This window comes from Kitasatospora sp. NPDC042419, from assembly GCF_056437345.1.
Window position 1 is genome coordinate 57,672 of record NZ_JBWKAW010000010.1, and the last position, 56,448, is coordinate 114,119.

A 56,448-nucleotide genomic window follows, 5' to 3' on the forward strand; every position below is an offset into this window, starting at 1 on the left:
AGTCCCATCTGCACCGGGACGTCGTGGAGTTCGCCGGTGCCACCCCGGCGGCCGTGCTGGGCGAGCCGTTCCTGACGGTCGACGGCCGCGCCTGGCCGACCGGGTAGCCCTGGTCCCGGGCACTCGTCCGGACCCGACTCCGGTGGAGGCGCCCACCCGCTGCGGCGCACGCCGCCGGCCCGCCGCCGAGCCGGGGCCGGCCCGCTGGGGCCCTCCTAGTCTCCGGCGGGGTCGGCCGTGCGGGCGTGGGCGGCGAGGACGGTGTCCAGCAGGCCGGGGAAGCGCTGTTCCAGGTCGGTGGCGCGCAGGGCGGTGAGTCGGCGGTTGGCCTCCTCGCGCTGCCGGACCAGGCCGGCCTCGCGCAGCACCTTGAAGTGGTGGCTGAGGGTGGACGGCGAGACGTCCACGGGGAAGGTGCCGCAGGCCCGTTCCTCCTCGGACCGCAGGATGCGCACGATGGTCATCCGGGTGGGATCGGACAACGCGTGCAGGACGTCGAGCAGGTCGATCTCCTCGGTCGCGGGGTGCGCGGGCACCGCGCGGCGCCGGGTGCTGCGGGGCACGGGCGAACCTCCATGTTCGACAATCATCGAAATTGCGTGATAGCACTGCCCTATCAATTTCGTTGTTCGTCGAACATCGTAGCTGGAGGGGATCCTGCATGCGCGCCCTGGTGATGACCGCACCCGGCGGAGCCGAGAACTCCGAGGTACGGGAGGTCGGTACCCCGATCCCCGGCCCCGGCCAGGTGGCGATCGACGTCGCCTACGCCGGGCTGAACTTCGTCGACGTGATGTCCCGCCGGGGCGACGCCGCGTACCTGCCCGACTGGCCGTACGTGGCGGGAAAGGAGGTCGCCGGCACCGTGCGGGCGGTCGGCGAGGGCGTCACCGGCCTCGCGACCGGCGATCCGGTGGTCGCCGCGCCGGTCGGCGGCGGGCTGGCCGAGGTCGTGGTCGCCGAAGCCGTCCTCACCGTGCCGGTCCCGGCCGGGCTCGCCCTCCGCGAGGCCGCGGCCGCCCCGCTCGGCCTGGCCACCGCGATGCTGCTGCTGACCGACGCGGGCCGCTTCACCGCCGGGGACACCGTCCTGGTCCACTCGGCCGGCGGCGGCATCGGCACCGCGGTCGCCCGGCTGGTCCCGCTGCTCGGCGGCGGCACGCTGATCGGCACGGTCGGCCGGCCCGCGAAGGCCCCGGCCGCCGTGTCCTCCGGCTACCACCACGCCTTCGCGCGCGACGAGGCGCTCCGCGAGGCCGTCCGGGCCGCGACCGGCGGCCGGGGCGTCGACCTCGTCCTCGACCCGCTCGGCACCGAGGCCCTGGAGACCGACCTCGACCTGGCCGCACCGGGCGGGCGGATCGTCCTGTTCGGCAACGCGGGCGGCGGCGCCGTCGGCCCGTTGCCCCCGGTCGGCCGGCTGCTCGCCGGGAACCTCACCGTCACCGGCTTCAGCCACCGCGGGCTGGCCGCCACCGCCCCCGCCCGGCTGGCCCGGGCGATCGGCCGCGTCCTCGACCTGCTCGCGGACGGCTCCCTCCACCTGCCGGTCACCGAACTGCCCGGCCTGGCCGCCGTTTCCGCCGCGCACGACGCCATGGCGGCCGGCCTCGCCACCGGCAAGTACGTGGCCCGCCTCGCGGGTTGATCGGGCGACACACGGGCGCGACACGGGCGCCATGCGGACGCCGGACCGCTCCCACCGGTCGCCCGGCCCGTGGCAGGCCGGCCGGCGTCCCGGCCGGGCCGGCCGTGCCGCGGCCGTCCCGGCCGTGGTGCGAAGGATCGCCGCCCACTCCGTGTTGAGCCCCGCGCGGGCGGGGAGATCCGAGGGGATCCCGCGAGTCGTGACGAGTCCTGTGTCGGTCGGTGGTCGTAGTGTCGACCTGTTTCCCGAGGAGGACTTCTGATGCGCAGCGTGACCTATTCGATGGGCGTCTCACTCGACGGCTACATCGTCGGGCCGGACGGCGGGTTCGACTGGACGGCCCCCGACGAGGAGGTCTTCCGCTTCTGGATCGACGAGATCCAGGAGGTCGGCGTCCACCTGTTGGGACGACGGCTGTACGAGACGATGCTGTACTGGGAGACCGCCGACGAGGATCCGACGCTCGACGACGCGAGTCGCGAGTGGACCTCGCTCTGGAAGCCGCTCCCGAAGGTGGTGTTCTCCACCACCTTGTCGGCGGTGCAGGGCAACGCCCGCCTGGCTTCCGGCGGTTTGGCGGAGGAGATCGAGCGGTTGCGGGCCGAACCGGGGGAGGGCGACATCGCGATCGGCGGCGCGACCCTCGCCGCCGAGGCGGCCGCGGCGGACCTGATCGACGAGTACCGGGCCGTGGTCCACCCGGTGCTGGTCGGCGGTGGCATCCCGTTCTTCCCTCGGCGCGAGCGCCGGGTGGACCTCGAACTCGTCGAGACCCGCACCTTCAGCTCCAAGTTCCTCTACCTCCGCTACCGCGTGGCGCGCCGGGCGGTCGACGGCGGCCGCGGGTAACCGCATGGATAACGGTCCACGTGTGCCGGTAAGTTGAGCAGATGCGTTTGATCAAGTACGGCCACGCCTGCGTGCGCCTCGAAGACGGCGACCGAGTGCTCGTGATCGACCCGGGCAGCTTGTCCGAAATGGAAGCACTGTCCGACGCCACCGCCGTGCTCATCACCCACGAGCACGACGACCACGTCGACCTCGACAAACTCGAAGCGGTCCGTGACAGCAACCCCGCGCTGACCGTCCACACCCATACCGCGCTGGCCGCGACCCTCGGCGACGGCGTGACCGCCGTCGCAGCGGGCGACACCTTCACCGCGGCCGGATTCACCGTGCGCGCCGTCGGCGGCGAGCACGCCGAGATAGTCGACGGCCTGCCCGGCTGCCCCAACATCGGCTTCATCGTGGACGGCGTCTACCACCCAGGGGACTCGCTGTTCGTCCCCGCCGAGGCGGTCGACACGCTGCTGGTCCCGGCCTCCGGTCCGTGGCTGAAGCTGGGCGAGGCCATCGAGTTCGTCCGAGCGGTCAACCCGGCCCGCGCCTTCCCCATCCATGACGCCCACTTCAACGATGTCGGCCTGGACACCTTCGACTGGTGGCTGGACACGAAGGGCGGGACCGACTACGCCCGCATCCCCCTGGGAGAGTCGGTCGAACTCCAGTAGTCCGGACCGGGATCGTCGTCCGCCCGGTCGGGCTGCGGCTCGCCGCAGGCGGCGGCACCGACGGGAACCGGCACGGTGGGGCTGATCGTCTTGGAGGGCATGCCTTCCGTTCTCGTTCTCGGGTTCGACCCCCACGCGGTACCTGGTATGGACGGGGACGCCGTGCGCGCGCTCCTGGACGAGGAACTGGTCCGGTTCGGCGAGCACGCCATCGACGCTCGGATGGCGCTGATCGCACCGGACGCGTCGGCCGAGTCCACGGTGGTCGCGGCACTTTCCGAACAGGACTGGGACGTCGTCGTCATCGGAGGCGGGATCCGCAAGCCCGAACCTCTTGTGACGTTCTTCGAACAGGTCGTGAACCTGGTCAGGCGGCATGCACCAGGAGCCGCCATCGCGTTCAACACCGGCGTCGGCGACAGCGTCGAAGCCGCCAAGCGGTGGTTGTGACGGCAGCCCTCGGACGGAACCGCTCAGGGCGCCCGCGAGTGACGGACGACCCGGCCACAGGGGCGGACCCGGCCGGGGTGGCGGGTCGGAGGCTGCCGACAGCGCATTCACGCCGGACCGGCGGGCGGCCCTTCCTCATGCCTTCGTCATGAGGAATCCGCGCGTTGCGAGGAGCCAGAGGTCCCTTCCCTCATTGGTGGCGGTGAGCCAGACCGAGCAGCCCTCCCCTCCGTCCTTCCGGGCTGCCGTCACATAGACGCCCGGACCGGCGTCGTCGAGGAACGACTTCTCCCAGGTCCCCTCCAAGGCGACCGGTCGCGCCGGGTCGGCCGCCGTGCTGTCGCACACGAAGGCCGGCACCTGGGCGACCCCGATCCTCCCGTCGGGAAGGAACTCGAAGGTCGCCGTTCCGCCGCTCCACCGGCCGACGGGGTCGGCCATCTCCGGGTAGGCAGGAGGGCGAAGCACCATCCATGCGACCAGGGAGCCGACGAACACGGCCAAGGCTCCGCAGAGCACACCCGACCAGCTGAGGCGCCGATTTCTCACATCACTCCCCACCCCGGAGGGACCGGACGGGACCGGCCGTCCGGTCCGCCGCCGGTGCCGACCAACGAGGGTCTCCCCGCGGGCGCGGGGGACACTGCCGATCGCGACGACAATAGCGGTGCGGCGGCTGCCGATTCCGACGGGTTCGCGCTGCGCGGTCCGTCCCCGGCCGCCGAAGTCGAAGGTGTGATGTCGGTCGGGCAGGTGTGCTCACGGGGTGTTCCGGTCCCGGCTGCGACTCGGACCACGCCGGCCGCGTCGAACCCGACGCCTGCGCAATGCCTCCGACGGGTCACCATCGTCGGTCGTGGATCGCCCGCAGCCACGACTCCCTGACGGCGGGCATCCGCGCGAGCGTGTACCGGAACGCCTCCCCGGACGGCTGGAACGGGTACCACGGGTGCGGCGGCAGCGGATCGTCCCGCTCCACACCCGCCGGCAGCCCGCCGACCACCGGCAGCCGGGTCCGGTGCGGCGGGAAGGCGAGCTCGGCCCAGAGCGCGGCGTCCATCGGTACCGGCACCGCCCCGGCGCGCGGCTGCCACAGGTCTCCGGTCTGCGGATGGACCGGCACCAGCACCAGGTCGGCGGCCGGCTCGCCGAACCCCGGTCCCGCGAGGTCCAGCCGCTTCGCACCGGCCCCGGTGGGCAGCAGCTCGCCCAGTGCCCGGCCGAGGAGATCGGCGACCGGCCCGGGCGCCACCTCGACCGGCGCACTCCCGGCGGCCGCCACCACGTGGGCGAGAGCCACGCCCGCCGGGATGTCCCGGTACTCGCTCAGCCGGTGCCACAGCGCACCGGTGGCCAACAGCTCCGCCCAGTCCATGACCGGCCGCTCCGGCGGGCCGGGCAGTCGTACCACCGCCTGCGGGACGAGCCGGACGACCTGCCAGCACCCGCAGTCGTCCACCCTCGTTCCGACCGGCAGGTCGCAGCCCAGACATGCGAGGTTCGGCCCGTCCCTCCCGTCGATCCCCATGCAGTAGCCGGCGGCCCGTTCGAGGATCAGACCGGTGCCGCGCAGGTCGCCGGGCGCGAGGAGGACGCTGTCCGACGCCCGTCGGACAGCGCGCCGAACGGCACGAACTGCCCCCGCCGCGCCGCCTCACTCGCCCCGACCTCGTCCCACGGCCGCCACGGCGGCCCGTACGGTGCGGGGTCGACGGCGTAGGACCCGGCCTCCAGCAGTGGCGGGTGCAGTTCCTCCCAGTGGGTGTCGGCGAGGTGGATCGGCAACGCCACCTCCGACACCGCCGCCGTCAGAACCGCACCGCAGCCCGCACACCCGAACACCGCCAGACCGTCCCCTCCCGTCGTCGAAGCCCCTGCATCCCACCAAGCAGGCGGACCGGGGAGCAAAGGGTTTTCCTGTCGGGTTCAGTAGTCTGTGTGAGCTGTTTTCGGAGCTTGCGTCGCTTCGGTCGCTGTTCTTCCGTGCCGAGGGCTCTGACCTGCGGATACGCGGCAGCGACTCGGCGCCGGGCAGCGATCGACCGTGGGGAGGGCCGGAGTGGTGGCAGCGAAGGCCGCGGGGAGCGGCCGAGTCGAAGGCGCGCCCCCGGACGCGCGGTCCTCGGGCGCCGTGCACCGCGAGGGCGAGGAGTCGAGCGCCGCCGTCGACGTGCGGGACGACGCGACGGCGGGAGACCCGACGGCCCGGCTTGTCGCCGGGACCGCTGAACGGCTGATCCGGCTCTGGGCCTCTCGCAGCGAGCTCCACCACCCGGGCTGGGGCCGCCCGTTCCGGCCGCTCGGCGAGCTGCTGCCGGAACAGGACGCCGAGTTCGCCGTGCACAACCCCCAGATGGTGCCGCTGCTCTGGTACCCGGCGCTGCGCCACGGCACCCGCAGGCGGCCGGTGATCGACGTGTTCGACCACCTCCCCGCCGAGTTCGGGCCGCCGCTGCCGCGACGGCAGGAACTCTCCCGCATCTACAGCTGGGCGCTGGCCTCCCGCACCGCGCTGGACTGGATCGCCGGCTGCCTGGACGGGCGCGGCCTCCTGGAGGTCGGCGCGGGCAGCGGCTACTGGGCGTGGCTGCTGCGCGCGCAGGGCGTGGACGTGCTGGCCACCGACGCGGAGTCCCGCACCGAGCACAACGGCTGGACCGATCGCTTCCGGTACACCGAGGTCAGCCCGGCGCGGGCCGCCGAGGCCGCCGCCGCCCACCCCGACCGGGTGCTGGCGCTGCTCTGGCCCCCGCACCGCGACCCGATGGCGGCCGACACGCTGCGCGCCTACCGCGGCCCCGGCGTCCTCTACTTCGGAGACCGCCCGGGCGGCCTCTGCGCCGACGAGTCCTTCTTCGGCGAGCTGGCGGCCCGCTGGCGCCCGCTCTCCCACTGCCCGCTGACGTTGCGCTGGCTCGGCAACCGCGACGAGGCCGTCTTCTTCGTCCGCCGCTGAACGTCCGCACAGCCGCGCCGGCCGCACAGCCGCGCCGGCTGCGCCGCCGGGGTACGGGCGCCCCGGCTTCAGGCGGCCCGGCCGTGCGGGAGGCGGGTGGCGAGCAGGGCGCCCGCGGCCGCGGTGGCCGCCAGGGCCCAGAGAGCCGGGCCGAGGGCGGTGGCCAGCGGGTGACCGGCGGTCAGGGTGGCTGCCGCGGCCACGCCGACGGCGGGTCCGACGTTCATCGCGGTCTGCTGCAGACCGCCCGCCACGCCGGCGTCGGCCATCGAGGCGTCCCGGACGATCGCCGCCGTGGCGGTGACCATCACCGTTCCGAACCCGGCGCCCAGCAGCAGGAACGCGCCGCCGATGGCGAGGGCACCGGTGGTCGGCCCGAACCCGGCGGCGCCGAGGACGCCGGCCACGATCGCCGACATCCCCGCGACGACCGTGCGGCGCGGTCCGTGACGGCGGGCCAGCACGGCGGAGGCGGGCGCGGCCACCACCATCGCCACGGCCAGCGGCAGTGACCGCACGGCGCTGGCGAGCGGGTCGAGGGAGAGCACGTCCTGGAGGAAGTAGGTGCCGAGGAAGATCGTGCCGAAGAGCGCCGCCGAGGCGGTCAGCAGCACACCGAGCGCCGCCGTCACCGTGGACGAGCCGAGCACGGCCGGTGGCAGCAGCGGGCGCGCGGTGCCCCGCTCGTGCCGGAGGAGGACGAGGCCCAGCGCGGCGGCCCCCGCCAGGCCGAGCCAGGTCACGGCCGTCCAGCCGCGGTCGGGGACGCCGGTGAGGGCGAGGACCAGGCAGGACAGTGCGCCGCCGAGCAGCGCGGCGCCCGGCAGGTCCAGCCCGGCGGTGCGGTCGCCGGGCGGCTGGGGGAGCCGGACGAGCAGGGCGGCCGCACCCGCCGCGACGGCGGGTGCGACGGTGAGGAAGAAGACGGACCGCCAGCCGAAGTGGGTGGTCAGCGCACCGCCGACGACCGGGCCGGCGGCCGCCGCCAGGCCGATCGCGCTGGTGCGCAGCGCGATCGGCGTGCCCAGCCGGTCGGCGGGGTAGGCGGCCCGCAGCAGGCCGAGGGTGGCGGGCTGGAGGAGTGCGCCCGCCACGCCCTGGGCCACCCGGAGGGCGATCACCCAGCCGATCCCGGGGGCCAGTCCGATCGCGGCGGAACTGGCGGCGAAGCCGAGGACGCCGACGGCGAAGACCCGCTGGTGCCCGTAGCGGTCGCCGAGCCGCCCGGCGAACACCAGCAGGCTGGCCACCGTGATGAGGTACGCGGTGCTGGTCCACTGCACGGCGGCGAGGGAGGCGTCCAGGTCGCGCTGGAGGCTGGGCTGGGCGACGGTGAGCACCGTCCCGTCGAGGGCGACGACGGCGGCGCCGGTGACGCTGCCGGCCAGGGTGAGGCGCTGCCGCGCGGTCGGGGTCACCGGGGCTCCGGGCCGAGGTGGGCGTCGAGGACGGCGCGCAGCAGCGGGTCGACGGTGTCGCCGCCGGTGACGAGTCCGAGGCTGCCCCAGGCGCGGAGCTGGGCGAGGCCGTGCAGGTTGGCCCAGAACGCCGCGGCGACGGTGACGGGGTCGAGCGCGGCGTCGTGCGTGGTGCCGAGCGTGGCGTCGTGCGTGGTGTCGGTCGCAGGTTCGTGCGCGGGGTCCTGCGCGGGGTCCTGGGTGGAGTCCTGCGCGGGGTCCTGGGTGGTGTCGTTCGGGACGGACGGAGCCGGGACCGCGGCGCCCGCCGGGCGGACCTCGGCGACGAGGCGGACGAGGGTCTCGAAGAGCGGCAGCGTGGTCGCCCGCAGGTCCGAGCCGCTGCCTTCGAGGACGTCGTGGCGGAACATCAGCTCGAACATGCCGGGCTGGGCGGCCGCGAAGTCGAGGTAGCCGCGGGCGAGCCGGCCGAGCCGGACCCGCGCCGCGGCGGGGCTGGCGACCGTGGCGGGGTCCGGTCCGAGAAGGTCGAGCGAGGAGGCCAGGTCGTCGAAGCCGCGCCGGGCGATGGCCGCGAGCAGCTCGACGTGGGTGCTGAAGTAGCGGCGCGGGGCGCCGTGCGAGACGCCGGCCTGGCGGGCGATCTCGCGCAGGGTGAGCGCGTGCACGCCCTCGTGGGTCACCAGCTGGACGCCGGCCGCCACCAGGCGGGCGCGCAGGCCGGTGTTGGGGTCCTGATCGGTCATGGACACTGTCTACCAAGATCGAGTAGACATTGTCTACTCGCGGCCCGGGTGAAGCGGCGGGCAGAATCGGCGCATGGACGAAGGCGGCGAGTCGGCCTGCTGGCTGGACCGGGTGTGCGAGGAGTGCGGGCGGCTGCGCGAGCGGCCCGGCGCGGGGCCCTGTGAGCACTGCGGGGCCGGAGTCGGCTCCGCAGACGGCATCGGCCCCCCGGACGGCGCCGGCCCCGCGGACGGCACCGAGGAGGACGTCGGCCCGGAGGCCGGCCCGGCAAGCGGCCCGGCGACCAGGGCGGAGGCCGGGGCGCGTCCCTGACCTGCCGGAGCGAGCCCCGGGCGGACGGAAGAGGCCCCGGGGCGGGTCACCGTCGGTGACCCGCCCCGGGGCCGGAGGCGGAGCGGGGCGGCTGCGTCAGCGCGCCAGTCCGTCGAGCGTGTGGCCGGACTCGGCCGCCCCGGGCTCCGGGGAGGCCGGCGGCGGTTCGGGCACGGTCTGCGCGGTGCCCGGGGTCGTCGGCCCGCCGTCGGCGGCAGGCGCCTCCGCCTGCCCGGGGACCGGTGCCGGTCCCGCCGCGGTCACGCGTGCCGGCACCCATCGCCGCCGTCCCAGCACCAAGCCGAGCCGCTCCACGGCCGGCTGGGTGTACCGGGCGGCCAGCGGTCCGGTGACCACCAGGATCAGCACGTACGCGGTGGCCAGCGGCCCGAGCCCGGGCTCGATGCCGGCGGTCACGGCCAGGCCGGCGATGACGATGGAGAACTCTCCGCGCGACACCAGCGCCCCGCCGGCCCGCCACCGTCCGCGCGTGGCGATCCCCGCGCGCCGGGCGGCCCAGTAGCCGGTCGCGACCTTGGTCAGCGCGGTGACGACGGCCAGCAGCAGGGCCGGCAGCAGCACCGGCGGGATGCTGGTCGGATCGGTGCTGAGGCCGAAGAAGACGAAGAACACCGCGGCGAAGAGGTCCCGCAGCGGGCTGAGCAGGGTGTGCGCGCCCTCGGCGGCCTCGCCGGACAGGGCGATGCCGACCAGGAACGCGCCGACCGCCGCCGACACCTGGAGCTGCTGGGCGATGCCCGCCACCAGCAGGGTCAGCCCGAGCACCACCAGCAGCAGCTTCTCCGGGTCGTCGTGCGAGACGAAGCGGGAGATCAGCCGCCCGTAGCGGAGCGCGACGAAGAGCACCGCGCCGGCCGTGGCGAGGGCGATGGCCAGCGTGATCGAGCCCGCGAGCAGGCCGGCCCCGGCCAGCAGGGCGGTCAGGATCGGCAGGTAGACCGCCATCGCCAGGTCCTCCAGCACCAGGATGCTGAGGATGACCGGGGTCTCCCGGTTGCCGAGCCGCCCCAGGTCGCCGAGCACCTTGGCGATGACTCCCGAGGACGATATCCAGGTCACTCCGGCCAGCACCACCGCCGCCACCGGTCCCCAGCCGAGCAGGAGGGCGGCCGCCGCCCCGGGTGTCGCGTTGAACAGGAAGTCCACCGCGCCGGCCGGGTACTGGGCCTTGAGGTTGGTCACCAGGTCGGCGGCGGTGTACTCCAGGCCGAGCATCAGCAGCAGCAGGACGACGCCGATCTCGGCGCCGGTGGCCACGAACTCCTCACTGGCGCTCAGCGGCAGCAGTCCGCCCGTGCCGAACGCCAGCCCGCCGAGCAGGTAGAGCGGGATGGGGGAGAACCCGTAGCGCCCGGCGACCCGCCCGAGCAGGCCGAGGACCAGGATGACCGAGCCGAGCTCGATGAAGACGGTGGCGGTGTGCATCCGATCACCCCCTGTCCAGGATCGCGGCCGCAGCGTCGACGCCCTCGCGGGTGCCGATGACGATCAGGATGTCGCCGCCGGCCAGCCGGAAGTCGGGCGCGGGGGAGGGCACGGCGCCGGTGCGGCGCAGCACGGCGACGATGGAGGCGCCGGTCTCGGTGCGCATCCGGGTCTCGCCGAGCACCCGCCCGTTCCAGTACGAGGCGCCGTCGACCGGGAGCCGCTCGGCGACCAGGCCGAGGTCGGTGGTGTGCAGCAGGCCCGGGCTGTGGTGAGCGGGCGTCAGGGCGTCGACCAGGGCGGCGGACTCCTCGGCGGTGAGCCGGAACGCCTGGGCGCAGGCGTCCGGGTCGTCCGAACGGTAGACGTTGAGACTGCGCGCGCCGTCCCGGTGGGCGATCACGGACAGGTGCCGTTGTTCTCGGGTGGTGAGGTCGTACTGGACGCCGACACCGGGCAGCGGGGTGGTCCGGACACGGGGGATCGACACGGCGGCTGTCCTCTCGTCAAAGGTGCTCCACGGGCGCGCGAGACGCAGGCGCGCCGGAGCACGGGGGGACGCCGGCGCCTGACCGCGTGTGACACACGCGAACGCGCAACCGGATCAATAGTAATGAGTATGTAAAGTCCGAAAATGACACCCCGGTTCGAGGGGCCGAAAACGACCCCTCGAACCGGGGGAGGACGGCCGGCCGGGAACGGCCCGCCGGTGCGGAGAAAGGGCTGCCGGGACGGCCGCCTACTGGGGAGGCTGGTCGCGCAGCTGGTCCTTCAGCTTCTCCTGGCCCGTGTCGACATGGCCGCTGTACTTGCCCTGCGTCCGTTCGTCGACCATGTCACCGCCCTTGTCGACGGCCTTCTCGGCCTGGCTCTCGTGGCCTTTCAGCATCTGCTTGAGCTTGTCCATCATGGACATGTGGTCACACTCCTGGATGAGACGGCCCCACTCACTCCAGCATCGCCGTGCACCGGAGTGTCCGCATCCGGTCAGCTTGCGCGCCGGGGTTGGCAAGGCGTCGCCGAACATGTCAAATCGGGAGTCCCACGGACCGTCGGAAGGACTCGCCTTGAACGCTCGGACCGGTCGCCCGGCCGCTGCACCCCTCCCCCGCGCCGCCACCACCCGCCGCACGGCGGGTGCCGCGCTGGCCGTGGCGGCACTGGTGACCCCGCTGCTCCTGGTCGGCACCGGCAGCGCCGCCGCCGACTCGGACCCCGCCCGCAAGGGGGCCAAGCTGGCCGCCCGGCTGGTGGCCGACAGCAGCGCCGACGAGGCCTTCGAAACCCTGGAGGCGCTCCAGCGGATCGCCGACCGCAACGGCGGCAACCGGGTGGCGGGCTCGCGCGGCCACGACCAGTCGGCCTCCTACATCTACGAGCAGGCCCGCAGGGCCGGGCTGAAGGTGTCGAAGCAGGAGTTCGTCTACACGTTCTTCCAGGCGCTCTCCGAGCGGCTCGCCGTGGTCTCCCCGCAGGGCGCGGACGTGCCCGTGAAGGCCATGACGTACTCGGTCGGCGGCCCGGCGGGCGGCCTGACCGCCCCGGTGGCGGTCGTCCCCGTGGAGGCCACGACCGGCTGCGAGGCGGCCGACTACGCGGCCGGCGCGTTCACCGGCAAGCTCGCCCTGATCAAGCGCGGCGGCTGCAGCTTCGCGGTCAAGCAGGCCGCCGCGGCCGACGCCGGCGCCATCGGCGCGATCATCTACAACAACATCGACGGCGACCTCAACGGCACCCTCGTCGACCCGGAGGCGGGCCGGATCCCGACCGGCGGCGTCAGCAAGGCGGCCGGCGAGGCCCTCGCCGCCACGGCCGCGGCCGGTCCGCTGACCGTCACCCTGGACATCCGCACGTTCATGGAGAAGCGCAAGACCTGGAACGTCTTCGCGGAGACCCGCGGCGGCGACGAGAACAACACCGTCGTCATCGGCTCCCACCTCGACTCCGTGGTGGCCGGCCCCGGCATCAACGACAACGGCTCCGGCTCGGCGGGCATCCTGGAGGTCGCCAAGAACCTCGGCACCCGGCCCGTCCAGAACAAGGTCAAGTTCGCCTGGTGGTCCGCCGAGGAGTTCGGCCTCAAGGGCTCCGAGGCCTACGTGAAGTCGCTGTCCGAGGCCGAGAAGCAGAAGATCAAGCTCTACCTGAACTTCGACATGATCGCCTCGCCCAACTCGGTGCAGTTCGTCTACGACGGCGACGACTCCGACCACGTCGGCTCGGGGCCCGGCCCGGAAGGCTCCGCGCAGCTGGAGCGCCACATCACCGCCTTCCTCGACGACTGGGACGTCCCGCACGAGGGCACGGACTTCACCGGCCGCTCCGACTACGGTCCGTTCATCGAGGCGGGCATCCCGGCCGGCGGCACCGACACGGGCGCCGAGGTGGTCAAGTCCGCCGCCCAGGCCGCCCGCTACGGCGGCACCGCCGGGGTCGCCTTCGACAAGTGCTACCACCAGGCCTGCGACGACATCGAGAACCTCGACCTCGCCGCCTTCGACGTCAACATCGCCGTCATCGCCGACTCCGTCGGCACCTACGCGTGGGACCTCTCCTCGCTCCACGCGCCCGTCCCGCCCCAGAACACCGAGGGCCAGGCGGGCAGCGGCGGCGGCCTCCACGAGGGACACACCCACGAGGTCGACGCCTGAGCGTGCCCCAGCGGCCGTAGCGTCCGCCCGCACGCTTCCGCCGGCCCCGGACCGGCCCCCCTCCGCACCTGGACCGGCCCCCCCGCACGTGGACGGGGCCGGTCCGGCCGTGGGCGGACCGGCCGCGGGCCCGCCGGGGCGGGGCCCGATGGGTGCGCCGCCCCGGCGCCTGACACCATGGCACCGAGATCACGTCACCGTGACACCCTCGGAGGAGTCAGCACCATGAGCAGCACGCACTACGACGTCGTCGTCCTCGGCGCGGGCCCCGGCGGCTACACCGCGGCCGTCCGCGCGACCCAGCTCGGCCTGAAGACCGCCGTCATCGAGTCGAAGTACTGGGGTGGCGTCTGCCTGAACGTCGGCTGCATCCCCTCCAAGGCGCTGCTGCGCAACGCCGAGCTCGCGCACATCGTCACCAAGGAGGCCAAGACCTTCGGCATCAGGATCGAGGGCCAGGTCACCTTCGACTACAGCGAGGCCTTCAAGCGCAGCCGCAGCGTCGCCGACGGCCGCGTCAAGGGCGTCCACTACCTGATGAAGAAGAACGGCATCACCGAGTACGACGGCCGGGGCACCTTCGTCGACGACCGCACCCTGCAGGTCGCGCTCAACGGCGGCGGCTTCGAGCTCGTCACCTTCGACCACTGCATCATCGCCGCCGGCGCCTCCACCCGGCTGCTCCCCGGCACCAGCCTCAGCGACCGCGTGGTCACCTACGAGGAGCAGATCCTCACCGAGGACCTGCCCGGCAGCATCATCATCGCCGGCGCGGGCGCGATCGGCGTCGAGTTCGCCTACGTGCTCAACAACTACGGCGTGAAGGTCACCATCGTCGAGTTCCTCGACCGGATGGTGCCGCTGGAGGACGCCGAGGTCTCCGCCGAGCTCGCCAAGCAGTACCGCAAGCTCGGCATCGAGGTGCTCACCTCCACCCGCGTCGACTCGATCGACGACAAGGACCCGGCGGCCAAGGTCCGGGTCACCGTCACCACCAAGGACGGGCAGCAGAAGGTCCTGGAGGCTGACAAGGTGCTCCAGGCGATCGGCTTCGCGCCGCGCGTCAACGGCTACGGCCTGGAGAACACCGGCGTCAAGCTCACCGAGCGCGGCGCGATCGCCGTCGACGGCCGCGGCCGGACCAACGTCGAGCACATCTTCGCCATCGGCGACGTCACCGCCAAGCTGATGCTGGCCCACGCCGCCGAGTCGATGGCCGTCATCGCGGCCGAGACCATCGCCGACGCGGAGACCATGGAGCTGGACTTCGCGATGATCCCGCGCGCCACCTACTGCCAGCCGCAGATCGCCAGCTTCGGCTACACCGAGGCGCAGGCCCGCGAGCTCGGCTACGACGTCAAGGTCGCGAAGTTCCCGTTCACCGCCAACGGCAAGGCGCACGGCCTCGGTCACCCGATCGGCTTCGTCAAGGTCATCAGCGACGGCAAGCACGGCGAGCTGCTCGGCGCCCACCTGATCGGGCCCGAGGTCACCGAGCTGCTGCCGGAGCTGACCCTGGCCCAGCAGTGGGACCTCACCGTGCACGAGGTGGCCCGCAACGTCCACGCCCACCCGACCCTGGGCGAGGCGGTCAAGGAGGCGATCCACGGGCTGGCCGGGCACATGATCAACATGTGATCCCGGGTCCGGACCGGAGCCCGCCCGCCGACTGCCTCCCGCCCTCGTCGGGGGCCCCGCCGAGCCCCGTCCCGGAACCCCGTCCCGGAACCCCGTCCCGGAACCCCGTCCCGGAACTTCCGGACGGGGGCACGCGCGGGGCCCGGAGCGGCATCCGGGGCCCCGGCACCCCGGCATCCGGGGCCCGGCCGCCCCGGATGCCGACCGCCCGGGCGTCAGACCGCGCCGCCCCCGGCCCCGGCGGCTCCGCCACCGACACCGGCACCGGTCGTGACCGTGGTGAGGCGCTTGGTCGCCCGGGTGAGCGCGACGTAGAGGTCCCGCTCCCCGCCCGGGCGGGCCCCGGTGATCTCCTCGGGATCGACGACCACGACGCCGTCGAACTCCAGCCCCCGCGCCTGGGAGGCCGGCACCAGCTGCACCCGGCCGGGCAGGACGGCGGCCAGCTCCGTGACCCGGGCGTCCGCGCAGACCACACCGACCAGGTCCCCCGGGTGCTCCCTCAGCTGGGCCTCCACCTCCCCGGCCACCGCGGCGGCGAGCCCCCCGACCGCCGCGGCGACGGTGCGCGGAACCTCGCCGTGGCGGATCGACCGGCTCGGCTGCTGGCCCGGCGCGATCCTGGCGAGCAGATCACGGGTCGTGGCCAGGATCTCCTCGGTGGTGCGGTAACTGACGGTCAGGGTGTTCAGGACGAACCGCGCACCGAGCTGCGGGGCCAGCGCCTCCTCCCAGTCGCGCGCGGTCGTCGCCGGACCCGCCTGCGCGAAGTCGCCGACCAGCGTCATCGACCGCGCCGGACACCGCCGGTCCACCATCCGCCACTGCATGGCGGTGAACTCCTGGGCCTCGTCGACCACCACATGGCCGTACACGCGCTGCGGCGGCCCGTCGAGCAGGCAGGCCGCCTCGTCCAGCAGCGGCACGTCGGCGGCCGTCCACGGAGCGCCCTGCTCCCGCGCCAGGAGGGACCGCTCCCCGTCGGTGAGCTGCGGCAGGTGGCGGGCCGTCAGATCGGGTCGGCCCAGCAGCTCCCCGACGAGCTCCTCCGCCCGCAGACGCGGCCACAGCGCCTCCACCGCCCGCTCCACGCCGAGGTCGTCCAGCAGGGCGGCCCGGACCGCGTCCGCGTCGAAGGTGTCGGTCGCGTCGTACGACGGCGCACCGTCCAGGCCGAGGTGGCGCAGGTCCGCCGCCGCGGTCCGGTCGAGGTCGATGCCCGTGAGCTGGGCGACCTGGGCGTCGATGAGCTCCAGCACTGCCTCGGTACCCCGCTCCAGCGCGTCCGTGGCGGCGTCGACCAACTGCTCCTTGAAGACCTGCCGGGCCTGGTTGTGACCGAGGCCGCTGCGCACGGCCGCGTCCCGGGCCCCGGCGACCTCCTCCTCCGACAACTCCACCCACTCCTGGCCCGAACGCACGGTGAAGCCGCCCTCCGGCGCCTGCCGGGAGCGCACCAGCTCCGCCAGCGCGTCGGCCAGCGCCGCACCGCCCTTCAACCGCGCCACCTCAGCCCCGTCGGCGGCCACCGCCCCGTCCACGGACGTCGGCGCGACACCGGCCAGGTCGGCACAGGTGGCCAGCACGACGTCGTTCTCCCCGAGCGAGGGCAGCACCTGCGAGATGTAGTCGAGGAACCGCGCGTTCGGCCCGAGCACCAGCACACCGCGCTCGGCGGCCTTCGGGAACGCGTACAGCACGTAGGCGGCCCGGTGCAGCGCGACGACCGTCTTCCCGGTACCGGGGCCGCCCTGGACCACCGTCACCCCCCGGTGCGCCGAGCGGACGATCGCGTCCTGCTCGACCTGGAGGGTGGCGACCGCGGCGCCCATCCGGCCCGTGCGCCGCGCCTGCAGCGCCTCGGTCAGCGGACTGTCGCCGACCACGTCCTCCTCGGTGGGCGAGGAGCCGTCCAGCAGTTCGTCGCTCACCCCGACGACCGTACGGTCGGCCGTCCGCAGGTGACGGCGACGCCGCAGGCCCATCGGATGGACCGCCGTCGCCTCGTAGAAGGGCCGCGCGGCGTCCGCCCGCCAGTCCACCAGGACCGGCAGGTCGGCGTCGTCCACGTGCAGCCCGATCCGGCCGATCCGCAGGGCGAAGCCGTCCCCGGCGTCGATCCGGCCGAAGACCAGCCCTTCCCCCGCACCCTCCAGACGACGCACCTCGCCCGCCAACCGCCCGGCGGTGAGCTCCCGCTCGTGCACCTCGCCCGCGCTGCCGGGCACCTCCGCGAGCACCTGCGCCAACTGCTCCCGCGCATCGGCGAGGCGTTCGTCGAGCAGCCCGTACACGGCGGACACCTCGGCTCGCTCGGCTTCCACCACACGCACGGCGCTGTCACTGACCTGCGACAAGACAGGTCCTCCTCTCGGTCCGGCGCACCACTATGCGGGGGATCTCCTTCGAAAGTAAGCCTTGATTTTCTTGGATTCCTGAGTCCTCAAGGCTCAGGGTGGAGCTGGCCCTCGGAAGGACGGGTCCCAAGTGGCGCTGCCGGACTGACGGTCCGTCGCCCGCGACGCCGGGCCGCCGCCGAGAAGTTCGCCACCCCCGCCACGCCCACCCGGTGGCCCACCGGGGTACCCCGGTGAACAGCCGCACCCCGGTGAAGGACCGCACCCCCGCGCACAGGAGAATGGCCAGGTGACCGACACCACTCTCAACCTCTGGCGGCAGCACCTCGGTACCGTCCCCGAGGAGGTCTGGGACCGCACCGACCTGACGGTCCTGATCCTGGCCGAGACCGGCATCGCCGAACTCCCGCCCGCCATCGGCCGACTGACCCGGCTGCGCACCCTCGACCTCGGCCACAACCGGCTCACGGCGGTGCCCGAGGAGATCGGCGACCTCGCGGGCCTCAGGGACTTCCTCTACCTGCACGACAACGCGCTCACCACCCTCCCGGCGGCACTCGGCCGACTCGCCGACCTGCGCTACCTCAACGTCGGCGAGAACCGGATCGACCGGCTCCCGGACGCCATCGGCGACCTGGCCGGCCTGGTCGAGCTCCGTGCCCAGCACAACCGGCTCACCTCCCTGCCCGGATCGCTCGGCGCCCTCCGCGGACTGCGTGAACTCTGGCTCCGCGGAAACGCGCTGACGACCCTGCCGGCGTCCTTCGGCGGCCTCGGCGAACTGCGTGAACTCGATCTGCGGGAGAACGCCCTCACCGTCGTCCCGGCGGCGCTGGCCGGTCTCCCGCTGCTGCGCCGGCTCGACCTGCGCGCCAACCTGCTCACCGAACTGCCGGACTGGCTGGCCGAACTGCCCGACCTGGAGAAGCTCGACCTGCGGTGGAACGACCTCGCGCCCGCGCCCCGGCTGTTCGCCGCCCTGGCCGAGCGCGGGTGCGTGGTCCTGCGGTGAGGTCCACTGCGGGGCGGGGCGGTTGGGGGCGGGGCGGTTCGGGGTGGTGCGGTTCGGGGTGGTGCGGTTCGGGGCGCCGGGCGGAAACCCCTTCGCCGGTGTGCGGGCCCCCTGCTACCGTGGGAGGCATGAAGCGCGCTGCTGCCGTCCTCACGACGACGCCGGAGAGAGTCCCGGCGCGCTGACTGCTGACCTAGTCCGAAGCCCCGGGGCGAGTGCCCCGGGGCTTCGTCGTGCCGGTCCACTCGCCCGCAGACCCGAGTGGAGACCGCCATGAACCGCCCTGCCGTGAATCAGCCCGCCGTGAACCGCACCGGCATGAACCGCCGCGCCGTGCTCGCCGACCCCGCGCACAGTGACCTCCTGGACGGCGATCGGAGGGACGGAGACCTCCTGGACGGGGACCGACCGGTCGGCGACGGTGCCGCCGACCACCGCCGGCTGGGCCGCGAGCTCGGCCTCTTCGGCACCGACCCGCTGATCGGGGCCGGGCTGCCGTACTGGCTGCCCGACGGCGCCGAGATCCGGCACACCCTGGAGGAGTTCATCCGCGGCCGGGAACGGCGCGCCGGGTACCGCCACGTCTACTCGCCGGTGCTCGGCAAACGCGAGCTCTACGAGATCTCCGGCCACTGGCAGCACTACCGCGACGACATGTTCCCGCCGATGGACCTCGGCGCCGAACAGGTCGTGCTGCGGCCCAGCCTCTGTCCGCACCATGCGCTGATCTACCGTTCCCGGGCCCGGAGCTACCGTGAACTGCCCCTGAGGATCGCCGAGTTGGGCGGGATGTACCGATCCGAGCCGTCCGGGGTGCTGGGCGGGCTGACCAGGGTGCGGGCGATCCAGCTGAACGACGCGCACGTCTTCTGCACCCCCGAGCAGGCGGGTGACGAGGCGGTCGCCGCACTGGAGCTGATCGGTGACGCGCACCGGGCGCTCGGGATCCGGCCGGTCCGCTACCGCCTGTCGCTGCCGGGAGCGGGCGGCAAGTACGTGGCAGACCCTGCGCTCTGGGAGCGGGCCACCGCGCTGCTGACCGAGGTGCTGGAGCGCTCGGGCGTGCCGTTCGAGGCGGTGGAGGGCGAGGCCGCGTTCTACGGTCCGAAGATCGACATCCAGATCGCCGACGCCGCCGGGCGCGAATCCACCCTCTCCACCGTGCAGATCGACTTCCACCAGCCGGAGCGGTTCGGACTCCGGTACATCGGCCCGGACGGGGGCAGGCACCGCCCGGTGATGGTCCACCGCAGCGTGATCGGCAGCGTCGAGCGGGTCGTCGCCCACCTGATCGAGCTGTACGGCGGCGCCTTCCCCGCCTGGCTGGCCCCGACCCAGCTCGTCCTGCTGCCGCTCTCGGAGGCAGAGCGGGCGCGGGCCGGGCAGCTCCGCGAGCAGTGCCTGGACCTGGGGCTGCGGGCCGAGGTCGCCGGGCCGGACCGGGGGAGTCTGGGCGCCCGGATCCGCGAGGCCCGGCTGGTCCCGTACCAGGCGGTCATCGGGAGCCGGGAGGCCGCGGACGACTCGGTCGCCCTGCGACTGCGGGACGGGCGCCGGCTCGATCCGCTTCCCGCCGCGGAGGCCCTGGCCCGGATCGGTGCACATGTGCGTGCGTGCTCTCCCGAGCTCTGGGACGAGCCGGCTGCGGACCGGGTGGCGGGCGGCTGAGGGCGCCGCCGGGCGGCCGACACCGCGTCGGCCGCCCGGCGGCGCGTCGGCGGGTGCGGTGAGGGGGACGCGGTGAGCGGGAGGGGACCCGGTGGCCGGGGCGTCAGTACGACTGGAGTTCGATCAGCCGGCCCTCCGGGTCGCGCAGGTGGGCGGTGCGCAGGCCCGGACCCCATTCCGGACGGTCGGCGGGGCCGGCGGCGAGCGTTCCGCCGTGATCCAGGCAGAGGGCGAGCGCCTCCGCCACATCGTCGACCCGGAGGACCAGCATCGCGCCGTCCGGAGCGCCGTCCGATGCGCCGTCCGGAGCGCCGTCCGCCGTGGCGGGCGAGCCGGTGGGCGACCCGGCGGGCAGGGCGGCGGGCAGGGCGGGGGCGCCCAGTGCACCCGTCAGCCGGGTCCGGTCGAGCAGTGCGAGCAGGGCCTGCTCGGCGAGGTCCCAGTTGGCGTACGGGCCCTCCGGGGTGCCCTTGACCAGGGTGGCGCCGGTCAGCGGCGGCAGGACGGCGCGGTAGAAGCCGAAGCAGGCGGGGAAGTCGGTGACGAGCAGGCGGTTGTACAGGGCGTCCACGGCTGGGCTCGCTCTCTCCTGGCGGGGTCGCGTACGGGACGGCGGTCGATAGTGGACCACGGGGAATGATGGGTCGCCACCCACTATAGGGCCGAACCTTAGGATGTTCCCATGGCATTCGAACAGTCCGGGCCCGCAGTCCCTCCGGCCACCCCGCCGATGCTGCTGGACCTGAGCACCTACCTGCTCTCCCGCACCGGCAAGGTGGCCCGCGGGCGGCTGGCCGAGCGCCTCGCCCGGCGCGGTCTGCGGCTCTGGGACATGGCGGTGCTCGCCGCGCTGGCCGACTTCGGGGCGCACTCCCAGCGGGACCTGGTCCGGCGGCTGAAGGTGGACGCGAGCGACATGGCCAAGGTCGCCGACCAACTGGCCTCCGCCGGCCACGTGGAGCGAGCCCGTGACGCCGCCGACCGCCGGAGGGTCCTGGTCACCATCACCGAGCGCGGCCGGGGGCTGCTGGCGGAACTGCACGCCGAGGCGCTGGCCGTCCAGGAGGAGGTGCTCGCGCCGCTGGACGCCGAGGAGCGCCGGGTGCTCCACGGCCTGCTAGGCCGTGTCCACGACGGACTGCCGGGCTCTCCCTGACGGCCGGCCGGGCGTCAGCCGAGCGGCAGCGGGCGGCGGCCGCCGGCGAACTCGCCGGCCCAGCGCGGCAGGTCGAGGACGCCCTCCACACGGGCGACCAGCGTGCCGGTGCGCTCGGCGTGGATCATCGCGCCGTCCCCCGTCCAGAGGCCGACGTGGTGCAGGGGCGCGTCAGGGCGGGAGAAGAACAGCAGGTCGCCGGGGAGCAGGTCGGCCCGCGCCACCGGGGCGGACCGGTGGTACTGCGCGACGGTGTAGTGCCCCAGCTCCACCGCACCGCCGCTCGCCCGGTACCAGCAGTACAGCGTCAGTCCGCTGCAGTCGAAACCGACGGTGGTCTCGCCCAGGCACCGGCCGTCGAGGTAGCCGTTCTCCTCGTCGCAGAAGCCGAGCCCGGCGCCCAGCCGGTCGCCGCCGCCCCAGGCGTACGGCACGCCGATCTGCGAGGCCGCCACGGTGGCCACCTGGCGGCCCAGGGCTTGCTCCGGGGAGTCGGCGCGGGCGGGAGCGGACCGGGCGGCGGTGGCGGCGGACGCCGTCCCGGCGCCCAGGGCGGGGGCGACGCCGACCCCCAGGGCCAGCTCCAGGATCCGGCGGCGGCCCAACTCCTGGTCGGGTGGCGGAAGCAGCACGGGAACTCCTCGGTCGTCGGCGGGTCACCAGGATCCCGGCCGCAGTCCGCGACCCGCCATCACCCGGAACGGTGAATTCGCCGGAGTCCGGCCCGCCGCGGTCCGGGTCGACGCCGTAAAGCGTTTGACGGTCCGTCGGCGGCGCGCCAACGATGGGCGCTGAACCGCCCACCGTCACCTCGACCACCTCGGAGAACCACATGACCGGCGCCGTCAAGCTGATCCGCAACCACCGGCTCACCCAGGCCGTGGACTACGCGTACGCGGCCGCGGTCGACGCGCCGGTCCGCTCGCTCTGGCTGGCCGGTGCCTGTCCGCTCGACGCCGAGGGCCGCACCGTGGCGGTGGGCGACTACGCGGGGCAGGCCCACCAGGTGATGCGGAACCTGATAACCGTCCTGGAGGACGAGGGTGCGGCGCTGACCGATCTGGTCCGCACCACGGTCTACGTCGCCTCGGCCCGGCAGAGTGACTTGGTGACGGCATGGGAGGTCTACCGGGAGTACCTCGGTGACCACGACGTGCCGAGCACCCTGGTCGGGGTGAGCGTCCTCGGCTACGACGACCAGCTCGTCGAGGTCGAGGCGGTGGCCGTGCTGGGCTGACGGGTGCGGGCTGCCCCGGCCGCACGACGGCGGCCGGGGGCCGTCCACCCCGCGAGGAGTTCACCGCACGGCCGACTGGGGGAGGTCTCTCCGTTCATACCAGACCGCATGGTCGGTATTCTCTGACGCTGAGTGCACAGCTGCCGCTGCCCGCCGTAATGCCGGCGCGCCTGGTGGCAGATCGGCGCTGGGTAAGATACGGGCTGTTTGGTTTTGTTTCGGCGGGGCGGGGGTGGTCGTGGTGGTGCGACAGGAGCGGGCGCTGCGGACGCGGCGGCTGATTCTGCAGGCTGCGGCCTCGGTGTTCGACGAGTTCGGGTACGAGGGGGCGACCATCGGAGAGGTGGTGGCCCGCGCGGGTGTGACCAGGGGCGCCGTCTACTTCCACTTCGCGTCGAAACGGGAGCTGGCCCAGGGCGTCATAGAGGAGCAGTACGCCAGCGAGGCCGTGCCCGAGCGGGCGTGCAAGCTCCAGGAGTTCGTGGACACCGGGATGGTCGTCACGCATCTGATCCCGACCGATCCGATGCTCAGCGCCGGCGTGCGGCTCTCGGTGGACCAGGGGGCGGACGGCAGCCTGGGCGTCGACGCCGCCCCGGGCTGGATCGCCCGGCTGGAGCGGCTGCTGGTGGCCGCGGGGGAGCGGGGCGAGCTGCTGCCGCACGTCGTGCCGGCCGACACCGCCGCGCTGATGACGGCGTCCTGGGTGGGGGTGCAGCTCCAGTCGCAGCGGTTCACGGGTCGCGCCGACCTCGCCATGAGGGTCTCCGTCCTGTACCGGCACCTGATGCCGAGCGTCGCCGTCCCGGGCGTGCTGGCCTGCCTCGACCTGGCGCCGGACCGGGGCGCACGGGTGGTCGCGGAGATGGCGGCCGCAGCCGGCCTCGAATCCGCAGAACAAGACACGGTGTCCGGTTTTCGGGTGGAGCCCTGAGCGAACCACCCGACTCCGGAGAGTGACCACTGTTCCGCTCCGTCGGACCTTGGCCCGGTGTCACCGGGCGGAGGTCGACGGCGGTCACCCAGGTCCTCGCGGAGCGCGCCCGGGAGGCCGCCGGGCGGACGGACCGGCGGCGGGCCGCGGGCGAGGAGCTGGGACCGCTCGCGGGCGTGCCGTTCACGGTGAAGGAGTCCACGGCCGTCGAGGGCGTACCGACCACGTTCGGCACCCCGCGCTTCCGCGAGCTGGTCGCACAGGCGGACGCGCCCCCGGTGGCCCGGCTGCGCGCGGCCGGGGCGATCCCGATCGGGCACAGCAACATGCCCACCCTGATCCTGGCCGGGATGCACACGCGCAGCGAGCTGTTCGGGGACACGGTCAACCCCTGGGACCGCGGCCGGACCCCTGGCGGAACGAGCGGGGGTGACGCGGTGGCCGTCGCCACGGGCATGGCCGCGCTCGGGCTCGGCAACGACTCCGGCGGATCGGTGCGCGTTCCGGCCCAGTTCTGCGGTGTGGCCGGGCTGAAGCCGACCGTCGGCCGCTTCGCCGCCGACCACCGGATCCTCGGCTCCGACGACCCCGGCCCTGCGTCCCAACTGCTCGTCACCGATGGCCCGTTCGCCCGGAGCGTGGGAGACCTGCGGCTGGCGTACGAGGTGTTGGCCGGCGCCGACCCGCGGGCCGTGCCGGTGCCCGCGTACGGCGAGCCCCTCCCCGGGCCGGTGACGGTCGCGGTCGTGGCGGACCCCGGCGGGCGCGGCGTCCACCCCACGGTGCGCGCGGCCGTCGCGACCGCGGCCGACGCGCTGCGGGACGCCGGGTACGACGTGCGCGAGGTGTCGGACGTACCGCGGCTGGACGAAGCGCTCGACGCCTACGGCCGGATCGCCGTGACCGAGTTCGCCCCGACCTGGCCGGTGGTGCGCAAGCTGCTGGGCGAGGGCGGTGACCGCTACATCGGGATGATGATGGAGCGGACCCCGCCCGCGAGCGCGGACGAGTTCATGAAGCTCATGGGCGTCTGGATGAACATCCGCCGCTCCTGGGCCGGGTGGGACCGCGTCGGGTCGGGAATGCGCCTGTGCACCGTGACCAGCTTCGTGGGCGTGCCCGGGGTGGCCGTGCCGACCGGGATTGCCGACGGGCTGCCGTCCGGAGTGCAGATCGTCGGCCGCGCGTTCCGCGAGGACCTGCGCCTGGCGGCGGCCGAGGCGATCGAGGACCGGCTCGGAGTCCTCACGCCGGTCGACCCGGTCGACCGGCCGGGGCGTCCGGGGTGATCTGGCCGTTCGGGCTGATCGGGGTGATCGGGTTGATCGAACCCCCGGGCCGCCCCTGACCTGGGCGGTCGGTCTTCGACGGCACGAACCGCCGTCCGCCGGCCCTCGACGGCGACCTGTCGGGGTCCGGTGGCACGGGACCACCGCCCCGCGTGACCCGGGGACCCTAAATCCGCTTGTCACCGGGGCTCCGCAGTGATGGGGTGTGCCGCTATGGATCATGAAGAACTTCTCACCCTGGTGGACGAACGCATGCGGCGCGGGGCGCGCCCCGAATCGCCGGCGGCGCGGGTCGAGCACATCGGCGGCGTGGTGCGGCAGAGTGGCCCGGACAGCGTCTGGAACGGCGTGCTCTGGTCGGACCTGAGCGCAAGCGCCGACGCAAGCGCCGGCACCGACGCCGACCGTGCCATCGCCGAACAGATCGCGTACTTCACCGCACTCGGCCAGGACTTCGAGTGGACGCTGTACGGCCACGACCGCCCGGCCGACCTCGGCGACCGGCTGCTCGCCGCCGGATTCACACCGGACGAGCCCGAGACGCTGATGGTCGCGAGGGTCGCCGACCTGCTGGCCGACCAGGCCGGGGCGGGTACGGCGGCCCGATCGGGTGCGGCCTCCGGACCGGTGGGCCCGGGGGACACCGGGATCACGCTGCGCGAGATCACCGACGAGGCCGGGGTGGACGAGGTCGTGGCCGTCCACGAGCAGGCCTTCGGCACGGACGGCTCGCGGCTGCGCCGCCGTATCCTCGCCCACCTCGCCGAATCCCCGGACACCCTGCGGATCCACCTGGCACTCGTCGAGGTGGACGGGCGCGAGGTGCCGGTGAGCGCGGCGCGGATGGAGCTCCACCCCGGGACGGGGTTCGCCGGCCTGTGGGGCGGCGGCACCGTCGAGGCGTGGCGCGGCCGGGGCGTCTATCGTGCGCTGGTCGCGCACCGGGCCCGGCTGGCGGACGAACTCGGCTACGAGTACCTGCGGGTGGACGCCTCGTCGCAGAGCCGCCCGATCCTGGAGCGCCTGGGCTTCGCGGCCCTGACCACGACGACGCCGTACCACTACGGCGGCTGACACCGGCCGACGCCCGGACCGGCCACCGCCGCCAGGACCACCCACCGCCGCCCGCACCGGACCGGCACACCGGCACACCGGCACACCGGTCGGTGACCGGCGCCTTGACGGCTCAGTGGCCCAGCGGGTCAGCGGCTCAGCGGATGACCGGCAGCACAGCAGCGCGGGTCCGCCCCGCCGCGGCCTCGATGAACTCCACCGGATCGGCGACCTCGGCCAGCAGCGCGCGGGTGGCGTGCAGCGCGCTGTCCGGCGGCGGCGGACCGCCGACCGCCGCGGTGAGGTCGAGCAGGTGGACGGTCGCCTCCATCACCGCGACCTCGGCGAGCGCGCTCAGGGTGACCGTGCCGAGCAACGGGTGGGCGATCACGGTCGCCGGCGCCAGGTCCGCGATCGCGGCCAGCGCGTCAGGGCCCTCGGTGGCGAACCGGGCCACCAGGGCCTCGGCACCGACCGTCGCCGCCAGCGCCCGGGCGTCGTCGGCGACGAGGTCGGCGGCCGTGTGCGCCACGCCGTCGGGGCGGTTGTACGCGCGCAGGACGGCGGAGCCGCGCGCGACCGCCGCCGGCCGGTCGACCACGGCCTCCCGCATCCGGGTGAACAGCCCGGCGGTCGGCGCCACATGGGCGTACAGGTCGCGCACCGACCAGCCGGGCAGCCGGGTGCTCCGCTCCCACTGTTCGGCGTCCAGCCCCGACCCCCGCTCGGCCCACGTCGCCCACAGCTCGGCCAACAGCACCCGGTCCGGGTCGTTCCGATGCTCCGTCGGGTGTTCCGCCCGGTGCCCCATCGCCCCGCTCCTCCCGCCTCGCCGTACGGATCCACGCCCACCGTAACGGAGCGTGCGGCGTGGGCAGGAGGGTGCCGTGCGGCGGGTCTCAGCCCAGCGCGCGGACGGCGTCCAGTACGTCGAGGCCCAGCTCCGGAGCGGCGTCCTCCGGCAGGCTGACCGAGATCCGGGTGGCCAGGCCCGCGTACCGCCGGTGGATCTCGCGCGCGACGTGCCCGACCTCACCGGCGACGGCGAAGGTGTCGAAGACCCGGTCGTCGATCAGTGCCGCCATCTCCTGCCACCGCCCGCGCAGCGACATCCGGTGCAGTTCCTCGTGCAGTTCCTCCCAGCCGTGCCGGGCCATGACCGGGCGGTAGGCGGGCGTCGAGGCGTAGAACGCGAGCCGTTCGCGCACGCCGGCCAGGTTGGCCCGCAGCTCCTCCTCGGTGCGGCCGGTCGCGGTGAGGACGCTGCCGACGATCTCGAACGGCCGGTCGGTCCAGGTCGCGCCCTCGGCCTCGGCGCGGCCGCGTTCCTCGGCGAGGGCGGGCAGCACCTGCCCGGCGAGGTAGTCGACCGAGGTGAACGGATGGCTGAGGAAGCCGTCCGCGACCGCCCCGGCGGTGCGGACCATCAGCGGTCCGACGCCGGCCAGCAGGATCCGGGGCACCCCGGCCGGGACCGGGTCGGGGGAGAACACCGGGGTCATCACGGTGTGCTGGTAGAAGTCGCCGCAGAAGCGCAGCCGTTCACAGGTCTGCCAGCTGTGCCAGATCGCCCGCACCGCGTGGACGTACTCGCGCATCCGCGCGGCGGGCCGGTCCCACGGCATGCCGAAGCGCTTCTCGATGTGCGGCTTGACCTGGGATCCGAGGCCGATGACGGCCCGTCCGCCGGAGGCCGCGTGCAGGCCCCAGGCCTGGTAGGCGAGGGTCATCGGCGTCCGGGCGAGCGCGACGGCGACGCCGGTGGCCAGTTCGATGGTGCTGGTGCGGTCGGCCGCGCGGGCCAGCTGGAGGAACGGGTCGTAGGCGGTCTCGGAGACCACCAGCCGGTCCATGCCCCGCCGTTCGGCCTGCTCGGCGGCGTCGAGGATGCCTGCCGGGTGCCCGGAGGCGGTGGCGTCGAGTCGGAAGGCGGCGGCCTGCGGGCGGTCCATGGTGTCGGCTCCTGGTCGGACGGGGCGGTCTGCCCCGGTAGCCTCCCACGCCGCACCGTGCGGCGTGCTGCCTGGGCGCCGACCGGCCGGGCCGCTATGGTCGGGCCGCTACGGACGGGGCCAGGGGCGTCCGTCGAGCTGCTCGATGCCGGTGTTGAACCGCCGCAGGTAGGCGGCGAAGGCGGCGACGTCCTCGGCGGGCCAGTCGGCCATCACGAGGTCGAGGGCGTTCGCGTGGGCCTCGCGGTCCTCGTCGAGCCGGCGGTCGCCCTCCTCGGTGACGCGGAACTTGCGGGCCATCCCGCCGTCGGGGTCGGGGATGCGTTCGACCAGCCCGGCGCGTGTCATCGCGGCGGTCTGCCGGTTGAGGGTGGAGGCGTCGAGTCCGAACGCGTCGCTGAGCTCGCCGATCGACATCGGGCCCTGCATGCGGATCCGGCTGAGCAGGATGTACGCGGAGCGGTCCAGCCGGCTCCCCTGCGGGCGGGCGCCGGAGGGGCTCAGGTAGTGGTGTCGGCTGAGCACCATGTACTCGAACGCGACCTCGTCCGTGGGGCCGCCCATGACGTCGTCCTTCCCGTCCGTTCCGTCGCAGCTCCGACCTGCGGTGTCCGCCCAGTATCGCAGGAGCGCGCCCACGGCAGGCGATATGTATCATGCATATGTTGTGCATGATGCACATTGCACGTGCCGTGAACGTCCCCCGTTCCCGCCCCCACCGGAAACAGCACCGGACCACAGAGGAGTAGCCCCCATGGACGGTCCACAGGCCACCGCCCGGACCGGCGGCGTGGTCGCCACGCTCGCCTTCACCGGCACCGTGGCCGCGATCATGCAGACGCTGGTCACCCCGCTGATCGGCGAGCTTCCCCGGCTGCTGGACACCGCCCCGTCCAACGCCTCCTGGGTGATCACCGCGACCCTGCTCTCGGCGGCCGTGTTCGTGCCGGTCAGCGGACGGCTCGGCGACCTGCTCGGCAAGCGGCGGATGCTGCTGGCGTGCTGCGTGCCGCTGTTCGTCGGATCGGTGATCTGCGCGCTCACCTCCTCCGTCCTGCCGATGATCGTCGGGCGCGGACTCCAGGGCATGGGGATGGGGGTGGTCCCGCTCGGCATCAGCCTGCTCCGCGAGGTGCTGCCGCCCGAACGCCTCGGCTCCGCGATAGCCCTGGTCAGTGCCTCGATGGGCATCGGCGGCGGCCTCGGCCTGCCGATCTCGGCGGCGGTCGCCGAGTACGCGAGCTGGCGGGTGCTGTTCTGGGGCGCGGCCGCCCTCACCGTGGTGATCACCGCGATGATCTGGTTCCTCGTCCCCGCCCCCGCCGTCCGCCCCGCCGGCGGCCGGTTCGACCCGGTCGGCGCGGTCGGCCTGGGGGCCGGACTGGTCTGCCTGCTGCTGCCGGTGTCCAAGGGCGGCGACTGGGGCTGGACCGACGGACTGACGCTGGGCCTGTTCGGCGCGGCCGTCGTCCTGCTGCTCGCCTGGGGCGTCTGGGAACTGCGCATCGCCGACCCGCTGGTGGACCTCCGGGTGACGGCCCGCCCGCGCGTGCTGCTGACCAACGCGGCCTCGGTCCTGGTCGGATTCGGCATGTACGCGCAGGCGCTGATCATCCCGCAGTTGCTGCAGCTGCCCGAGTCCACCGGCTTCGGACTCGGCCAGTCGATGCTGGCCATGGGCCTGTGGATGGCCCCCTCGGGCCTGATGATGATGGCGGTCTCGCCGCTCGGCGGGCGGCTCTCGGCGGCGCGCGGCCCGAAGTTCACGCTGGTCGTCGGTGCCCTGGCGATCGCCGCCGGGTACGGACTGTCGATGGCGCTGATCGGCTCCACGTGGGGCGTCCTGGTGGTCACGCTGGTCTGCAACGCCGGTGTGGGCCTCGCGTACGGTGCGATGCCGGCACTGATCATGAGTGCGGTGCCGCTGTCGGAGACGGCCTCGGCGAACAGCTTCAACACCCTGATGCGCTCGCTCGGCACCTCGGTCTCCGCGGCGGTCGTGGGTGTCGTCCTGGCGCAGCTGAACATCACCCTGGGCGGGCACACCCTGCCGTCGGAGGCCGGCTTCCGGGTCGGCCTGCTGATCGGCTGCGGCGTCGCGCTCGCGGCCGCCGCGGTGGCCGCCACCATCCCGGTGCCGCGCGCCGGCGCCGGCGGCACGGCAGCCGGTGGCGCGGCAGTCGGCACGGCAGTCGGCGCTGCGGCGGCCGGTGGCGCGGCCGACGGGGTGCGGTCGGCGGCTGCGGAGGGCGCGGCGCGGGCTTGACCGGCGCACGGCGCTCCCGGCGCGCCAGGCGTGCCGGGCGTGCCGGGCGCTCCCGGCCCGCGCGCCGGGAGCGCCTGTACCCGTCACGCCTTCAGGCGTCCGTCAGCACTCGCCGCGCCACTCGATCCGGTCGACGGTCCGCCCGCCGACCGGCAGGTCGCCACGGCCCTCGGCAGGGCCGACGTGCAGGCACTGGCTCCCGCCCTCCCGGAAGTGGACCTGTACGTGGTCGTAGCCCGGCTGCGGGTTCCCGTTGTTGAAGAACGAGCGGCGCAGGCCGCAGGTGCTGGAGGGCACGTCGGCGTCCGTGCGGCAGACGGTGCCCGTGCCGCTCACGCCGGAGTAGAAGCAGACCCAGCCCGCCGAGCAGTCCGCCCAGGGGTCCGTCGGCCGGTCGGGCGGGCAGTTGCGGCTGGTGACGCGCGGCCACTCCTGCGCCGTGCCCGAGTACTCGACGCCGTCGAACCTCGCCGGCACCCGGTGGCTCTCGTCGGTGAAGTCGCCGCCGGCCACCAGGTGGCGCTGCTCGTAGTGCAGGTGCGCCCACCCGGAGTCGCCCGTGCTGCCGATCCGCCCGATCCGGGTGGACGGGGTCACCGGGTCGCCCTTCCTCACGTACGCGGCGGGGTCGTCCTTGAGGTGGTAGTAGGCGGTGAACCAGCCGTTGCCGTGGTCGATCTGGACGGTGTTGCCCGAGCCGTCGTTCCAGTACGTCGCCGCGACCGTGCCCGCCGCAGAGGCCAGGACCGGCAGCCCGTCGGACCCGGTGTTGCGCTCGACCACCATGTCGAGCGCGGGGTCGTGCCCCCAGGTGTTCAACTGCCAGGTGGTGCCGCAGGGGAACGGCAGCTGGAACACCGCCCTGGTGTCCGCCGCGGCCGCCGGGCCCCGCGCCGGGGAGGCGGTGGCCGGGACCGTCCCGCCCGTCAGGGCCAGAGCCGTGAGGAGCGTCAGCAGCAACACCAGCGGCAGCCCCCGCCGGTGCGGCGGTCGCCCCGTCGGTCGCTCGGTCGGTTGTCGGGTCGCCCCCGCTGCCGGCTCCGGTCCCGGCCCCGCTCCCGGCCCCGCCGTCGGTCGCTCCGTCGTTCTCTCCATGGCCCTCTCCCCGCTCTCCCGAACTCTCCCGAAGCACGGCCGCGCACGGTCGGACCCGGCCGCCCCGGACGGCGGCGGCCCGTCGGCCCTCCCGTCGCCCGCCGACCATCCTGGGCGTGCCCGGCCCGCGCCGGCACCTCGGACCTGTGAGGGTCGCGGCGCGCGCCCACCCGATCGGGTGACCGCTCGGCGCGTGCGACGCCCGCGGGCCCCTCGGAGCCGGGAGCATGCGGGGACAAGTTCCCACCCAACGAAGGGCTTTCGCCGTGGGCCGTGCTCTGATCGTCGTCGATGTGCAGAAGGACTTCTGCGAGGGCGGCAGCGTCCCGGTCAAGGGCGGTGCCGGGCGGGCCGGTGCCATCGCCGACCTGGTCCGCGAGGGGGACGGCGCCTACGCGTACGTCGTCGCCACCCGGGACCACCACATCGACCCCGGGCCGCACTTCTCCGCCGACCCGGACTACCGCGAGTCCTTCCCCGTGCACTGCGTCGTCGGCAGCGAGGGCGGCGAGTTCCACCCCGAGTTCGCCCCGGCCGTCGACGCCGGTGCGGTCGACGAGGTCTTCTTCAAGGGCGCCCGCTCGGCCTCCAAGAGCGGCTTCGAGGGCTACGCCGAGGACGGCACCCCGCTCGCCGACTGGCTGCGGGCCCGCGACGTCCGGGACGTCGACGTGGTCGGCATCGCCACCGACCACTGCGTCAAGGCCACCGCGCTGGACGGCGCCAGGGCCGGGTTCGCCGTCCGCGTCCTCCTCGACTACACGGCCGGCGTCGCCGCCGACACGACCGCCACGGCCCTCGGGGAACTCCGCGCGGCGGGCGTCGCGCTCACCGGCGAACCCGTCGTCCTCGCCTGACCGCCCGCCCTCCGCCGGCTCCCCCTTCCGCTGTCCCTTTCCCCCGCTCCCGGGTGGCGGTGCCGCACCGCCCGCCACCCGGTGGGCCGTTCCGGAAGACGGTGCTGCGGACGGGTGACGGGAGGGGGCGGTCTGCGTAGACTCGGTCGCCCTGTGCCCGGACGAGTCCAGGAGCCCTCGCCATGACCTCGCCGTCTCCCAGCATCAGTGCCAGCATCAGTACCGGCAGCACCTCCGTACCGCTGCTGGACCACACGATCGGTACCGCCCTCGACCGTGTCGTGCAGGCCTTCCCGGAGCGGGAGGCGCTGGCCGACCTGCCGAGCGGGCGGCGGTGGACGTACCGGGAACTCGCGGCGGAGGTGGACCGGGTCGCGCTCGGGCTGCTGGGGCTGGGGGTGACGGCGGGCGACCGGGTCGGGATCTGGGCGCCCAACTGCCCCGAGTGGGTGCTGGTGCAGTACGCCACCGCGCGGATCGGCGCGGTCCTGGTGACCGTCAACCCCGGGTACCGGGCGCACGAGGTCGAGTACGTGCTGCGGCAGTCGGGGATCCGGACGGTGGTCGCGGCTCCGCGCTTCAAGACCTCCGACTACGCGGCGATGCTGGCCGAGGCGGGCCCGCGCTGTCCGGAGCTGAAGGACGTGCTGCTGATCGGCTCCACGGGTTGGGACGAGCTGCTGGAGACGGGCGGGCGCGGTGACCGGGCCCGGCTGGCCGCGATCGGGGCGGAACTCGGACCGTACGATCCGATCAACATCCAGTACACCTCGGGCACCACCGGATTCCCCAAGGGCGCCACGCTCTCGCACCACAACATCCTCAACAACGGCTACTTCGTCGGCGAGTTGTGCGGCTACTCGGAGACGGACCGGATCTGCGTGCCCGTGCCGTTCTACCACTGCTTCGGCATGGTGATGGGCAACCTGGCGGCTCTCTCGCACGGCTCCTGCGTGGTGATCCCGGCCCCCGCCTTCGACGCCGCCGCCACCCTGCGCGCGGTCGCCGCCGAGCGGTGCACCTCGCTCTACGGCGTGCCGACGATGTTCATCGCCGAACTCAGCGACCCCGGTTTCGACGACCACGACCTGTCCAGCCTGCGCACCGGGATCATGGCGGGGTCGCCCTGCCCGATCGAGGTGATGAAGCAGGTCGTCGACCGGATGGGCATGCGCGACGTGTCCATCTGCTACGGCATGACCGAGACCTCGCCGGTCTCCACCCAGACCCGCGCCGACGACCCGCTGGAGCGGCGGGTCTCCACCGTCGGCCGGGTCGGCCCCCACCTGGAGGTCAAGGTGGTCGACCCGGACACCGGCGCGACCGTCCCGCGCGGCACCCCGGGCGAACTCTGCACCCGGGGCTACTCGGTGATGCTCGGCTACTGGGAGCAGCCGGACCGAACGGCGGAGGCGGTCGACGGCGACGGCTGGATGCACACCGGCGACCTCGCGGTGATGGACGAGGAGGGCTACCTCAACATCACCGGCCGGCTCAAGGACATGGTGATCCGGGGCGGTGAGAACATCTACCCGCGGGAGATCGAGGAGTTCCTCCACACCCACCCCGACATCCTGGACGTCCAGGTGATCGGCGTGCCCGACGCCAGGTACGGGGAGGAGCTGATGGCCTGGGTCCGATCGCGCCCCGGCGCGCCGGAGCTGACGGCCGAGGCGCTGCGGGAATTCTGCGCCGGCCGGATCGCGCACTACAAGGTGCCGCGCTACGTGCACCTGGTGGAGGAGTTCCCGATGACCGTCACCGGGAAGATCCGCAAGGTGGAGATGCGCGAACAGGCCGTCGGGCTGCTGGGCCTCGACGGCGCGGCCGGCATCGAACACGCCTGAGCCGCGCCGCTCCGGAAGGCCGCGCCCCGTCCGACCGCGACGGCACACCGTCCGACCGTGCCCGTACCGACCGACCGTGCCACCCGCGCGGCGGAACGCCGGGCGACCGTGCCGGCGCCCCGTCAGGCCGCGCCCGAACACCGGGCGTCGCCGTGGCGGGTACGCAGCCGCACCCGCCACGGACACCCGACCCCGCCTCACATGCGGTCCGGGGCCTCCAGGCCGAGCAGGTCCAGGCCCCGGGCCAGCGTCAGCGCGGTCAGCCGGCACAGCGCCAGCCGGTTCGCCCGGACCGCCGGCGTGCCGGCCTGCAGCACGGGGCAGGCCCCGTAGAAGTCGGTGAGGGCCTTCGCCAGGGAGAACAGGTAGCCGCACAGCCGGTGCGGCTCCAGCTCCCCGGCCACCTCCCGCAGGGTCGCGTCGAACCCGTCGAGGGCCAGCACCAGCGCCCGCTCGGCCGGGTGGAGGGCCAGCGAGGTGTCGAGCGGAGCATCGAGGGCGTCCTGCGGCGCCTTGCGCAGGATGCTCCGGACACGGGCGTGCGCGTACTGCATGTAGACACCGGTGTTGCCCTGGAGCGAGACCATCTGGGCGATGTCGAAGACGTAGTTCTTTCCGCGGGACGTCGAGAGGTCGGCGTACTTCACCGCGCCGATCCCGGCCGCCTGGACCACCCGCTCCAGGGCGTCGCCGCTCAGGTCGTGCGGCTTGTCCGCGACCGCCTCCCGGGCGCCCTCGACCGCCGCGTCGAGAAGCTCCGAGAGCCGCACCGTCCCGCCGGAGCGGGTCTTGAACGGGGTGCCACCGGGCCCCATCACGGTGCCGAAGGGGACGTGCACCGCGTCGACCTCGTCGGTGAGCCAGCCGGCCCGGCGGGCGGTGGCGAAGACCATCCGGAAGTGCAGGGCCTGCCGCGCGTCGACCACGTACAGGATCCGGTCCGCCTCCAGCTTCCGGATCCGGTACCGGACGGTCGCCAGGTCGGTGGCGGCGTAGCCGTACCCGCCGTCCTTCTTCCGGACGATCAACGGCGTCGGCCCGCCGTCCGGACCGGTCACGTCGTCGAAGAAGACGCACAGGGCGCCGTCGCTGTCCACGGCGATGCCCGCCTCGACCAGCTCCGCGACGACCTCGTCCAGGAACGGGTTGTACGTCGACTCACCCGCGGAGTCCTGCTCCGTGAGCAGCACGCCCAGCCGGTCGTACAGCTGCTGGAACGCCCGTGTCGACACCGCGACCAGCTCCCGCCACACGGTCAGTGTCGCCTCGTCACCGGCCTGCAGGGCCACCACCCGCCGCCGGGCCCGCTCGACGAACCCGGCATCGGCGTCGAACTTCGCCCGCGCCGCCCGGTACAGCCCGTCCAGAACGGACACCTGCTCACCCGCGTCACCGCCCTGCCGGCGTGCCTCGGGGTGCTCGTCGATGTACTGGATCAGCATGCCGAACTGCGTGCCCCAGTCGCCCAGATGGTTCTGCCGCACCACGTCCCCGCCCAGGAACGAGAGCACCCGCACCAGGCAGTCGCCGATCACCGTGGTGCGCAGGTGCCCGACGTGCATCTCCTTGGCGATGTTCGGCGCCGAGTAGTCGACGACCGTCCGCGATCCGGCATGCGGCTCGCCCACCCCGAGCCGGCTGTCCGCCAACCGGGCCTCCACCTGCCGCCACAGCCGGGCGTCGTCCACCGACAGGTTCAGGAAGCCCGGCCCGGACAGCGTCGACGACACCGCGTGGCCTTCGAGCTCCCGCTGGAGCTCCTGCTGGAGCGCCCGCGCCAGCTCCCGGGGCGGCACTCCGGCGGCCTTCGCCACGGACAGTGCGACGTTCGACTGGAAGTCGGCGTGCTCGGAGGGCCGGACGAGGGCGTCTCGCTCGGACAGCTCGCGCGGCAGGACGCGGGCCATGGCCCCCGACACAGCGGATTCCGCCAAGCCCATCAGTGCGAGTACCTCGGTCACGGGACTTCCCTCTCCGATTGGCGAACGGACGGTCCGTCGCCGACTTTCCCGCATGGTAGAGGGCCCTGATATGCCATGAGTACCGATATACGGCCCTGCCCCGAACACGGCCCTGCCCCGTACACGGCCCCGGCCCGGCACCTCGGCCTCCGGACGGCGGGCAGGGGCGACCCGAAGCGCCCGCGCACACCGCGGCCGGACCCGCGGCGATCCGCTCGTCCGGGACGCCGGGGGCCGTGCCGCGGCCACGCCGACCGGGACCGTCCGTAGCCGGAGGAACCGCTCCGGATGCGCGGTCCGGGGTTCCGTGCTGGTCTGGAAGAGCGCAATGGCAGCGGCACTCTGAAGCCCGCGAGCAGGCCTGGGCGTCCCGATCCTCCCCACTCGGCGCCCGCCATTTGTGCACAATCCACGGCACCGAATGAGGCCCCCTGGGATCGGCGCTGCCAGGCGGCAAGATCGCGAGGTGGAACCAATGACTCTTTGGAAGAAGCTGTCCGCCGCAACAATTGCGGCGATCACGTCAGGAACGCTGCTCCTCGGCTCCGCGGGTGTGGCCATGGCCGGTGACTCCGGCCATGACCCGCGGGCGAAGGCGGAGCACTCGGACTCGCAAGCAGTCGACCCGGCGGCGATCTCGGCCGCCCTCCGGGCCGTGCTGGAGGCGAACCCGCAGCTGATCGGTAGCCCCCTGTGCCCGGAGGTGCACACCGGCGACGACTTCGCCGCGTGCCTCGAACACCTGGAGAGCTTCACGCCCGCGATCGCCGCGATCCTCGGACGGCTCGACGTCGACGACCCCGCCGCGCTGCTCCAGGAGCTCGCCGCGCCTGTCATCGCCTGTGTGGTGGCGGGGACCAGTCCCGAACTGTGTGTACTCGGAGTGCTGAAAGGTCACGTGACTGCCGGGTAGCACCGCAGACCGATGCGGCCCGGCCGACTCCGCGATCACGATCACGATCGCGGAGTCGGCCGGCGCCGGTCCGCGGGCGGACTCGGAACCCGGCACGCGGTGGCGGTGACGGCCGCCACCGCCACCGGCGGCCCTACGGCAGTTCCCGCACCCCGGTGGTGTCGCGCACGAAGACGGTACGGGCGTCGGCGGCCCGGTACTTCTCCCTCAGGGTGAAGGCGGCGGGCGTTCCCCCGCTCGGGCTGTCGGGCGCCTCGTAGTGGACGACGTAGGTCTTCGTCGTCTCCGTCTCGCCCTCCAACTGGAGCCAGCCCGTGAAACCCGCGGCGGGGAACGTGCCGGTCGCGGTGATGGTCACGGTCGCGGCCGTCCGGGCGAGGGTGAAGTTCGCCGTGCCGACCTGCAGGCGCTTGAACCCGCTCGCCTTCCAGCGGCGGAGCAGCGCGATCCACTCCTCGGGCCAGGGTCCGCCGCTGTCGTCGGGCGGCATTCCGGCGCCGTCGACGCGACCGATGACGTCCTCGATGTTGGCGACCACGGAGTCGTAGTCCCAGAGGTCGAGGGAGAAGAGCATGTGCTCCCGGTCCGTGGCCCGGAACAGGGGCTTGATGTGGAGTTCGAACACTGGGGTTCGCATGTCAGCCGTATACCTCCATCATGACGTCCTTCAGGGCGACCTCACGGACGAGGCCGGCCGGTTCCCCGCGCTCCCCGGTGACCGGGGGAGAGGGGCGGTACTGGAGCGTCAGCACGTACGTGTCCGACGCCTCGGGTGAGCGGGCCAGCACCGACGTCACGTCGAACCGGACGGTGCAGTGGGCCGGGTGGTGGGGGTGGGGCTGCGCGCCGCCGTGACCGCCGCGACCGCCGCGACCGCCGCGACCGCCGGGACCGCCGTGTTCGTCGCCCCGGGCGGGGCTCGCGTGCGCCCGCCAGATGGTGGCGTAGCCGACGCCGTAGCGCTCGGCGAAGTCCGCGTCGTCGGCACGGAACGGCACGTCGGCCGGGTGGAGGTACGCGCGCAGCATGTAACTGCCGGTCAGCGGGACCTTCAGCTCGTCGAGCCGGACGACCACCTTCCGGCCGTCCGGCGGCGGCGCCGCGAGACCGAACTGCGCCCGGGAGGTCTCCCGCATCTGGGTCGCGAAGTCCGGCGCCGCGAGCAGGCTGAGCGGTTCGGCGGCGAGCAGGTGGCGCTCGACCGGTGTCGGCGTCGGTACGGCGAAGGCGCTCTTCAGCTGGTCCGTGTACGCGTAGTCGTAGCCCAGCGCCACCGTGTCGGCGAAGTCCGCGACCTTGTGCTTCGCCTGGGGGAGGAAGCCGCGCAGGTCCTCGTCGGGCGAGGTGAGCGGCGGCGAGCCGTTGCGCCGCTGCCACTCGGCCCAGAGCAGGTCGATGAAGGCGTGGAAGCTGAAGTAGATCGGGTCCTCGGCGGCCGTCCCCGGGCTGCCCATGGCGCCGCCGATGAAGTCGCTGTGCATGGTGTTGTGGGGGCCGAGCTCCAGGCGCCCGGAGTCGGCGTCCGGGTGGGCCGTAGGGAAGCCGCCGAACTCGCCCTGGTCGGTCTCCAGCGTCACGATCGCCAGGGTGTCGGGCGGAAGGTCCGCCGGCGTCTCGTCCCGCGGGGCGGCGAGGCCCGGCCGGGTGAAGGCGGGCGGGAACTTCCCGACCGCCTGCGGGTGCAGCCAGTCCCAGTACGGCAGCGTGACGTCGGCGGTCCGCGGAGGGTCGGACTCCTGGAGCAGCTTCTCGAAGTGGTACAGGTGCGAGCGGTGCCACGGCAGGAAGAGGTCACTGCCGTGTTCGCAGGGACCGACGAACACGTCGTTGTGCAGGGCGGCCTGGAAGGCGTACCCGGTCGGGTCGTCCGGATCCGCGGCCGAGCGTGCCTGCAGGATCCCCAGCGCGTACACGTAGTCGTCCAGCTGGGTCTGGGTGAGGGAGTTGATGTCCTGGCGGCTCTTGGGCATGGTGCCACCTCCACCTCGGAGAGTCGCACCCGAACCACTTGATCACCACTGGTGCCGACGGCATCACTCTCGGTCGTCGCGCCGACTCCCCTGGGCGGAACTCGGCCCGACCGAAATCCACCGCAGGAATCACGGTGCGGTTCCGGGGCAAGGAACGGATCGAGGTATTGGGGTTCGAGGTGTCGGCGTTCTGCTAGCACGGCAGGCGGAGGACGAGCCTAAGGGGGCATTTAGGGTCGTGCTCGTATACGCCGTCACACTTGGGGCATGAGCATTCTTCGTCAGGGAACCGCTCTCTGCGCCTGGCCTTTTCCGTGGGGGCGGCGGACCCTTCCCTTGCTCCGGTGACGGTCGGCGGGAGCTTCTTCATTGAGGCCTCCTCGTGAGGAGGCGGCGCAGCCTCCTTCCGAATCGGCGGCCCGGACGGGTGTCCGTGGCCATCAGCGCGAGTTCGGTTATCGCACCGAGCAGGACCAGCGTGGCAGCCGCCCAGCGGAACGCCGCCTGCGCGCCCGAAGCTCCTTCGGGGGGAGTGAGGGCGACCGCAACCCCCAGGCCCAGGGCAGAAATGCCGATGTTGTAGGTCCGTCGGGCCCAGGCGTTGAACTTTCGCGACTTGTCGAAGTCCCGATGCTGCTCTCTCTGCAGTCGCGCCTCACGTCCGGGCTCCGCCAGGTCTTCCTCACTCCACCATTCGCGTATGTCTTCGGGGGAGTAGCGGAATTTTCTGGCGCAGAATCCGAACTGCATGCCGGCCACTAACAGGATGGCGGCGCTCGCGAGCGAAAGGAGGCCGAAGCCCGGCCATCGGAACTTTTCGAAGTCGGCTGAAACGACTCCGATCGCGGTGACGCTGAAGCCGGCGAGGATGGGGGCGGCAATGCTTGTGAACATGTCGGCGGCGAGGCTGTACCCAAGAGGCCTGGGCTTCCGCCACTGCGGCTCTCGAAACTCAGGCATCGCTGCCTCCCGAGGAGCGTTCGTTTCCCATTCTTGCCGTACCGCTGCGGGGCGTCCAGTCCTTCCCTGCGCGGCCCGGCTGGTCCTGCGTGAATGGTGGCAGGGGGCGAGAGGCGGGTGCTGAGGTTCATCCGCAGCTGGGCGGAGGCCGTGGTCCGGAAGCCCGAGCGGGCCCGAGCCCGGGCCCGCTCGGGCGAAGGCGGCGGACGGCAGCAAGGCCTACGGCTACTCGGAGGACCGGAGCCCGACGGCCGACGAGCTCGAAACCGACTCCCGCGGGCGGTGGGCCGCTGGTTACGGCGGGGCCGGCCGCGGCGCCCGGGGGTGTGCGGGGCCGCGGCCGGTGGGGTCAGTGGCCGAAGCCGGTGCGGACGGCGTAGCCGGTGAGGGCGGCGACGTCGGTGCGCAGGGCGGGCAGGCCGGCGTACATGGTGCCGCCGGGGCAGTCGGTGGCCAGCCAGTCGCGGTGGCCGCTGATCATGTCGACCGGCTTGGTCACGCCGTTGACCGGGTTGACGAAGGTGACGTGGGCCTGCGGGTCGAGGTTGTGGACACCCGCCGCGAGGGCCAGCAGCAGGGTGAGCGAGTGCCTGGCCTGGGCGGTGGGCTCCTGGCCGGTGAGGGTGCCGAGCAGTGCGATGCCGAGGTTGCCGGAGTTGAAGCCGGCGGTGTGGAAGGCGGTCACCGCGTTGCCGGACGCGTCGTGCCCCGGGATGCCGTCGTCGCCGGACCAGCGGCCCTCGTAGATCCGCCCGGCCTCGTCGATCAGGAAGTGGTAGCCGATGTCGCCCCAGTCGAGGGTGATGGCGTGGTACTCGTAGATCGCCCGAACGGTGGCCGCCGGGTCGGGGTCGGCGTTCGGGGTGTCGGTGTGGTGCACCGTCAGGGTCTGCAGCGGGTAGTACTTGGCGGGGGAGTTCTCGACGCCGTTCTTGAAGCGCTTGGACTCGTCCGCGCCCCACGCGGCGCGCGGCAGGTACTGGACGCCGCAGAAGGTGCTGGGCGCGGTCGGGGCGACGGAGGCGGTGCGGGCCGGGCCGTGCGTGGTGTCGACGGCCGAGGAACGCAGGTTGGCGGCGCCGTCGGGCAGGCGCAGTTCGTAGCCGACCGCGCCGTCCGCGGCGACCAGCACGGTGGCGGCGGGGGAGGCCGCGTCCGCGCGCTCCGGGCGCGCGGCCTGGTCCGGGCCGCCCGCGCAGCCGGCGGTCAGCGGCTTCCAGCTGCCGGGGCCGGTGGCGTCGTGGTGGAGGCGGATCGCTGCGCCGCGTCGCGGGCCGTCCCAGCTGACGCCGACGTAGCGGATCGGGAAGTCCGTACGGACGTCGGCGGCCGCCCGGCCTGCCGCGGACCGGACCCGGGTGGCCGGGGTGGTGACCGTGCGGGCGGCGGGGCTCGTGGCCGGGGCGGCCGGCGGGGTCGCGGGGGTGCCGGGGGCCGGGGTGTTCGGGGTAGCGGCGTTCGCCGCGGGCGCGGTGGCGAGGGCGGCGGCCGTGGCGCCTATCGCGGTGACCAGGGTGCGCCGGGTGACGGCGGGTCGGGCGTTCGGCATGAGCGTCCTGTCTTGGGTGTGGTGCGGGTGAACGGGTACGGCGGACATGACGATCCGTTGGACGGAGTCGGAGGGGTGCTCCGGCTGCCGGATCGACAGTCGGCCATGAATGTACCCAGATGATCGTTTTCGTTCGTACTATTTCGAAAAACCTGTGCCCGAAGGGGCAGAACCGGCATGAAAGTCCGTTTTCCGAATCATGATGACGATGTGTCATCAGATGGGGCGTCGGCCGGAGCGTGCTGCCCGGCCGGAGCGAGCAGTTCGGGCAGGGCGTGCTGCCCGGGCGGGGTGAGACGGGCCAGGTGGTCGGCCAGGGGGATCCGCTCACCCCGGCAACGGGCGGCTTCGAAGCCCTGCTCACCGAGGACGAGGGTGGCGCGGGCGGTGATCCGGTCGGTGTCGAAGCGTTCCGCCGGGGGCAGCGGGGAGCCGACCGAGCGGCGGAGTCCGGCAGCGGTGCCGAGGAGTTCGGCGGCGTGCTCCGCGTCGCCCCGGTCGGGCTCGGGGTGCGCGCGGCCGGACCCGGAATCCGGTGACGCGCCGAGGGAGCGGGCGCCGGCCAGCCCCTCCACGGCGAGCGCCACCGCCCGGAGGTCCCCGGTCCGCTCGGCGGTGTGCAGGCTCTCCAGGTGGAACGCGGTCGCGCGCCCGGCGTCCCCCCGCTGTTCGGCGGCGAAACCGAGCTGAGCGAGGATCAGGGCGGTGCCGGCGTCGACACCCTGGTCGCGGTTCCAGGCGAGCCAGGGGCGGAACAGCGCCTCGGCGGCGTCGAGGTCGCCGCGGCGACGGGCGGTCAGGGCGAGCCCGGTGTCGGCGAACTGCTGGGCCGGCCGGTGCGACTGCTCGGCGGCGAGCCTCCGGGCCCGCTCGTGCAGCCGAGCGGAGGCGTCGAGGTCTCCGGTGAGCAGGGCGATGCGGCCCGCCCGGGAGAGCCGGAAGGACAGGTCGGTCCAGAGCCGCAGCTCCTCGGCCAGCCGGATGCCCTCCTCGTGCAGCAGACGGGCCCGGTCGTAGTCACCGGCGATCTCGGCGAGCACGCCGAGGTGCTCGGTCGCCTGGAGGCGGCCCCAGCCGTCGCCGAGCTCCGCGAACAGCGCGGCGCCCTCGGTGGCGTGGCGGCGGACGGCGGGCAGGTCGCCGCGGTAGCCGGCCTGGACCGCGAGCGTGGCGTGGGCGGCCGCCTCGCCCCAGCGGTCCCCGGTCCGACGGAACTCCGCGAGCAGCCGGGCGGCCTCGGCGCCCCCCGTGCCGGACCGGGTGAAGCCGCAGCGGGCGAACCCCAGCAGCCAGCGGGCCCGGGCCTCGGCCGGCGGGCCGGTGCCGCTGTCGCCGCCGGGGCCGGAACGGGAATCGGAACCGGAAGCGGCCTCGGCCGCACGGCCCGTCGTCGGAGCGTCCTCCGGATCAGCTTCGGCTTCGGCTCCGGCACCGGCGTCGGTGCCGGCGTCGGTGCCGGCCTCACCGGTGAGCAGGGCGAACGCCGTCCGGCGGGCCAGGACGGCGGCGCGGGCCGCGTCGGCGGGCCCGGCGAGGTCCAGCACGGCGGTCAGCCGGCGGTGCGCCTCGGCCGGGCGGCCCCGCAGGAACCAGTACCAGGCGAGCGCGTTCACCAGACGGGTCGCCAGCGCGGTGTCCCGCTGCCCGACGGCGTCGGCGAAGGCGGCGCGCAGGTCGGCGTTCTCGCGGTCGAGCCGGTCCAGCGCGGCATGCTGGCCCGGCCCGTGCAGCAGCTCGCCGGTGCGCTCGGCCAGTTCGGTGCAGTACGCGCGGTGGCGCAGCCGGACGGCCGCCGTCTCACCCGCTTCCTCCAGCCGCTCCAGCCCGTACGCGGCGATGGATTCCAGCAGCCGGTAGCGGGGGCCCTCGGCCTCCCCGCTCACGCAGACGCCGGGCGAGGCCGTCGCACCCGAGCCCGCAGGACCTGAGCCCGTCGTACTCGACCCCGTCGCACCCGAGCCCGCAGGAGCCGAGTCCGCCGGACCGGAGCCTGCCGTACCCGAGCCTGCAGGACCGGTGCCCGCCGGAGCGGCGCTCACCGAGACCAGCGAGCGGTCGACCAGCCGGCCGAGCGTGTCCAGCACGGCGGACGCGGGCAGGTCCACCCCGCCCGTGCCGAGCCCGCCCGCTCCGGAACCGCCGCCCGCCCCCGGGTCGGGCGTGGCGCACACGATCCGGGCGGCGTCGGCCGTGCAACCGCCGGCGAAGACGGCGAGGCGGCGCAGCAGCGTGCGCTCCTCGTCGCCGAGCAGCTCCCAGCTCCAGTCGATGACGGCGCGCAGCGTGCGCTGGCGGGCCGGGGCGTCGCGGCGGCCAGCGGTGAGCAGCCGGAACCGGTCGTCCAGGCGCGCGGCGATGCTGTGCACGCCGAGCGCGCGCACCCGGGCGGCGGCCAGCTCCAGGGCCAGCGGGATGCCGTCCAGCCGGGCGCAGATCGCGGCGACCGCGTCGGCGGTGGCGGGACCGAGCGCGAATTCGGGTGCGGCGGCCCGCGCACGGGCGGTGAAGAGCGCGATCGCGTCACTCTCGGCGAGCGGCTGGACCAGGTGGAGCGCCTCGCCGAGCAGGGCGAGCGGTTCCTGACTGGTCGCCAGCACGCGCAACCCGGGCGCCTGCCGGAGCAGGTGCGCGGTCAGCTCAGCGGCCTGGTCGACGAGGTGCTCGCAGCCGTCGAGCACCAGCAGCAGGTCCCGGGTGCGCAGGGCGCGGGCCAGCTGGTCGGCGGCCGATCCGGCGGCGTGGTCCTCGCGGAGGCCGAGGGCGGCGGCGACGCCCGCGGCCAGGTCACCGGCGAGCGGGGTGAGTTCGACGAACCGGACGCCGTCGGCGCGGTCGCCGGACGCCTGTGCGGCCGCCTCCAGGGCGAGCCGGGTCTTGCCGACACCGCCCGGTCCGACCAGGGTGACGAGCCGGCCGTCCCGCAGCATCCGGCGCACCTGGGCCGCGTCCGCCGTCCGGCCGATCAGGGGAGTGACCGGGGCGGGGAGGTGGCCGCCGCCTGCCTCTTCCGGTGCGCCCGCGCCGGCGACGGCCGGTGCCGCCAGTGCGGGGTCCTGCCGGAGCAGGGCGGTGTGCAGTTCGGTGAGCTCCGGCCCCGGGTCCAGGCCCAGCTCCTCGGCCAGCAGGGCCTTGAGCTCGGCGAAGCCGGCGAGGGCCTCGCTCTGCCGGCCCGCCCGGTACAGCGCGCGCAGGTGGGCGGCCCGGAGCCGCTCCCGCAGCGGGTGCTCGGCCACTGCGGCGGCCAGCCCGTCGGCCAGCTCGCGGTGCTCGCCGAGGTCCAGCCGGGCCTCGGCGGACGCCTCCAGAGCGGTGAGGTACTGCTCGTCCAGCCGGACGGACACCGCTTGGGCGAACGGCGCGTCACGGAACTCGGCGAGCGCCGGGCCGCGCCACAGGGCGAGCGCCTCGCCGAGCAGCCGGGCCCGCCCGCCCTGGTCCCCGGCCCGGTGCGCCTGCTCGGCCCGGGCGGTCAGCGCGGCGAACCGGCCCGTGTCGACGGCCTCGTCGGCCACCTGGAGGGCGTAGCCGGCGGGCGTCAGGGCGACCAGCGCCCGTGCGCCGGGTTCGGCCTGGTCGAGTGCGCGGCGCAGCTGGGACACCTTGGTCTGGAGGGTGTTGGCCGGGTTTCCCGGCGGCCGGTCCTCCCAGAGGTCCTCCACCAGCCGGTCGACCGGGAGCGGCCGCCCGTGGTGGGCGAGCAGATCGGCGAGCAGGGCACGGACCTTCGGTTCGCGGACGGTGACGGGCGTGCCGTCGTCGGTGTGGATCCGCAGGGGTCCGAGCAGGTCGAAGCGCATGACGCCACGTTAGGTGGTGCCGTTTCGGCGCCGGCGGGCGGGGTTTGCGCCCGAGTGTGCCCGAGTGCACGCGGAGCGCGCGAGACGGGCGGACGGACCGGAAGGCGGACGGGCAGACGGGCGGGCGGACGGGAGAGCGGTCGTCGGACGGCGCCGGGCGGGTGCCCGTGCGCCGGTCGTGAGCGGCCCGTGCGCGCGGCCGGACAGTGTGGTTCCCGTGAACGGCGCCCCCCGGGGCCCGCCGGACGACCGCCCCCGCGAGGCCACCCGACCGCCACCCGACCACCTCCCGACCACCTCCCGACCACCTCCCGACCACCCGAGGAGAACCACCGTGACCCACTCCGCCGCCCACGAGACCCACCCCGCCGTCCACCCGGCGGCCGAGCCGGGACAGCCCCCCGCGAGCGGCCTCCCGGCCGGCCCTCGGCCGCAGGCCCTGCTGGTCCTCGCCCACCCGCGGCCCGACTCGCTGACCGCGCAGGTGGCGGCCCGGGCCGCGCGCCGGCTCACCGCCGCGGGCTACCGGGTGGACCTGCTCGACCTGCACGCCGAGGGCTTCGACCCCCGGATGACGCCCGAGGACGAACCCGACTGGCAGCACCGGGACAAGGCGTACTCCGAGGACGTCCGGACCCACATGCGGCGGATCGAGGCCGCCGACGTCATCGTCCCCGTCTTCCCGCTCTGGTGGTTCGGCCTGCCGGCCGTCCTCAAGGGCTGGATCGACCGGGTCTGGAACTACGGGTTCGCCTACGGGCGCAGCCGGCCGCGGCTCGCCGACAAGCGGATGCTCTGGCTCGGCCTGAGCAGCTACTCGGCGGACGAGTTCGCCACGCTGGGCTGGGACACGACGGTCCCCCAGCTGCTCAAGGTCGGCATCTCGGAGTTCTGCGGCATCACGGACGCCTCGGTGGTCCTGCTCCACGACTCCCTCGCCGCCGGCGAGCGCCTGCTGGCGGAGGCGGACCAGGCGGTCGACGCCCTCCTCGCCCCCGCACCGGTCGGCTAGGCCACGGCGCCGCGCGCCGACGGGCTCCGGGCGGTCCCTCCGCCACGGGACCCCGAGGTCCGCCGCCCGCCACCCGCAGTCCGCAGTCCGCAGTCCACCACCCACCATTCATCGCGCAATGCCCACCCCCGCCGTCCCGGCTGCGCCCCGCCGCTGTCCGAGGACGCGCAGTGCCGCCTCGGCCCGGGCCGCGACGGGCGGCTCCGCACGGGTCAGCTCGACCACGTACAGCCGGAGGTCCTCCAGCGAGGTGCGCGCACCGGCGACGCTGAGGAAGGCGTGCGCCAGAGCCTCCGGAGCGGCGTCCCCGACGACCAGCCCGTGGACGAGGCGCCGCACCGTCGCCTCGAACGGGTCCTCGGGATCGTCGTAGGGGGCTTCGAGGAAGGCGCTCCAGTCGGCGGCGGAGGCCGCGCGGCCCACCTCGAACAGCCGCAGCATGGCCACCTCCGCGAGTACCGGCGCGGTCACCGCGTCCGCCGGCGACGCCCCGGCCAGCACCTCCCGCGCGGCCGGCAGCCGCCCGTCGTGCCGGAGCGCCGCGACGAGGGCGCACCGCACCGCCGTGTCGGTGGGGTCGAGGGCGAGGACGGCGGTCAGGTCGGCGATGGCCTCCGCCGACCGGCCGGCCTGGCGGTAGGCCTGACCCCGTTCGGCGTGCGCCCAGATGTACTCGGGGTTGCGGGCGAGGGCGGCGGTGAGGTCGGTGATCGCCTGTTCGGCGTGACCGGCCTGCCGGTGGGCCTGGCCCCGGGAGCCGAGTGCCCAGCCGTCGTCGGGGTCGAGGGCGATCGCCGCGTCGAGGTCGGCGATCGCCTCCTCCAGGTCGCCGGCCAGCCGGTGGACCTCACCCCGCAGGGCGTGCGCCCAGGCGTACTCCGGGCTGACGGTGACGGCGGCGGTGAGGTCGGCGATCGCCTGTTCGGCGCGCCCCGCCTGCCGGTGGGCCTGGCCCCGGGCACGCAGCGCCCAGGCGTACTCGGGGCTGAGGGCGAGGGCGGCGGTGAGGTCGGCGATCGCCTGCTCCGGGAGGTCGGCCTGCCGGAACGCCTCACCCCGCCCGGCGAGGGCCCAGGCGTACTCCGGGTCGAGATCGAGGGCGGTGGTGAAGTCGGCCACGGCCTCCTCCAACCGGCCGGTCTGCCGGTGGGCCTCCCCGCGTTCCGCGAAGACCCACGGGTAGTCGGGGTTGAGGGCGACGGCGGCGGTGAGGTCGGCGATGGCCTGTTCGGCGCGGCCCGCCTGGCGGTGGGCCTGGCCGCGGGAGCCGAGCGCCCACGCGTACTCCGGGTTGAGGCCGAGCGCGGCGGTGAAGTCGGCGATCGCCTCCTCCATGCGGCCCGACTGCCGGTGGGACTCCCCGCGTTCCGCGAACGCCCAGGCGTACTCGGGATTGAGGGTGACGGCGGCGCTGAGGTCGGCGATCGCCTCCTCCCGACGGCCCGCCAGGCGGTGGGCCTGGCCCCGGGAACCGAGCGCCCAGGCGTCCTCGGGATCGAGGAGGACCGCGACCGTGAAGTCGGCGACGGCCTCGTCCAGCCGGCCCGCCTGCCGGTGCGCGTCGCCCCGCTGGATCCGGGCCCAGCCGTACTCGGGGTCGAGCGCGATGGCGGCGCTGAGGTCGGCGATCGCCTCGTCCAGCCGGCCCGCCTGGCGGTGGGCCTGGCCGCGGGAGCCGAGCGCCCAGGCGTCGTCGGGATCGAGCGCGATGGCAGCGGTGAAGTCGGCCATCGCCTCCTCGACGTGGCCCGCCAGCTGGTGGGTCTCGCCACGCCGGGAGAGAGCCCAGGCGTACTCGGGGTCGAGGGCCAGCGCGGCGCCGAGATCGGCCAGCGCCTGCTCGTAGCGGGCGTGCCAACTGTGCACGCGGCCACGGTAGGCGAACGCCTGCGGGAGGTCGGTGAGGGTGGCGACGGCCAGGTCGAGATCGGCGAGCGCGTCGTCGTCACGGTCCTCGACGAAGTTCTGGTAGCCGCGGTGGGTGAGCGCCCAGGCCCGCACCCGGGCCGGCAGGGCCGGGGCGGTCAGCGCGTCGAGGGTCTCCATGGCCGCCTGCTCGCCGGCGCCGGCCGACTTGATCCGGTCCGCCCAGTGCGTGAGGTCGGCGTCGTCGCTGTCCAGCGCGGCCTGGTGGAGCATCTCCGCCCACACGGCCAGGGCGTCCGGGGCCTCGCCGGCGGTCCGGGCGGTGTGTTCGAGGGCCGCCGGCAGGCCGGCCAGCGGGTCCGCGCACAGCCGGTGATAGGTCTCGTTGAGCAGGTGACGCCGCCAACGCGGGTCACCGGCCCGCCGGGTCACCGGAACGTGCCGCTCCACCCCGGTGCGCGCCGCGGCGTGGTTCTCGGCGAGACGGGTGTGGGCAGCGGTCCACAACCGGGGCACGTGGGTGCGGCGCCGGCGGAGCATGCTGGTGCGGACCACCGAGTGGTACTGCCGGAAGTCCCCGTGCCCGGTCACGAAGGGCTGGCCCAGCAGCCACTCCCAGGTGGCCGGTTCGGCGTCCGGGACGGCGCACGCGAAGAGGTCCTGGTTCAACTGCAGCGGCAGCGCCGCCGCCACCACGGTCTCACGGCGCTCGGGCTCGGGGATCCACTGCAGGAACCGCACGACGGCCTGGTCGACGAGGTCCGCGCCGACGTCGGCGACGACGTCGACCGCGCCGGGATCGGCGTGCGCGAGGAGGGCGACCAGCAGCGGCAGGCGCATCGACATGCGGAGGACCGCGTCGACGACACCGGGGTCGGTGACGCCCCGCGCGGCGAGCAGGTCGCGGGCCTCCTGTTCGGTGAACACCTCCAGCGGCACGTCCACCAGGACGGGCCGCCACGGCGCCCACTCCCGCTCCGCGAGCTCGTCCCGCCCGGCGAGGACGAAGACGACCTCCAGCGGCAGCGCGCCGAAGGCGTCGTCGATGGTCTCCCGCAGCCACCCGTCGAGGTAGCGGCCGGTCACCTCCCAGGTGTCGAGGAACAGCACGATCCACGGGTGCCGATCCCGGTCGCGTTCGCAGATCCGGCCCAGCTCGGCGACGAAGGCGCGGCTGAGTGCCGACTCGTCGCCGTCGCCGCCGCGCCGCCGCTGGCGCACGCCTGCGACGAGGCGGTCCGCGCCCTGGGCGACGGTCTCCGGACTGGCCATGGCCGCGACCACGCCCGCCCCGGGCAGCATCGCCGCGGCACCGAACGCCGCCTGGGTCACCAGCCGGGCCGGCAGCGAGGCCGTGTCCCCGCCGGGCGGCTGCTCCGGCACGCGCTCGGCGGCGGCCTGCAACGCGCGCCGGTACTGCTCGACCGCCTTGTCGAACTCCCTCAACGGGCCCGCCTGTTCGGCCAGCTGCCGGGCGAACGCGGTCAGCGTGGTCTCGACGCCGTGGACGTCGGTCTCGTCGACCAGTGCGGTCAGCGCCCCCGCCCGGTGGGCGGCCTCCCGCCACTGCGCCAGGAGCGTCGACTTGCCGACCCCGCCCACCCCGCGCACGTGGAACAGGAAGTCCGCCGGATCCGGGCCGGCGTCCGGGTCGGGATTCTTGGCGAGATTCTCCACGAACAGCGCCAACTGCGCCCGTCGGCCGATGAACTGGGCTCCGGCTCGCTGCCGCACCGCCTCCGCGCGCGACAGCCGCCTCCTTGCCTGTGCCATCCCACCCCCTGTCGGAACCGCCGGCCGTCGGTTGCAGCCGGCAGCCAGCAGGCAGCCGGTAGCAGACCGATGGCCCTGCGCGCGAAGGCCGTTGGGACGACGGTAGTGAACTGGGCGTGGGGCTGTCTGTACTTTCGGCCGTCCCCGGCGTGCGCCGCGGGTCCGGGAGCCCCGCCCGGACGCCGCCCGCTCCGGCGGCCGGGCTCGGCCGGCCCGGGCCGAGGCCGGGTCGGCCCGGCCGCCGGAGCGGGCCAGGGGCGGGGCTGGGGGCGGGCCTGCGTCTGCTTCAGGGTCTGCTCCGCCGGCCGGGCCGGGGGCCGGGCCGGGGGCCTGGCCGGCGCTGGAAGCTTTGCAAAGACGACGCTTTGCAAAGTGTTTTGCAGATTCATCATGCACTGGAGCGGAAGAGCTAGACAGAGAAGCAGAGGCTGATCAACGCACGGAGCGTCTCTTTGCAAAAGTCCGGGACTTTGCAAAGAGACGCTCGATCGTTCAGTGCTGAGGGGGCCGGACCGGCCCGGGAGCGGGTACGCCCGTCCCCGTGCGGGGCTTACCGCAGGGCGCCGGGCCTCGCGGCGTACGGGCTTACAGGATCGTGATGTCGAAGCCGGCGGTGTTGTCGGCCGGGGTCGGGTCGCCCGGGAGGTTGACCTCGACGGTCCCCTGGACGACCTCCGGGTCCATGCCGGAGGCGACGGAGATCCGGACGTCGGCCGTGGTCGTGGCGCCGGCGGCCAGGCCCGCCGGGAAGGTACAGGTCACGGTGTGGCCGAACGGGCCGGTGGAACAGGTGCCGTCGGGGGAGGTGCCGGTGCCGACGACCCCGGGCGGCAGGTGGACGGCCAGGGTGAACGGCTCGCCGGTGGCGACGCTGCCGGTGTTGGTCACCACGGGGTGCAGCATCGTCGAACCGCCGTCGGCGACCGGGGCCGGGTTGGCGGCCGTGACCGCGAGGTCGGCGCCGCAGGTGGCGGCCGCCGCGGCCGGTCCGGCGGCGAGGAGCACCACCGCGCACGCCGCCTGGACGGCCCTGTGGAACAGCTGCTGGGACATCGCGCTCACCCGTTTCGTCGTCGCTTCGGCGCAGGCCGGGTCCGGCCGCGCCACGGTCAGCATCGACGGCTCCCACCGCGCGGCGCGGGGGACACGTCGGAGGACCACTCGGACGGGTGGGCGTGCCGGGGCGGCGAGCTGTCGGTGCCTCAGACCCGGACCTGATCCAAGGTCGCGGCCCGGGCCCGGACGTCGGTACCGGCACCGGCCTCGACGAGGTCCGGTACCGCCCGGACGGTCTCGGCCAGGATTCCCGCGAACGCGCGGACCGCGGCCGTCTCGTGGCCGGCCCGCCAGACCAGGCCCAGCGCCGAGTCCGGCAGGCCGGTGACGGGCAGGTAGCTGAGGTCCGCGCGCCGGTGGTGATCGGCGGTCGGCCGGCAGAGCAGCAGGGCGCCCTGGCCGCCGGCCGCCAGCGAGAGGCCCTCCTGCAGGGTGCGCACCTCGGGGCCGGCCGGGATCGGGACGCCGTCGGGGGTGCGGTCGGGTGCCTGGGCCTGCCGCCAGTACTCGGGGGCGGGCCGGGCCAGGGAGATCAGGGACGTGCCGGCCAGCTGCTCGGCGTCCACCGAGGCGGCCCCGGCCCACGGGTGACGGTGCGCGACGGCGAGGTAGTGCGGCTGCCGGGAGAACACCGGGCCCAGCTGCAGCCCGTCCTCGGCGACCGGCAGCAGGACCGCCGCCGTGTCCACCTCGCCCCGGTGCAGTGCGCCGAACGGGTCGGACAACGGGAGTTCGGTGATCTCGACGGCGCAGTCGGGCAGTTGCCGCCGGAACGCGGTCACGGCGGCGGTGAACCCGGCACCGGTGCTGCCCTGGAACCCGAGCCGCAGCAGCCCCTGCAGCCCGCGTGCCGAGGCCCGGGCCCGGTCGACCGCGCCCCGCAACGCCGCGTAGGCGGGGCCGAGTTCGGCCAGGAACTCCTCCCCGGCGGGCGTCAGCCGCACCTGCCGACTGGTGCGGTCGAGCAGCCGCGTCCCGACCCTGCGCTCCAGCGAGCTGACCAGCTGGCTGACCCGGCTCTGCGAGACCAGGAGCCGCTCGCCGGCACGGCCGAAGTGGAGTTCCTCGCTGACGGCGAGGAAGCACTCCAGTTCGCGTAGATCCATGCTGCCGCCCATGGCGGGGACTCCTCTCGGTGCGGCGCCGGTCGACCGGTGCGCGGACGGGTGGGGCGGGGTGGGACGTGGCGGGACGGTGCGGTGCGGGCCGATCGATGAGCCCGCCTCATGGAAGCGTGAGTGATCCGTCCTTGTTCCCACCTGCGCGGACGCGTTGGCTGGACGCATGGCAGAGCACCCCCTACCGTCGCCCACCACCGAGCGGCCGTCCCCGTCCTCCCTCCCCTCCCCTTCCCCCTCCGTGCCCCGGGACCGGGACCGGGACCGGGACCGGGACCGGGACCGGGACCGCGACCCCGACCGGGCTGCGGCGGCGCGGCCACCGGGCGGTTGGCCGGCCGTCCTCGCGGTCGCCGCCGCGACCTTCGCCGTCGTCACCTCCGAGATGATGCCCGTCGCGCTGCTCACCCCGATCGGCGGTGCGCTCGATGTCACCGAGGGCACGGCCGGACTGACCCTCACCGTCACCGGGCTGGTGGCCGCCGTGTCCGCCCCGCCGCTCACCGCCGCGCTCGGCCGGTGGGACCGCCGCCGGGCGCTGTGCGTGCTGCTGGTGCTGCTGGGCGCCGCCAACCTGCTGGCCGCGTGGGCGCCGGTGTTCGCGGTCATGGTGGTGGCCCGGGTGCTGGTCGGGCTGGCCATGGGAGGCGTCTGGTCGCTCGCCGCGGGGGTGGCGGTCCGGTTGGTGCCGCGCGCCTCGGCCGGGCCGGCGACCGCGACGGCCTTCAGCGGGGTCGCGCTCGCCTCGGTCCTCGGGGTCCCCGCCGGCGCCTTCCTCGGCGGGGCGGCCGGCTGGCGGGAGGCCTTCGCGCTCCTCGGTGGCCTGGCACTGCTCGTCGCCGCGGTCGTGGCGCTGCTGGTCCCGCCGCTCGCCGCCGAACGCACGCTGGGCCTGGGCGGCGTGCTGCGGCTGGCGGCCGTACCGGGCGTGCGGACAGGCCTGATCGTCGTCGCACTCCTGGTGACCGGTCACTTCGCCGCTTACACGTACGTGCGCCCCGTCCTCGAAGAGGTGTCGGGCGCCTCGGTCGGGCAGGTCGGCATGCTGCTGCTGGTCTACGGGGCCGGTGGGATCGTGGGCAACTTCGTGGCCGGCGCCGTGGTGGGCCGCGGTGTGCGCGCGGCGGCGGCCGCGATCGGTGCGGCGCTCGCGGTCACCGTCCTGGCGATGCCGGTCCTCGGCACGGGCGTGCCGGGCGCCGCCGGCCTGGTCGCGCTCTGGGGTCTGGCGTACGGGGGCGTCTCGGTGACGACGCAGACCTGGGTCACCCGGGCCGCCCCCGGCGCGAGCGAGGGCGCGTCCTCGCTGTTCGTCGCGGTCTTCAACGGAGCCATCGCGCTGGGCGCCCTGACGGGCGGCCGGACGGTGGACGGCCTCGGCCCGGCCGCCGTCCTCTGGCTGGGCGGCGCGCTCGCCGCGGCGGCCCCGCTGTTCGTGGCCGTCCTCCCCGGTCCGGCCGCCCGCCCGGGGCCGGCGGGCGGCCCTGACGCGGCCGCCCCACCGCGAGGGTGAGCGGGCGGGTCGGTGAGTCGCCTAGGTGAGCGGCCGGGCCGGTGAGTCGACCGGCGACCGGCGGGTGAGGCGGCGGACCCGTGAGCCGACGGGTCGCGAGGCGGAGGGCGGCTCGGACGCGGACCGGGCCGCCCTCCGCCCACTGCCCGCTGACGGCCTGTGCGGCGGTCCGTGGGGAGCCTGCCCCCTTCCCCCGGCGTCCCGCCCCCCTTCCCCCTGCGTCCCGCCTCCTTCCCCCTGCGGCTCGCCGCCGGTCTCCGGGGCCGCCGGCGGTCCTCCCGCGGCCGCCGGGGGACTGGTGGTGGTCCGGGGGCGCGGTGGACACTGGCGAGTCCGGGCAGGGCGGGAAGGGGGTGCCATGACGGGTGGATTGCGCATGGCCGCCGTGGCGGGGCTGGCGGTGGCGTCGGTGCTGTGGGCGGCCCTGGGGACGGACGTCGGCGCGCCGGTGACCGCGGCCGTCGTCGAGGTGCTGCTGATCGTGGCGTTCGGGCGCGCGGAACTGCGCCGCCGGCGGCACACCGCGGCCAGGCGGAAGCTGTGGAGCGGACCGTGGGAGCAGGTCGTCCTGACGGCGCCGGACGGTCCGGGGGTCACCGTCGAGCAAGCGGTCGAGCTGTTCCCGCCGATGCTCCCCGGAACCTTCGCCCGGCTGCTCCGTCTGCACCGGATCCGCCCGTTCCGGCGCGTCACCTCGCATACCGGCAACGCGGACCCCGTGCAGTACCCGGCCGCCGCGATGTACGCGCTCGCGCTGGACGTCCGCGCGGGCCGGGTCCGGGTACCGCCCGAGACGGGGCGGGACCGGCTGGTCGAGGCCCTGGGCCGGGTCGCGTTCCTGGCCTTCCTGGCGGCGTCGCCGGCGGTCCCCCTGCTCGTCTGGCTGGCGAACCGGGGCTGACCCGGCCGGGGCACTGCCCGTGGGCCGCCGGCGACCGATGGGCTGTCGGAGCCTGCCCGTAGCCTGGGAGGGCCACCGGGCGAGCCGCCGGGGGCGGCCGGCCTCGTCGTCGGCCGAGGCAGCCCGGCGGACCGGTTGGGCGGACCGGCCGGGCGGGCCGGGCAGGTGGGTCGGGCGAGTGGGGGAGGGCGCGTGGTGGAACCCGGACTGTCGCTCTACGAACTGGCGTTCGTGGCCGGCGGGACAGAACGCGTCGTGGACACCGCTCTCGTGCGGATGCACCGGGAGGGGCGGCTGGTCGTGAACGCGAGGACGGCGGTGGCCACCGTCGTCGACCCGCGCCCGGCCGACGACGTGGAGGCCGCGCTGCTCGCGGCCGTCGGGCCGGGACTCCGCCGCGCGGTGTGGGAGGTGCGCGCGTCGGTGCGGAACCACCCGACGCCGGCCGCCGTGGGCCGCGGAGCGGCCGTCAGGAAGCTGGTGGGCCGGGGTTGGGCGGTCCGGCTGCCGGTGAGCTGCCTGGGTCTGGTGCTGCTCTTCGTCCTTTTCCTGGGACTGATGTCGGCCGCCATCGCCTGCGCGGGCGTGGCCGTCTTCGCGTCGGTGGGGGAGACGGAGGGGCCGGTGCTGGGGCCGTTGGTGGCCGTGGCCGTCCTCGTGGCGCTGATGTACCTGGTGATCCGCTTCGCCACCTGGGTGTCCGACCGGACCGCCGACCAGCCCGCAGACCGGCGGTCCCGGCAGGCGCGCCGCCTGCTGGCGGCGCTGGCCGCGGCCGGGGAGGTGCCCGAGGCCTGGCGGCCGACGCCGGAGGCCTGGACGCCGAGCGGGCCGACCGTGCTGGGCTCGGTCGCGCTCGACGGCCTGCGGTCGCCGGTCCTGGACCCCCGGTCGGCGGCGGCGCTCCGCGGGCTGCTGGCCGTGGATCCGTCCGAGCCTGAGCCCGTTCCAGGGGCGGAGACCGAGACGGAGCCGGATCCGGAGCCTGCGCCCGGGTGGGAGCCGGCACCGGCACCGGAGTGGGCGTCGGATCCGGATCCGGAGCGGGACTGGGGGTGGGACCGGGCGCCGTAGCGCGGTCGGTCCTCCACGAGCCCGGTGGCCGGCGACGTGCGGCCGGACGGCGTACCGGGTGTCACCCTCCCGACGTAACTTCTCACCCGTTCGGCCCGTTCGGGTTGCGGGAGCGCCACCCTTTCCACGTTCGTGTGCAAACGTGTCTCCGCCCGCCCTGTTCGGGCCGGCCGTAGCCAGCTACTGAACCTTTGACCAAGGAGAACCTGAGATGTCGGTTCGTGGAAAGCTCCGCAAGTTCGCCGTGATCGCGACCGTCGCCGCCGCGGCTGCCGTCGTCACGCCGACCGTCGCGGTGGCGCACGGCGGGGGCCACGAGGCCCAGCCCTCCTCGTCGTCGGGCCTCCAGGCCGGAAACGCCGCCGTCGGCCTCGTCGGCCCGCGCGCCAACTGGCTGCAGTGGTTCGACCGGAGCAACGGCTGATCCACCCTCACGCCCCGGAGCCTCGGCTCCGGGGCGTTTTTCGTGCCCGCGCCCCCGTCCGCCGGCGCTGCGAGGGCAGGGCCACACAGGGCAGGACAGGACAGGACAGGGGGCCGTGCCGCGCCGTGCCTACGCCGGCTTCGTCGCGCGGAGCGAGTACATCAGCGGGACGCGCGGGTGCCCTTCCGGGAAGCGGTACTCCGCGCCCTGCTCCAGTACGGGGAACCGGGCGAACAGCGTGTAGTCGTGCTCGTGCAGGAACTCCAGGCGGAGACCGGTGGCGGTCAAGGCGCTGATGACCTCCCCGAGGCCGTGCTGCCATTCGACCGACACGTTCTCCATGGTCGTCGCGGACTGGTCGGCGTAGGTGCCGGGCTCGTCCCAGACGGTCGGGTCGCGGTGGAAGTAGTCGAGCTCGACGGTCCGGCCGTCCTCGGCCAGGGTGTCGGCGAACGGGTGGAACTCGGCCAGGTAGAGGAAGCCGCCCGGGGCGACGAGCGCTGCCGCCGTCCGGGCCCAGCTCTCGATGTCCGGGAGCCAGCACAGGGCGCCCAGACCGGTGTAGACGATGTCGAAGGTCTGCGCGTCGAGCGCGTCGACGGCGTCGTACACGTCGGAGGCGACGAAGCGGGCCGTGTCGGCGCCTATCTTCCGGGCGACGTCGGCCGCGACGGCGACGGCCGGTTCGGAGAAGTCGAGACCGGTGACGGTGGCTCCGCGCCGGGCCCAGGAGAGCGTGTCCAGGCCCATGTGGCACTGGAGGTGGAGCAGGGTCTTTCCGCTGACGTCACCGACCTCCGTCAGTTCGAAGTCCCGGAGCGGATCCTTGCCCGCGAGGAAGCCGGGGATGTCGTAGAAGTCGCTGGCTGCGTGGATCGGGACGCGTTCGTCCCAGTTCGCGCGGTTCGCCGCGCGCCAGTCGGCGGGAGCCGGAGTCTTGGTCATGACCGGCCACGCTAGCCAGCGGCCGGTGCCGTGCTCAAGCGGTTTACGCCGCCTGGCGGCGTCGCTCCGGTGGGCGGCGGGGACGGCCCCCGGAGGCGGCCCGAATCGCGCCGTCG

General features: G+C 74.3%; 50 protein-coding genes and 1 pseudogene (1 of these 51 cut by a window edge). 25 read left to right on the forward strand and 26 right to left on the reverse strand.

Annotation, left to right across the window (positions count from 1 at the left end):
- Positions 1-107, forward strand: partial view of an AraC family transcriptional regulator gene (locus tag AC067J_RS20380; RefSeq protein ID WP_478301409.1) — the end only. Its footprint begins 652 nt before the window's first position; the window shows 107 of its 759 coding nt (coding positions 653-759); the start codon falls outside the window, past its left edge; the stop codon is at positions 105-107.
- 108 nt (positions 108-215) lie between these two features.
- Here the strand turns inward: AC067J_RS20380 and AC067J_RS20385 are convergent, their stop codons facing one another.
- Complete coding sequence (locus tag AC067J_RS20385) at positions 216-563, reverse strand: ArsR/SmtB family transcription factor (protein WP_478301090.1); 348 nt, start codon at positions 561-563, stop codon at positions 216-218.
- A gap of 98 nt (positions 564-661) precedes the next feature.
- Between AC067J_RS20385 and AC067J_RS20390 the strand changes: the two genes are divergently transcribed.
- From AC067J_RS20390 to AC067J_RS20405, 4 genes are all read left to right on the forward strand, one after another.
- Positions 662-1,648 (forward strand): quinone oxidoreductase family protein, encoded by a 987-nt coding sequence (locus AC067J_RS20390; protein ID WP_478301091.1) that lies wholly within the window; start codon positions 662-664, stop codon positions 1,646-1,648.
- A 261-nt stretch (positions 1,649-1,909) separates the two neighbouring features.
- Positions 1,910-2,497: a dihydrofolate reductase family protein gene (locus AC067J_RS20395; protein ID WP_478301093.1), complete on the forward strand. Its 588-nt coding sequence runs from the start codon at positions 1,910-1,912 to the stop codon at positions 2,495-2,497.
- A gap of 41 nt (positions 2,498-2,538) precedes the next feature.
- Positions 2,539-3,159, forward strand: coding sequence for an MBL fold metallo-hydrolase (locus tag AC067J_RS20400; RefSeq protein WP_478301095.1), 621 nt, complete (start codon positions 2,539-2,541; stop codon positions 3,157-3,159).
- 99 nt (positions 3,160-3,258) lie between these two features.
- A complete protein-coding gene (locus AC067J_RS20405; RefSeq protein ID WP_478301411.1) occupies positions 3,259-3,609 on the forward strand; it encodes a hypothetical protein in 351 nt (116 codons plus the stop codon).
- Positions 3,610-3,744: 135 nt separating this feature from the next.
- On the opposite strand, the gene AC067J_RS20410 is transcribed toward AC067J_RS20405, so the two are convergent.
- From AC067J_RS20410 to AC067J_RS20420, 3 genes are all read right to left on the reverse strand, one after another.
- Positions 3,745-4,107 (reverse strand): hypothetical protein, encoded by a 363-nt coding sequence (locus AC067J_RS20410; RefSeq protein WP_478301097.1) that lies wholly within the window; start codon positions 4,105-4,107, stop codon positions 3,745-3,747.
- Positions 4,108-4,450: 343 nt separating this feature from the next.
- Positions 4,451-5,068 (reverse strand): hypothetical protein, encoded by a 618-nt coding sequence (locus AC067J_RS20415; RefSeq protein ID WP_478301099.1) that lies wholly within the window; start codon positions 5,066-5,068, stop codon positions 4,451-4,453.
- 95 nt (positions 5,069-5,163) lie between these two features.
- Positions 5,164-5,400 (reverse strand): hypothetical protein, encoded by a 237-nt coding sequence (locus AC067J_RS20420; protein ID WP_478301100.1) that lies wholly within the window; start codon positions 5,398-5,400, stop codon positions 5,164-5,166.
- A 271-nt stretch (positions 5,401-5,671) separates the two neighbouring features.
- Here AC067J_RS20420 and AC067J_RS20425 point away from each other — a divergent pair, with 271 nt between their 5' ends.
- Positions 5,672-6,565: a hypothetical protein gene (locus tag AC067J_RS20425; RefSeq protein ID WP_478301102.1), complete on the forward strand. Its 894-nt coding sequence runs from the start codon at positions 5,672-5,674 to the stop codon at positions 6,563-6,565.
- Between the two features lie 68 nt (positions 6,566-6,633).
- Here AC067J_RS20425 and AC067J_RS20430 read toward each other — a convergent pair whose 3' ends face one another.
- Together AC067J_RS20430 and AC067J_RS20435 are read right to left on the reverse strand one after the other, a co-directional pair.
- The gene (locus AC067J_RS20430) at positions 6,634-7,983 is read right to left on the reverse strand and encodes an MFS transporter (RefSeq protein WP_478301104.1); all 1,350 of its coding nucleotides are present in this window, start codon (positions 7,981-7,983) and stop codon (positions 6,634-6,636) included.
- On the reverse strand, positions 7,980-8,729 hold the full coding sequence (locus AC067J_RS20435; protein ID WP_478301106.1) for a TetR/AcrR family transcriptional regulator: 750 nt from the start codon (positions 8,727-8,729) through the stop codon (positions 7,980-7,982). Before AC067J_RS20435 ends, AC067J_RS20430 begins: the two co-directional genes overlap by 4 nt.
- Positions 8,730-8,802: 73 nt before the next feature.
- Here AC067J_RS20435 and AC067J_RS20440 point away from each other — a divergent pair, with 73 nt between their 5' ends.
- Positions 8,803-9,042: a hypothetical protein gene (locus AC067J_RS20440; RefSeq protein ID WP_478301107.1), complete on the forward strand. Its 240-nt coding sequence runs from the start codon at positions 8,803-8,805 to the stop codon at positions 9,040-9,042.
- A gap of 96 nt (positions 9,043-9,138) precedes the next feature.
- Here the strand turns inward: AC067J_RS20440 and AC067J_RS20445 are convergent, their stop codons facing one another.
- From AC067J_RS20445 to AC067J_RS20455, 3 genes are all read right to left on the reverse strand, one after another.
- On the reverse strand, positions 9,139-10,488 hold the full coding sequence (locus tag AC067J_RS20445) for a cation:proton antiporter (protein WP_478301109.1): 1,350 nt from the start codon (positions 10,486-10,488) through the stop codon (positions 9,139-9,141).
- A gap of 4 nt (positions 10,489-10,492) precedes the next feature.
- Positions 10,493-10,978 (reverse strand): cation:proton antiporter regulatory subunit, encoded by a 486-nt coding sequence (locus tag AC067J_RS20450; protein ID WP_478301110.1) that lies wholly within the window; start codon positions 10,976-10,978, stop codon positions 10,493-10,495.
- A 249-nt stretch (positions 10,979-11,227) separates the two neighbouring features.
- Positions 11,228-11,404, reverse strand: coding sequence for an antitoxin (locus AC067J_RS20455; RefSeq protein ID WP_478301112.1), 177 nt, complete (start codon positions 11,402-11,404; stop codon positions 11,228-11,230).
- Positions 11,405-11,633: 229 nt separating this feature from the next.
- Here AC067J_RS20455 and AC067J_RS20460 point away from each other — a divergent pair, with 229 nt between their 5' ends.
- On the forward strand, positions 11,634-13,139 hold the full coding sequence (locus tag AC067J_RS20460) for a M28 family peptidase (RefSeq protein WP_478301413.1): 1,506 nt from the start codon (positions 11,634-11,636) through the stop codon (positions 13,137-13,139).
- Between the two features lie 225 nt (positions 13,140-13,364).
- Positions 13,365-14,777 (forward strand): dihydrolipoyl dehydrogenase, encoded by a 1,413-nt coding sequence (gene lpdA / locus AC067J_RS20465; protein WP_478301113.1) that lies wholly within the window; start codon positions 13,365-13,367, stop codon positions 14,775-14,777.
- 215 nt (positions 14,778-14,992) lie between these two features.
- Here lpdA and AC067J_RS20470 read toward each other — a convergent pair whose 3' ends face one another.
- Positions 14,993-17,134 (reverse strand): HelD family protein, encoded by a 2,142-nt coding sequence (locus AC067J_RS20470; RefSeq protein ID WP_478301114.1) that lies wholly within the window; start codon positions 17,132-17,134, stop codon positions 14,993-14,995.
- 289 nt (positions 17,135-17,423) lie between these two features.
- Here AC067J_RS20470 and AC067J_RS20475 point away from each other — a divergent pair, with 289 nt between their 5' ends.
- A complete protein-coding gene (locus tag AC067J_RS20475) occupies positions 17,424-18,146 on the forward strand; it encodes a leucine-rich repeat domain-containing protein (protein WP_478301116.1) in 723 nt (240 codons plus the stop codon).
- A gap of 273 nt (positions 18,147-18,419) precedes the next feature.
- Positions 18,420-19,814 carry a threonine--tRNA ligase gene (gene thrS / locus AC067J_RS20480; protein WP_478301117.1) on the forward strand — a complete coding sequence of 465 codons (1,395 nt, stop codon included), beginning with the start codon at positions 18,420-18,422 and terminating at the stop codon, positions 19,812-19,814.
- A 103-nt stretch (positions 19,815-19,917) separates the two neighbouring features.
- Here the strand turns inward: thrS and AC067J_RS20485 are convergent, their stop codons facing one another.
- The gene (locus AC067J_RS20485) at positions 19,918-20,385 is read right to left on the reverse strand and encodes a VOC family protein (RefSeq protein ID WP_478301119.1); all 468 of its coding nucleotides are present in this window, start codon (positions 20,383-20,385) and stop codon (positions 19,918-19,920) included.
- Between the two features lie 111 nt (positions 20,386-20,496).
- Here AC067J_RS20485 and AC067J_RS20490 point away from each other — a divergent pair, with 111 nt between their 5' ends.
- Complete coding sequence (locus AC067J_RS20490; protein WP_478301121.1) at positions 20,497-20,970, forward strand: MarR family winged helix-turn-helix transcriptional regulator; 474 nt, start codon at positions 20,497-20,499, stop codon at positions 20,968-20,970.
- Positions 20,971-20,984: 14 nt separating this feature from the next.
- On the opposite strand, the gene AC067J_RS20495 is transcribed toward AC067J_RS20490, so the two are convergent.
- Positions 20,985-21,602 carry a C40 family peptidase gene (locus AC067J_RS20495; RefSeq protein ID WP_478301123.1) on the reverse strand — a complete coding sequence of 206 codons (618 nt, stop codon included), beginning with the start codon at positions 21,600-21,602 and terminating at the stop codon, positions 20,985-20,987.
- A 200-nt stretch (positions 21,603-21,802) separates the two neighbouring features.
- Here AC067J_RS20495 and AC067J_RS20500 point away from each other — a divergent pair, with 200 nt between their 5' ends.
- The 4 genes and pseudogenes from AC067J_RS20500 to AC067J_RS20515 all read left to right on the forward strand — a co-directional run bounded on the left by AC067J_RS20500 (position 21,803) and on the right by AC067J_RS20515 (position 25,504).
- The gene (locus tag AC067J_RS20500; RefSeq protein ID WP_478301414.1) at positions 21,803-22,207 is read left to right on the forward strand and encodes a RidA family protein; all 405 of its coding nucleotides are present in this window, start codon (positions 21,803-21,805) and stop codon (positions 22,205-22,207) included.
- A gap of 241 nt (positions 22,208-22,448) precedes the next feature.
- The gene (locus AC067J_RS20505; protein ID WP_478301124.1) at positions 22,449-23,141 is read left to right on the forward strand and encodes a ScbR family autoregulator-binding transcription factor; all 693 of its coding nucleotides are present in this window, start codon (positions 22,449-22,451) and stop codon (positions 23,139-23,141) included.
- 71 nt (positions 23,142-23,212) lie between these two features.
- Positions 23,213-24,430, forward strand: a pseudogene (locus tag AC067J_RS20510) (amidase); the annotation flags it as partial.
- Positions 24,431-24,643: 213 nt separating this feature from the next.
- Complete coding sequence (locus tag AC067J_RS20515) at positions 24,644-25,504, forward strand: GNAT family N-acetyltransferase (protein ID WP_478301125.1); 861 nt, start codon at positions 24,644-24,646, stop codon at positions 25,502-25,504.
- 136 nt (positions 25,505-25,640) lie between these two features.
- On the opposite strand, the gene AC067J_RS20520 is transcribed toward AC067J_RS20515, so the two are convergent.
- The 3 genes from AC067J_RS20520 to AC067J_RS20530 form a co-directional block, all read right to left on the reverse strand.
- Positions 25,641-26,294 carry a maleylpyruvate isomerase N-terminal domain-containing protein gene (locus AC067J_RS20520; protein ID WP_478301127.1) on the reverse strand — a complete coding sequence of 218 codons (654 nt, stop codon included), beginning with the start codon at positions 26,292-26,294 and terminating at the stop codon, positions 25,641-25,643.
- 88 nt (positions 26,295-26,382) lie between these two features.
- Complete coding sequence (locus tag AC067J_RS20525; RefSeq protein WP_478301128.1) at positions 26,383-27,435, reverse strand: TIGR03617 family F420-dependent LLM class oxidoreductase; 1,053 nt, start codon at positions 27,433-27,435, stop codon at positions 26,383-26,385.
- Between the two features lie 108 nt (positions 27,436-27,543).
- Entirely contained in the window at positions 27,544-27,999 is a 456-nt protein-coding gene (locus tag AC067J_RS20530; protein WP_478301130.1) for a MarR family winged helix-turn-helix transcriptional regulator, read from the reverse strand.
- A gap of 190 nt (positions 28,000-28,189) precedes the next feature.
- On the opposite strand from AC067J_RS20530, the gene AC067J_RS20535 reads away from it, so the two are divergent.
- Complete coding sequence (locus AC067J_RS20535) at positions 28,190-29,701, forward strand: MFS transporter (protein ID WP_478301132.1); 1,512 nt, start codon at positions 28,190-28,192, stop codon at positions 29,699-29,701.
- Between the two features lie 102 nt (positions 29,702-29,803).
- Here the strand turns inward: AC067J_RS20535 and AC067J_RS20540 are convergent, their stop codons facing one another.
- Entirely contained in the window at positions 29,804-30,664 is an 861-nt protein-coding gene (locus AC067J_RS20540) for a peptidoglycan DD-metalloendopeptidase family protein (RefSeq protein WP_478301134.1), read from the reverse strand.
- Positions 30,665-31,062: 398 nt separating this feature from the next.
- Between AC067J_RS20540 and AC067J_RS20545 the strand changes: the two genes are divergently transcribed.
- Both AC067J_RS20545 and AC067J_RS20550 read left to right on the forward strand, forming a co-directional pair.
- The gene (locus AC067J_RS20545; RefSeq protein WP_478301136.1) at positions 31,063-31,653 is read left to right on the forward strand and encodes an isochorismatase family protein; all 591 of its coding nucleotides are present in this window, start codon (positions 31,063-31,065) and stop codon (positions 31,651-31,653) included.
- A 182-nt stretch (positions 31,654-31,835) separates the two neighbouring features.
- On the forward strand, positions 31,836-33,500 hold the full coding sequence (locus AC067J_RS20550; protein ID WP_478301137.1) for an AMP-binding protein: 1,665 nt from the start codon (positions 31,836-31,838) through the stop codon (positions 33,498-33,500).
- A 197-nt stretch (positions 33,501-33,697) separates the two neighbouring features.
- On the opposite strand, the gene argS is transcribed toward AC067J_RS20550, so the two are convergent.
- Positions 33,698-35,461 carry an arginine--tRNA ligase gene (gene argS / locus AC067J_RS20555; protein WP_478301139.1) on the reverse strand — a complete coding sequence of 588 codons (1,764 nt, stop codon included), beginning with the start codon at positions 35,459-35,461 and terminating at the stop codon, positions 33,698-33,700.
- Positions 35,462-35,936: 475 nt separating this feature from the next.
- Here argS and AC067J_RS20560 point away from each other — a divergent pair, with 475 nt between their 5' ends.
- Entirely contained in the window at positions 35,937-36,374 is a 438-nt protein-coding gene (locus tag AC067J_RS20560) for a hypothetical protein (RefSeq protein ID WP_478301141.1), read from the forward strand.
- A 133-nt stretch (positions 36,375-36,507) separates the two neighbouring features.
- Here the strand turns inward: AC067J_RS20560 and AC067J_RS20565 are convergent, their stop codons facing one another.
- The 5 genes from AC067J_RS20565 to AC067J_RS20585 form a co-directional block, all read right to left on the reverse strand.
- Positions 36,508-37,011, reverse strand: coding sequence for a hypothetical protein (locus AC067J_RS20565; protein WP_478301143.1), 504 nt, complete (start codon positions 37,009-37,011; stop codon positions 36,508-36,510).
- Between the two features lies 1 nt (position 37,012).
- Positions 37,013-38,344 carry a tyrosinase family protein gene (locus tag AC067J_RS20570; RefSeq protein WP_478301145.1) on the reverse strand — a complete coding sequence of 444 codons (1,332 nt, stop codon included), beginning with the start codon at positions 38,342-38,344 and terminating at the stop codon, positions 37,013-37,015.
- 366 nt (positions 38,345-38,710) lie between these two features.
- Positions 38,711-39,238, reverse strand: a complete 528-nt coding sequence (locus AC067J_RS20575) for a hypothetical protein (RefSeq protein WP_478301147.1) — start codon at positions 39,236-39,238, stop codon at positions 38,711-38,713.
- A gap of 415 nt (positions 39,239-39,653) precedes the next feature.
- Complete coding sequence (locus AC067J_RS20580) at positions 39,654-40,853, reverse strand: N-acetylmuramoyl-L-alanine amidase (protein WP_478301149.1); 1,200 nt, start codon at positions 40,851-40,853, stop codon at positions 39,654-39,656.
- A gap of 197 nt (positions 40,854-41,050) precedes the next feature.
- Entirely contained in the window at positions 41,051-44,650 is a 3,600-nt protein-coding gene (locus AC067J_RS20585) for an AfsR/SARP family transcriptional regulator (RefSeq protein WP_478301151.1), read from the reverse strand.
- Positions 44,651-44,984: 334 nt separating this feature from the next.
- Here AC067J_RS20585 and AC067J_RS20590 point away from each other — a divergent pair, with 334 nt between their 5' ends.
- A complete protein-coding gene (locus tag AC067J_RS20590) occupies positions 44,985-45,662 on the forward strand; it encodes an NAD(P)H oxidoreductase (protein ID WP_478301153.1) in 678 nt (225 codons plus the stop codon).
- 108 nt (positions 45,663-45,770) lie between these two features.
- On the opposite strand, the gene AC067J_RS20595 is transcribed toward AC067J_RS20590, so the two are convergent.
- From AC067J_RS20595 to AC067J_RS20605, 3 genes are all read right to left on the reverse strand, one after another.
- Positions 45,771-49,301, reverse strand: coding sequence for a tetratricopeptide repeat protein (locus AC067J_RS20595; protein WP_478301154.1), 3,531 nt, complete (start codon positions 49,299-49,301; stop codon positions 45,771-45,773).
- Positions 49,302-49,886: 585 nt separating this feature from the next.
- Positions 49,887-50,417 (reverse strand): hypothetical protein, encoded by a 531-nt coding sequence (locus AC067J_RS20600; protein WP_478301155.1) that lies wholly within the window; start codon positions 50,415-50,417, stop codon positions 49,887-49,889.
- An 86-nt stretch (positions 50,418-50,503) separates the two neighbouring features.
- A complete protein-coding gene (locus tag AC067J_RS20605; RefSeq protein ID WP_478301157.1) occupies positions 50,504-51,475 on the reverse strand; it encodes a LysR family transcriptional regulator in 972 nt (323 codons plus the stop codon).
- 166 nt (positions 51,476-51,641) lie between these two features.
- On the opposite strand from AC067J_RS20605, the gene AC067J_RS20610 reads away from it, so the two are divergent.
- The 4 genes from AC067J_RS20610 (at position 51,642) to AC067J_RS20625 (ending at position 55,387) form a co-directional block, all read left to right on the forward strand.
- Positions 51,642-52,988 carry an MFS transporter gene (locus AC067J_RS20610; protein ID WP_478301159.1) on the forward strand — a complete coding sequence of 449 codons (1,347 nt, stop codon included), beginning with the start codon at positions 51,642-51,644 and terminating at the stop codon, positions 52,986-52,988.
- A gap of 358 nt (positions 52,989-53,346) precedes the next feature.
- Positions 53,347-53,889, forward strand: a complete 543-nt coding sequence (locus tag AC067J_RS20615) for a hypothetical protein (protein ID WP_478301161.1) — start codon at positions 53,347-53,349, stop codon at positions 53,887-53,889.
- 192 nt (positions 53,890-54,081) lie between these two features.
- The gene (locus AC067J_RS20620) at positions 54,082-54,963 is read left to right on the forward strand and encodes a TIGR04222 domain-containing membrane protein (RefSeq protein WP_478301163.1); all 882 of its coding nucleotides are present in this window, start codon (positions 54,082-54,084) and stop codon (positions 54,961-54,963) included.
- Between the two features lie 211 nt (positions 54,964-55,174).
- Positions 55,175-55,387 (forward strand): hypothetical protein, encoded by a 213-nt coding sequence (locus AC067J_RS20625; RefSeq protein ID WP_478301164.1) that lies wholly within the window; start codon positions 55,175-55,177, stop codon positions 55,385-55,387.
- A gap of 129 nt (positions 55,388-55,516) precedes the next feature.
- On the opposite strand, the gene AC067J_RS20630 is transcribed toward AC067J_RS20625, so the two are convergent.
- Positions 55,517-56,332 carry a class I SAM-dependent methyltransferase gene (locus AC067J_RS20630; protein WP_478301165.1) on the reverse strand — a complete coding sequence of 272 codons (816 nt, stop codon included), beginning with the start codon at positions 56,330-56,332 and terminating at the stop codon, positions 55,517-55,519.
- Positions 56,333-56,448: the final 116 nt, after the last annotated feature.

Bases quoted from the DNA above. Each gene is read 5' to 3' on its own strand.
- AC067J_RS20605 (WP_478301157.1), bottom strand. From the start codon at position 51,475: ATGGGCGGCAGCATGGATCTACGCGAACTGGAGTGCTTCCTCGCCGTC.
- AC067J_RS20565 (WP_478301143.1), bottom strand. From the start codon at position 37,011: ATGCGAACCCCAGTGTTCGAACTCCACATCAAGCCCCTGTTCCGGGCC.
- AC067J_RS20405 (WP_478301411.1), top strand. From the start codon at position 3,259: ATGCCTTCCGTTCTCGTTCTCGGGTTCGACCCCCACGCGGTACCTGGT.
- AC067J_RS20525 (WP_478301128.1), bottom strand. From the start codon at position 27,435: ATGGACCGCCCGCAGGCCGCCGCCTTCCGACTCGACGCCACCGCCTCC.
- AC067J_RS20560 (WP_478301141.1), top strand. From the start codon at position 35,937: ATGACTCTTTGGAAGAAGCTGTCCGCCGCAACAATTGCGGCGATCACG.
- AC067J_RS20440 (WP_478301107.1), top strand. From the start codon at position 8,803: ATGGACGAAGGCGGCGAGTCGGCCTGCTGGCTGGACCGGGTGTGCGAG.
- AC067J_RS20570 (WP_478301145.1), bottom strand. From the start codon at position 38,344: ATGCCCAAGAGCCGCCAGGACATCAACTCCCTCACCCAGACCCAGCTG.
- AC067J_RS20625 (WP_478301164.1), top strand. From the start codon at position 55,175: ATGTCGGTTCGTGGAAAGCTCCGCAAGTTCGCCGTGATCGCGACCGTC.
- AC067J_RS20575 (WP_478301147.1), bottom strand. From the start codon at position 39,238: ATGTTCACAAGCATTGCCGCCCCCATCCTCGCCGGCTTCAGCGTCACC.
- lpdA (WP_478301113.1), top strand. From the start codon at position 13,365: ATGAGCAGCACGCACTACGACGTCGTCGTCCTCGGCGCGGGCCCCGGC.
- AC067J_RS20530 (WP_478301130.1), bottom strand. From the start codon at position 27,999: ATGGGCGGCCCCACGGACGAGGTCGCGTTCGAGTACATGGTGCTCAGC.
- AC067J_RS20600 (WP_478301155.1), bottom strand. From the start codon at position 50,417: ATGCTGACCGTGGCGCGGCCGGACCCGGCCTGCGCCGAAGCGACGACG.
- AC067J_RS20595 (WP_478301154.1), bottom strand. From the start codon at position 49,301: ATGGCACAGGCAAGGAGGCGGCTGTCGCGCGCGGAGGCGGTGCGGCAG.
- AC067J_RS20585 (WP_478301151.1), bottom strand. From the start codon at position 44,650: ATGCGCTTCGACCTGCTCGGACCCCTGCGGATCCACACCGACGACGGC.
- AC067J_RS20445 (WP_478301109.1), bottom strand. From the start codon at position 10,488: ATGCACACCGCCACCGTCTTCATCGAGCTCGGCTCGGTCATCCTGGTC.
- AC067J_RS20395 (WP_478301093.1), top strand. From the start codon at position 1,910: ATGCGCAGCGTGACCTATTCGATGGGCGTCTCACTCGACGGCTACATC.
- AC067J_RS20500 (WP_478301414.1), top strand. From the start codon at position 21,803: ATGACCGGCGCCGTCAAGCTGATCCGCAACCACCGGCTCACCCAGGCC.
- AC067J_RS20490 (WP_478301121.1), top strand. From the start codon at position 20,497: ATGGCATTCGAACAGTCCGGGCCCGCAGTCCCTCCGGCCACCCCGCCG.
- AC067J_RS20390 (WP_478301091.1), top strand. From the start codon at position 662: ATGCGCGCCCTGGTGATGACCGCACCCGGCGGAGCCGAGAACTCCGAG.
- AC067J_RS20615 (WP_478301161.1), top strand. From the start codon at position 53,347: ATGACGGGTGGATTGCGCATGGCCGCCGTGGCGGGGCTGGCGGTGGCG.
- thrS (WP_478301117.1), top strand. From the start codon at position 18,420: ATGAACCGCCCTGCCGTGAATCAGCCCGCCGTGAACCGCACCGGCATG.
- AC067J_RS20535 (WP_478301132.1), top strand. From the start codon at position 28,190: ATGGACGGTCCACAGGCCACCGCCCGGACCGGCGGCGTGGTCGCCACG.
- AC067J_RS20630 (WP_478301165.1), bottom strand. From the start codon at position 56,332: ATGACCAAGACTCCGGCTCCCGCCGACTGGCGCGCGGCGAACCGCGCG.
- AC067J_RS20610 (WP_478301159.1), top strand. From the start codon at position 51,642: ATGGCAGAGCACCCCCTACCGTCGCCCACCACCGAGCGGCCGTCCCCG.
- AC067J_RS20400 (WP_478301095.1), top strand. From the start codon at position 2,539: ATGCGTTTGATCAAGTACGGCCACGCCTGCGTGCGCCTCGAAGACGGC.
- AC067J_RS20550 (WP_478301137.1), top strand. From the start codon at position 31,836: ATGACCTCGCCGTCTCCCAGCATCAGTGCCAGCATCAGTACCGGCAGC.
- AC067J_RS20520 (WP_478301127.1), bottom strand. From the start codon at position 26,294: ATGGGGCACCGGGCGGAACACCCGACGGAGCATCGGAACGACCCGGAC.
- AC067J_RS20435 (WP_478301106.1), bottom strand. From the start codon at position 8,729: ATGACCGATCAGGACCCCAACACCGGCCTGCGCGCCCGCCTGGTGGCG.
- AC067J_RS20455 (WP_478301112.1), bottom strand. From the start codon at position 11,404: ATGTCCATGATGGACAAGCTCAAGCAGATGCTGAAAGGCCACGAGAGC.
- AC067J_RS20515 (WP_478301125.1), top strand. From the start codon at position 24,644: ATGGATCATGAAGAACTTCTCACCCTGGTGGACGAACGCATGCGGCGC.
- AC067J_RS20580 (WP_478301149.1), bottom strand. From the start codon at position 40,853: ATGCCGAACGCCCGACCCGCCGTCACCCGGCGCACCCTGGTCACCGCG.